Origin of the sequence: Nonomuraea sp. NPDC059023 (assembly GCF_042740095.1) — a bacterium.
Taxonomy (GTDB): Bacteria; Actinomycetota; Actinomycetes; order Streptosporangiales; family Streptosporangiaceae; genus Nonomuraea.
Genome location: NZ_JBHYIO010000003.1, coordinates 223,029 through 280,251 on the forward strand (window position 1 = coordinate 223,029; position 57,223 = coordinate 280,251).

At 72.3% G+C, this 57,223-nt stretch carries 47 protein-coding genes (1 of these 47 running past the window's edge); 22 read left to right on the forward strand and 25 right to left on the reverse strand.

Annotated elements, in window-relative coordinates; all coding sequences use genetic code 11:
- Positions 1-251: the 5' portion of an AraC family transcriptional regulator gene (locus tag ACFWYW_RS07000; RefSeq protein WP_379611710.1), read on the reverse strand. 625 nt of this gene lie to the left of the window's left edge; the window shows 251 of its 876 coding nt (coding positions 1-251); it begins with the start codon at positions 249-251; its stop codon lies off the left edge, out of view.
- Positions 252-335: 84 nt separating this feature from the next.
- Between ACFWYW_RS07000 and ACFWYW_RS07005 the strand changes: the two genes are divergently transcribed.
- Positions 336-1,226, forward strand: a complete 891-nt coding sequence (locus ACFWYW_RS07005) for a phytanoyl-CoA dioxygenase family protein (protein WP_379611709.1) — start codon at positions 336-338, stop codon at positions 1,224-1,226.
- Between the two features lie 7 nt (positions 1,227-1,233).
- Here the strand turns inward: ACFWYW_RS07005 and ACFWYW_RS07010 are convergent, their stop codons facing one another.
- From ACFWYW_RS07010 to ACFWYW_RS07025, 4 genes are all read right to left on the reverse strand, one after another.
- Positions 1,234-2,691, reverse strand: coding sequence for a serine hydrolase domain-containing protein (locus ACFWYW_RS07010; protein WP_379611708.1), 1,458 nt, complete (start codon positions 2,689-2,691; stop codon positions 1,234-1,236).
- Positions 2,692-2,726: 35 nt separating this feature from the next.
- Positions 2,727-3,419 (reverse strand): response regulator, encoded by a 693-nt coding sequence (locus tag ACFWYW_RS07015; protein ID WP_379611707.1) that lies wholly within the window; start codon positions 3,417-3,419, stop codon positions 2,727-2,729.
- Positions 3,416-4,576, reverse strand: a complete 1,161-nt coding sequence (locus ACFWYW_RS07020) for a sensor histidine kinase (protein WP_379611706.1) — start codon at positions 4,574-4,576, stop codon at positions 3,416-3,418. The genes ACFWYW_RS07015 and ACFWYW_RS07020 overlap by 4 nt, the downstream gene beginning before the upstream one ends.
- 108 nt (positions 4,577-4,684) lie before the next feature.
- A complete protein-coding gene (locus ACFWYW_RS07025) occupies positions 4,685-5,248 on the reverse strand; it encodes a TetR/AcrR family transcriptional regulator (protein WP_379611705.1) in 564 nt (187 codons plus the stop codon).
- Positions 5,249-5,335: 87 nt separating this feature from the next.
- On the opposite strand from ACFWYW_RS07025, the gene ACFWYW_RS07030 reads away from it, so the two are divergent.
- Positions 5,336-6,187 (forward strand): NAD(P)-dependent oxidoreductase, encoded by an 852-nt coding sequence (locus tag ACFWYW_RS07030; protein ID WP_379611704.1) that lies wholly within the window; start codon positions 5,336-5,338, stop codon positions 6,185-6,187.
- Positions 6,188-6,503: 316 nt separating this feature from the next.
- On the opposite strand, the gene ACFWYW_RS07035 is transcribed toward ACFWYW_RS07030, so the two are convergent.
- The 5 genes from ACFWYW_RS07035 to ACFWYW_RS07055 form a co-directional block, all read right to left on the reverse strand.
- The gene (locus ACFWYW_RS07035) at positions 6,504-7,967 is read right to left on the reverse strand and encodes a cation acetate symporter (RefSeq protein ID WP_379611703.1); all 1,464 of its coding nucleotides are present in this window, start codon (positions 7,965-7,967) and stop codon (positions 6,504-6,506) included.
- Complete coding sequence (locus ACFWYW_RS07040) at positions 7,964-8,302, reverse strand: hypothetical protein (protein WP_379611702.1); 339 nt, start codon at positions 8,300-8,302, stop codon at positions 7,964-7,966. The genes ACFWYW_RS07035 and ACFWYW_RS07040 overlap by 4 nt, the downstream gene beginning before the upstream one ends.
- Complete coding sequence (locus ACFWYW_RS07045; protein WP_379611701.1) at positions 8,299-9,036, reverse strand: LytR/AlgR family response regulator transcription factor; 738 nt, start codon at positions 9,034-9,036, stop codon at positions 8,299-8,301. Before ACFWYW_RS07045 ends, ACFWYW_RS07040 begins: the two co-directional genes overlap by 4 nt.
- Before the next feature lie 66 nt (positions 9,037-9,102).
- Positions 9,103-10,242 (reverse strand): sensor histidine kinase, encoded by a 1,140-nt coding sequence (locus tag ACFWYW_RS07050; RefSeq protein WP_379611700.1) that lies wholly within the window; start codon positions 10,240-10,242, stop codon positions 9,103-9,105.
- Between the two features lie 44 nt (positions 10,243-10,286).
- Positions 10,287-10,889, reverse strand: coding sequence for a sulfite oxidase-like oxidoreductase (locus ACFWYW_RS07055; protein WP_379611698.1), 603 nt, complete (start codon positions 10,887-10,889; stop codon positions 10,287-10,289).
- Between the two features lie 211 nt (positions 10,890-11,100).
- On the opposite strand from ACFWYW_RS07055, the gene aroF reads away from it, so the two are divergent.
- Complete coding sequence (gene aroF, locus ACFWYW_RS07060; protein ID WP_379611697.1) at positions 11,101-12,129, forward strand: 3-deoxy-7-phosphoheptulonate synthase; 1,029 nt, start codon at positions 11,101-11,103, stop codon at positions 12,127-12,129.
- A gap of 354 nt (positions 12,130-12,483) precedes the next feature.
- Here aroF and thiI read toward each other — a convergent pair whose 3' ends face one another.
- The 3 genes from thiI to macS form a co-directional block, all read right to left on the reverse strand.
- Positions 12,484-13,701 (reverse strand): tRNA uracil 4-sulfurtransferase ThiI, encoded by a 1,218-nt coding sequence (thiI, locus tag ACFWYW_RS07065; RefSeq protein ID WP_379611696.1) that lies wholly within the window; start codon positions 13,699-13,701, stop codon positions 12,484-12,486.
- Between the two features lie 41 nt (positions 13,702-13,742).
- Entirely contained in the window at positions 13,743-14,387 is a 645-nt protein-coding gene (locus ACFWYW_RS07070; protein ID WP_184975872.1) for a response regulator transcription factor, read from the reverse strand.
- A 451-nt stretch (positions 14,388-14,838) separates the two neighbouring features.
- Positions 14,839-15,936 (reverse strand): MacS family sensor histidine kinase, encoded by a 1,098-nt coding sequence (gene macS, locus ACFWYW_RS07075; RefSeq protein WP_379611695.1) that lies wholly within the window; start codon positions 15,934-15,936, stop codon positions 14,839-14,841.
- Between the two features lie 115 nt (positions 15,937-16,051).
- Here macS and ACFWYW_RS07080 point away from each other — a divergent pair, with 115 nt between their 5' ends.
- Entirely contained in the window at positions 16,052-16,900 is an 849-nt protein-coding gene (locus ACFWYW_RS07080) for an MHYT domain-containing protein (RefSeq protein ID WP_379611694.1), read from the forward strand.
- Between the two features lie 63 nt (positions 16,901-16,963).
- Positions 16,964-17,782 carry an MHYT domain-containing protein gene (locus tag ACFWYW_RS07085; protein WP_379611693.1) on the forward strand — a complete coding sequence of 273 codons (819 nt, stop codon included), beginning with the start codon at positions 16,964-16,966 and terminating at the stop codon, positions 17,780-17,782.
- Positions 17,783-17,946: 164 nt separating this feature from the next.
- Here ACFWYW_RS07085 and ACFWYW_RS07090 read toward each other — a convergent pair whose 3' ends face one another.
- Positions 17,947-18,972, reverse strand: coding sequence for a 6-phosphofructokinase (locus tag ACFWYW_RS07090; protein WP_379611692.1), 1,026 nt, complete (start codon positions 18,970-18,972; stop codon positions 17,947-17,949).
- A 112-nt stretch (positions 18,973-19,084) separates the two neighbouring features.
- Between ACFWYW_RS07090 and ACFWYW_RS07095 the strand changes: the two genes are divergently transcribed.
- Both ACFWYW_RS07095 and ACFWYW_RS07100 read left to right on the forward strand, forming a co-directional pair.
- The gene (locus ACFWYW_RS07095) at positions 19,085-20,536 is read left to right on the forward strand and encodes an FGGY family carbohydrate kinase (protein ID WP_379611691.1); all 1,452 of its coding nucleotides are present in this window, start codon (positions 19,085-19,087) and stop codon (positions 20,534-20,536) included.
- Between the two features lie 52 nt (positions 20,537-20,588).
- A complete protein-coding gene (locus ACFWYW_RS07100) occupies positions 20,589-21,314 on the forward strand; it encodes a Clp protease N-terminal domain-containing protein (protein WP_379611690.1) in 726 nt (241 codons plus the stop codon).
- Here the strand turns inward: ACFWYW_RS07100 and ACFWYW_RS07105 are convergent.
- Positions 21,309-22,664, reverse strand: a complete 1,356-nt coding sequence (locus ACFWYW_RS07105) for a N,N-dimethylformamidase beta subunit family domain-containing protein (RefSeq protein ID WP_379611689.1) — start codon at positions 22,662-22,664, stop codon at positions 21,309-21,311. The two genes, ACFWYW_RS07100 and ACFWYW_RS07105, sit on opposite strands and share 6 nt — an antisense overlap.
- 47 nt (positions 22,665-22,711) lie before the next feature.
- Entirely contained in the window at positions 22,712-23,623 is a 912-nt protein-coding gene (locus ACFWYW_RS07110) for a lactonase family protein (RefSeq protein ID WP_379611688.1), read from the reverse strand.
- A 94-nt stretch (positions 23,624-23,717) separates the two neighbouring features.
- Between ACFWYW_RS07110 and ACFWYW_RS07115 the strand changes: the two genes are divergently transcribed.
- On the forward strand, positions 23,718-24,575 hold the full coding sequence (locus ACFWYW_RS07115) for a GNAT family N-acetyltransferase (RefSeq protein ID WP_379640926.1): 858 nt from the start codon (positions 23,718-23,720) through the stop codon (positions 24,573-24,575).
- Here ACFWYW_RS07115 and ACFWYW_RS07120 read toward each other — a convergent pair.
- Entirely contained in the window at positions 24,572-26,761 is a 2,190-nt protein-coding gene (locus tag ACFWYW_RS07120; protein WP_379611685.1) for an MMPL family transporter, read from the reverse strand. The genes ACFWYW_RS07115 and ACFWYW_RS07120 overlap by 4 nt on opposite strands.
- Before the next feature lie 94 nt (positions 26,762-26,855).
- Between ACFWYW_RS07120 and ACFWYW_RS07125 the strand changes: the two genes are divergently transcribed.
- Positions 26,856-27,446 (forward strand): TetR/AcrR family transcriptional regulator, encoded by a 591-nt coding sequence (locus ACFWYW_RS07125; protein ID WP_379611684.1) that lies wholly within the window; start codon positions 26,856-26,858, stop codon positions 27,444-27,446.
- 9 nt (positions 27,447-27,455) lie between these two features.
- Here the strand turns inward: ACFWYW_RS07125 and ACFWYW_RS07130 are convergent, their stop codons facing one another.
- Positions 27,456-28,163 carry an IclR family transcriptional regulator gene (locus ACFWYW_RS07130; RefSeq protein WP_379611683.1) on the reverse strand — a complete coding sequence of 236 codons (708 nt, stop codon included), beginning with the start codon at positions 28,161-28,163 and terminating at the stop codon, positions 27,456-27,458.
- 83 nt (positions 28,164-28,246) lie between these two features.
- On the opposite strand from ACFWYW_RS07130, the gene ACFWYW_RS07135 reads away from it, so the two are divergent.
- The 4 genes from ACFWYW_RS07135 (at position 28,247) to ACFWYW_RS07150 (ending at position 34,159) form a co-directional block, all read left to right on the forward strand.
- Positions 28,247-29,380 (forward strand): pyridoxal-phosphate-dependent aminotransferase family protein, encoded by a 1,134-nt coding sequence (locus tag ACFWYW_RS07135; protein WP_379611682.1) that lies wholly within the window; start codon positions 28,247-28,249, stop codon positions 29,378-29,380.
- Positions 29,377-32,127 (forward strand): FAD-binding and (Fe-S)-binding domain-containing protein, encoded by a 2,751-nt coding sequence (locus tag ACFWYW_RS07140; protein ID WP_379611680.1) that lies wholly within the window; start codon positions 29,377-29,379, stop codon positions 32,125-32,127. Before ACFWYW_RS07135 ends, ACFWYW_RS07140 begins: the two co-directional genes overlap by 4 nt.
- A 24-nt stretch (positions 32,128-32,151) precedes the next feature.
- Positions 32,152-33,498, forward strand: coding sequence for an SLC13 family permease (locus ACFWYW_RS07145; protein WP_379611678.1), 1,347 nt, complete (start codon positions 32,152-32,154; stop codon positions 33,496-33,498).
- Between the two features lie 64 nt (positions 33,499-33,562).
- Positions 33,563-34,159 (forward strand): TIGR03086 family metal-binding protein, encoded by a 597-nt coding sequence (locus tag ACFWYW_RS07150; RefSeq protein ID WP_379611676.1) that lies wholly within the window; start codon positions 33,563-33,565, stop codon positions 34,157-34,159.
- A gap of 240 nt (positions 34,160-34,399) precedes the next feature.
- Here ACFWYW_RS07150 and ACFWYW_RS07155 read toward each other — a convergent pair whose 3' ends face one another.
- Complete coding sequence (locus ACFWYW_RS07155) at positions 34,400-35,971, reverse strand: DUF4082 domain-containing protein (RefSeq protein ID WP_379611675.1); 1,572 nt, start codon at positions 35,969-35,971, stop codon at positions 34,400-34,402.
- Between the two features lie 959 nt (positions 35,972-36,930).
- Between ACFWYW_RS07155 and ACFWYW_RS07160 the strand changes: the two genes are divergently transcribed.
- Positions 36,931-37,815, forward strand: a complete 885-nt coding sequence (locus tag ACFWYW_RS07160; RefSeq protein ID WP_379611674.1) for a helix-turn-helix domain-containing protein — start codon at positions 36,931-36,933, stop codon at positions 37,813-37,815.
- 450 nt (positions 37,816-38,265) lie between these two features.
- On the opposite strand, the gene ACFWYW_RS07165 is transcribed toward ACFWYW_RS07160, so the two are convergent.
- Positions 38,266-38,484, reverse strand: coding sequence for a DUF397 domain-containing protein (locus ACFWYW_RS07165; protein WP_379611673.1), 219 nt, complete (start codon positions 38,482-38,484; stop codon positions 38,266-38,268).
- 165 nt (positions 38,485-38,649) lie between these two features.
- Between ACFWYW_RS07165 and ACFWYW_RS07170 the strand changes: the two genes are divergently transcribed.
- From ACFWYW_RS07170 to ACFWYW_RS07195, 6 genes are all read left to right on the forward strand, one after another.
- Positions 38,650-39,612, forward strand: a complete 963-nt coding sequence (locus ACFWYW_RS07170) for a BTAD domain-containing putative transcriptional regulator (RefSeq protein WP_379611672.1) — start codon at positions 38,650-38,652, stop codon at positions 39,610-39,612.
- On the forward strand, positions 39,609-41,798 hold the full coding sequence (locus ACFWYW_RS07175) for a hypothetical protein (protein WP_379611671.1): 2,190 nt from the start codon (positions 39,609-39,611) through the stop codon (positions 41,796-41,798). The genes ACFWYW_RS07170 and ACFWYW_RS07175 overlap by 4 nt, the downstream gene beginning before the upstream one ends.
- Before the next feature lie 16 nt (positions 41,799-41,814).
- Positions 41,815-42,924 (forward strand): hypothetical protein, encoded by a 1,110-nt coding sequence (locus ACFWYW_RS07180; protein WP_379611669.1) that lies wholly within the window; start codon positions 41,815-41,817, stop codon positions 42,922-42,924.
- A gap of 127 nt (positions 42,925-43,051) precedes the next feature.
- Complete coding sequence (locus ACFWYW_RS07185) at positions 43,052-43,978, forward strand: D-alanyl-D-alanine carboxypeptidase family protein (protein WP_379611668.1); 927 nt, start codon at positions 43,052-43,054, stop codon at positions 43,976-43,978.
- Between the two features lie 69 nt (positions 43,979-44,047).
- Positions 44,048-44,740, forward strand: coding sequence for an NAD(P)-dependent oxidoreductase (locus tag ACFWYW_RS07190; RefSeq protein ID WP_379611667.1), 693 nt, complete (start codon positions 44,048-44,050; stop codon positions 44,738-44,740).
- 44 nt (positions 44,741-44,784) lie between these two features.
- Positions 44,785-45,264, forward strand: a complete 480-nt coding sequence (locus ACFWYW_RS07195; RefSeq protein ID WP_379611666.1) for a GbsR/MarR family transcriptional regulator — start codon at positions 44,785-44,787, stop codon at positions 45,262-45,264.
- A gap of 141 nt (positions 45,265-45,405) precedes the next feature.
- Here ACFWYW_RS07195 and ACFWYW_RS07200 read toward each other — a convergent pair whose 3' ends face one another.
- Entirely contained in the window at positions 45,406-45,717 is a 312-nt protein-coding gene (locus tag ACFWYW_RS07200; RefSeq protein ID WP_379611665.1) for a hypothetical protein, read from the reverse strand.
- Positions 45,718-45,788: 71 nt separating this feature from the next.
- Between ACFWYW_RS07200 and ACFWYW_RS07205 the strand changes: the two genes are divergently transcribed.
- Together ACFWYW_RS07205 and ACFWYW_RS07210 are read left to right on the forward strand one after the other, a co-directional pair.
- Complete coding sequence (locus ACFWYW_RS07205) at positions 45,789-46,709, forward strand: helix-turn-helix domain-containing protein (protein WP_379611664.1); 921 nt, start codon at positions 45,789-45,791, stop codon at positions 46,707-46,709.
- A gap of 146 nt (positions 46,710-46,855) precedes the next feature.
- Positions 46,856-49,924: a BTAD domain-containing putative transcriptional regulator gene (locus ACFWYW_RS07210; RefSeq protein ID WP_379611663.1), complete on the forward strand. Its 3,069-nt coding sequence runs from the start codon at positions 46,856-46,858 to the stop codon at positions 49,922-49,924.
- A 6-nt stretch (positions 49,925-49,930) separates the two neighbouring features.
- On the opposite strand, the gene ACFWYW_RS07215 is transcribed toward ACFWYW_RS07210, so the two are convergent.
- The 4 genes from ACFWYW_RS07215 to ACFWYW_RS07230 all read right to left on the reverse strand — a co-directional run bounded on the left by ACFWYW_RS07215 (position 49,931) and on the right by ACFWYW_RS07230 (position 56,901).
- Positions 49,931-52,189 carry a DPP IV N-terminal domain-containing protein gene (locus ACFWYW_RS07215; RefSeq protein WP_379611662.1) on the reverse strand — a complete coding sequence of 753 codons (2,259 nt, stop codon included), beginning with the start codon at positions 52,187-52,189 and terminating at the stop codon, positions 49,931-49,933.
- Positions 52,176-53,678, reverse strand: a complete 1,503-nt coding sequence (locus ACFWYW_RS07220) for an MFS transporter (RefSeq protein ID WP_379611661.1) — start codon at positions 53,676-53,678, stop codon at positions 52,176-52,178. The genes ACFWYW_RS07215 and ACFWYW_RS07220 overlap by 14 nt, the downstream gene beginning before the upstream one ends.
- Positions 53,679-53,778: 100 nt before the next feature.
- A complete protein-coding gene (mmuM, locus tag ACFWYW_RS07225) occupies positions 53,779-54,642 on the reverse strand; it encodes a homocysteine S-methyltransferase (RefSeq protein ID WP_379611660.1) in 864 nt (287 codons plus the stop codon).
- A gap of 18 nt (positions 54,643-54,660) precedes the next feature.
- Positions 54,661-56,901, reverse strand: a complete 2,241-nt coding sequence (locus ACFWYW_RS07230) for an arylsulfatase (RefSeq protein ID WP_379611659.1) — start codon at positions 56,899-56,901, stop codon at positions 54,661-54,663.
- Between the last annotated feature and the right edge of the window lie 322 nt (positions 56,902-57,223).

Here is a 57,223-nt window from a genome sequence, read left to right on the forward strand (position 1 = left end):
GGCCCGTACGTGTGCCGGACTCCGGGTGGGAGCCAGAAGAAGGTGCCGGGCCCGACCCGGTGCCGTCCGGGGCGGTCGTGCAGGACGAGATGCCCGGTGCCCGCCGTGACCAGGACCCCGGCGTACCCCGTCAGCGCCTGCCGGGGCCGGGGCCGGCCCTGGCCCAGGATGGTGCCGGCTCCGGTGACGGCCAGGCCGAGGGCTCTGACGCCCTCGGGCGGGGTCCGGTAGTGGGCGATCTGCTCCGGCACCCCCACCCACCTCCCGACAAAAGTGCAAACGGATCCGGAAACACTGCATACCATGGCGGCCGCCCGTGCCCTGAACATGGGGTCATGTTCCGCACCGCGACCGCACCGGTATCGACAGATGTCCTGACCTCCAACGGCCACCGGCTCGACCCGAGCCCGCGGCGGCTCGGCCGGCTCGAGCCCGTCCGCCCCGCCGAACGCCACGACCGGGCCGCGTTGCGGCACCGGCTGGCCCGCGACGGCTACCTGTTCCTGCCGGGTTTCCTCGATCGTGCGGAGATCCTGGAGTTCCGCCGCTACTACTTCGCGGCCCTGGAGGGGACGGGCGTCACCGAGCCGGGCAGCGACCCCCGGCTCGGCAGGGCCGGCCGCGGCGAGCTCGACCGCGCGGCGATGCGCCGCGCGCTGTTTCGCGACATCGTCCCCGGCGCCGAGTACGAGGCGTTGTGCCGCCACCCCCGGATCGCCGGCTTCTACCGGTGGCTGCTGGACACCGAGGAGGTGCACCTGCACCGCAGGAAGCTGATCCGGCACATCGGACCGGGCGAGACGGGTGTCGGCACCGCCACCCAGGCCCACTACGACCTGGTCTACCTGCGCGAGGGCACCGACAAGGTGCTGTCGTCGTGGATTCCGCTCGGTGACTGCCCCGTCGAGCGCGGGCCGCTCATCTATCTGGAGGGCAGTCACCACCGCGTCCTCGCCGAGGAGGCCGCGGGCACGCTCCGGCGTCCCGCCGCCTCGATCACCGCGGACCTGCCCGCGCTGGCCGAGGAGTACGACGCCCGCTGGCTCGTCACCGGCTTCCGGGCCGGCGACATGATGGTGCACGGCGCGCACCTCATCCACGCCTCCCTGGACAACGTCGACCCGGCGGGAATGGTCCGCCTGTCCACCGACATCCGCTACCAGTCGGCCACCGAGGTCGTCGACCCGCGCTGGCAGAACCACTGGGACGCCGACGACGGGCTCTAGGCTCCGGTCAGGTGTTCGCCATCGCCGGCCGTACCGCTGAGGAGGCCGCCCGAACGGCGCGGCGGTAGCGCAGGAGGCGGCGGCCGAGCGCGACCGCCCCGAGCACGCAGCAGACCAGGCCGAAGATCGCCAGCAGCGGCAGCAGCCAGACGGTGACGATCCAGTACTGGAGGTTGACCGCCCCCCAGACCAGCATCGGCAGCAGCGCGCCCGCCACGATCACCAGGGCGAGGGGCACGAGCCGCAGGACCAGCAACGGCCGGCGCGCCAGGCGGCGGCGCGAGGCCCAGCGGCGCGCCCGGACGATCGCGGTGATCAGCAGCGCGGCCATCACCACCGTGAGCCCGAGCAGGACGGCGTTCACGACGGTCAGCGGGTTGCTCATCGGCGTCGCCGGGGCCCCGATCCGTTCGGCGAGAAGGTTGGCCGAGAGCACGCCGGGATCGCCGGCGCTGTTGGTGAGGACGAGGGCGGCCTTGCCGGTCTTGGGCGAGAAGACCATGTCCCCGGTCCACGTGGCCAGCGTTCCGCCGTGGCCGATCACCGACGGCGGGGCGCCTGCCGCGACGGGGCGCGACTGCCAGCCGAGGGCGTAGTGGCCGGCCTTCGGCTGGACGGTGTGCAGCTCGGCCAGGGAGGCGGCGCTCAGCAGGCCGGCCCCGAAGGTTCCCTGGTTGAACCGGACCCAGCGCACCATGTCGTCCAGGGTCGAGATCACCCCGCCGTTGCCGGCGCACGTCCCCGGCATCTCCGGCGCCGCGACGGCGACCCCCAGCACGACCTGGTACGCGGACGGCAGCCCCTCGGCGGCGTCGGAACACCCCAGCGTCGAGCTGGTGGCGGTCATGCCCAGCGGCGTGAACAACTCGGCGTGCAGGAAGGAGCCGAAGGACCTGCCCGACACCACCTCGACGATCCTCGCCGCGATCGAGTAGTTGGTGTTGTGGTACTCCGGGCGGGTGCCCGGATCGGCGGCCAGCCGCTTGCCGGCCAGCCTGGACACGATCTCCCGCGGGCTACGCGGCGGAGGGAACACGTACTCGTTGTTCGTGCTGTTCGACAGCCCCGAGGTGTGGCTGAGGAGCTGACGCACGGTGATCCCGGTGAAGCGCGGGTCGGCCATCGTGAAGCCGGGCAGGAGCTTGACGACCGGGTCGTTCAGGGAGAGGCGGTCGTCGTCGGCCAGCAGCATGATCGCGGCGGCCGTCATCGACTTGCTCATCGACGCGATCCGGAACCGGGTCCGCGCCGACACCGCGTTGCCGTCCCCGTCCCTGCCGCGGACGATCGTCTCGACCGACGACCCGTCGATCACGGCCGCGGCGACGCCCGGCGTGCCGTAGACCGAGCGGTAGTCGTCGACCAGCCGTTCGGCGGTGGCGTGGGCCGGTGCCGTCCAGCCGAGCAGCACGGCGACGAGCACACCGCAGAAGGCGAGCATGGAGGACACCCGAGGAAAACGCACGACGTCGAACCTAGATCGGGCGCCTCCGGCGGGCCTCACCCCGAGGGGTGAATCCCGTGCCGCCCTTCAGGATGGAATTCGTGGCGGGCGACGAGCCCGTTCTCGTAGGCGTGGATCACCGCGTGCACGCGGTCGCGCAGGTCCAGTTTCTGCAGGACGGCGCGGACGTGGGACTTCACGGTGTTCTCGCTCAGCACCAGTTCCGCGCAGATCTCGCTGTTGGACCTGCCGCGGGCCAGCAGGCCGAAGATCTCGACCTCGCGCGGGGTGAGGCCGGCCAGGGCCTTCGCCCTTCGCATCGGCACCTGCCGTACGAGATCGAGGATCGTCGCGGCCACCCCCGGGGCCAGCGCCGACGTCCCGGAGGCGACGTCGCACACGGCCTGGGCCAGGGCGGCGGGGCGGACGTCCTTGGTCAGGTAGCCGCTCGCGCCGGCCCGGATGGCGGCCACGACCAGTTCGTCGTCGTCGAACGTCGTCAGCATGAGCACCCGGGTCTCCGGTGCGATCCTGACGATCTCCGCGGTGGCGGCGACCCCGTCCATGCGGGGCATGCGGATGTCCATCAGCACCACGTCGAGGCGGTGGCGCCGGACGACCTCGATCGCTTCGGCGCCGTTCCCGACGTCGTGGGTGACCTCGATGCGCTCGTCGGCCGACAGCACCGTGCGGAGCGAGGCCCGCAGCAACTCCTGGTCGTCGACGAGCATGACGCGGATCCCCGTCATACCCCCTCCTTCGTGGGGAGCCGCGCCCGCAGCACCCATCCGTCGTCCCCGGCGCCGATCGACAGGGTGCCGCCGGCGGTACGCACACGTTCCTCGATCCCCAGCAGGCCGGTCCCCTGGCCGCCGGTGTCGCGACGCGCCCTGCCGCCGTCGTCGCGCACCTCCACCGTCACCTCGGCCGGGCTCCAGCGCAGGTGAACGGTCACCTTGACCGGTGGTTCGAGGTGGCGCAGCGCGTTGGTGATGCCCTCCTGCACGGTACGGACCGCCGCGACCTCGGCGCTCAGGCTCAGCGGCCGTCGCTCGCCCGCCTCGGCGAACGTCACCGCGTGGAGCGGGCTCGCCGCCGAGGCCACGAGGTCGGGGAGGGCGTCGAGCGAGATCGGGGCCTGCCCGCGCGGCGCCGCGGTGGCCGGGCCCAAGGTGGCCAGCATCGCCCGCAGGCCCTGGTGGGCGTCCCGGCCGGCCTCGGCGATGTCGCCGAGCTCGCTGCGGGTCGCCGGATCCGCCGTCGTCACCGCCGCTGCCTCGATCCGGGCGACCATGACGGTGACCGTGTGGGCGATCACGTCGTGCAGGTCGCGGCGGATGCTGGCCCGTTCGTCCGCGACCGCCGCGGCCAGCCGTTCGCTCTCGGCTCGGCGGCGTGACTCGTGCCTGCGGCGTACCAGAAGGGCCGCGAGCCACACACCGCCGACCACGAGCATCAGCAGCCCGCCCTCGGACAGGCGCGTCCACCCGGGAACGCCAGAGGGCAGCCGGGACCACGCCACCAGCTCGTTGAGAACGATCCCGAGCGCGGCGACGGCCAACGCGAGCACCGAGGACCTGACCGGAACCTGGCCGGTCAGCCGCCACAACGTCAGGGGGAAGAACACGGCCGAGGGCAGCATGACCGGTGACCAGCCCGGGAAGGGCAGCAGCACCAGGACGAGCATGCCCAGCGCGCCGATCGCATACCCCGCCCACGGCCGCCGGCGGGCCTCCAGCGCTCCCCCATGGAGCAGGACGGCGGCGCCCGCCGCGGCGAGGGTCTGCCACAGGTCCGCGCCGAAGTACCGGGCGGCCGCCAGGACGATCACTGTCAGGAGAGCCAGGACCACGTGCGCCGCCACCGTCGTCGCCGGCCATGTGCTCCGGCGCTGGGCGGCTGTCACGGTCGCCGCCTCCCGGTGGGCTCGTGGTGGGGAGCCGTACCTGGCTCGACGTGCCACAGGATAGCCAGCGGCGGGCGGTCCCACCGCCACGAACCCGCCGATGAGCTCTCAGCGGTAGGACGCGATGAGCCGGGCCAGGTGGCGGCCCGCGATGCGCAGGGGCTCCTCGCTCTCGGCGACCTGCGCGGCCATCTCGGCCCCCTCCAGCGTGCTGATCACCGTGTGCGCGAGCTCGTGGGCGACGTCCTCGGGGAAGCCGCTACGGCGCAGCTTGCCGCCGACCAGCTCCCGCCAGGCGGCGAACTCCTCCTCCGCGGCCCGCTGGATCTCGGGTGCCCTGCCGGTGCTCTCCAGCGCGGTGATGACGATGGGGCAGCCGTCCAGCCATTGGGAGGCGCGCAGCCCCTCCGCCAGCTCGTCGGCGCAGGCGGCGATCGCCACGGCCGGGTCGTCCTCGCGCTCCAGCGCCTCCCGCAGCATGCCGGCGAACTCCTGGCCGCCGTGCCGCAGGGCCGCGATCGCCAGCTCGCTCTTGCCTCCGGGGAAGAAGTGGTAGACCGAGCCGAGCGTGGCCTCGGCCTCCTGGGAGATCTGCTTGAGGCCCGTGGCCGCGTACCCCTGCCGCTGCATCAGGCGGGCGGTCGAGCGGACGATGCGCTCCTTGGTCTTCATGACTCCGCATTCTATTGGATAGAGCGTTCATTCTAGTGCCGTGCTACAGTCCGTCGCTAGATAGAACGTTCATTCTAGGGAGTACGCATGTCCGTCACCGTCATCGGCCTCGGCCCCATGGGCCACGCGATGGCCGCCGCCTACCTGGACAAGGGCTACGACGTCACCGTCTGGAACCGCACCGCCCGCAAGGCAGGCGACCTGGTCGCCCGCGGGGCGCGCCTGGCCCCGAGCGTGGAGGCGGCGCTCCGGGCCAACGAGCTCGTGGTGCTGAGCCTGACCGGCTACGACGCCGTCTACGCCGTACTGGAGCAGGCGCCGGAGGCGCTGGCCGGCCGTACCGTGGTCAATCTGACCTCCGACACGCCCGACCAGGCGCGGACGGCGGCCGAGTGGGTGGCCGGGCACGGCGGAACGCAGATCACCGGGGGCGTGCAGACGCCGCCACCCGGCATCGGCGCGCCCGGCACCTCGACGTACTACAGCGGCCCCGCCGGCGCCGTGGAAACCCACCGGGCCGCCCTCGAAGCGCTGACCGGGATCGACTACCTGGGCGAGGACCCCGGCCTGGCCGCCCTGTACTACCAGATCGGCATCGACATGTTCTGGACCGGGCTCGTGGGCTACCTGCACGGGCAGACGGTGGCGCGGGCGTACGGCGTTTCGGCGCGGCAGTTCCGGGAGCATGCGGTCAAGTCGATGGACTTCCGGTACTTCGTGGAGCTCTACGCGCCCCGGATCGACGCGGGCGACCACTCCGGGGACATGGAGAACCTGGGGATGGCGGCGGCGAGCCTGGAACACGTGGTGCGCACGGCCGAGGCCGCGGGGGTGGACGTCGCGATCCCGCGGGCCATGCTGGACACCTTCCGCCGCGGCATCGCGGCCGGTCACGGCCAGGACAGTCTCACCCGCCTCGCCGACGTCCTGCGGGGGTGATGTGAGGGGGCGCCCGCTCGCGCGATCCGGCCGCCCCCGTTAGGCCGGATCGCGGTCCGTTTTCCGCGGCTCAGCGGGCGCCCCTCCACATTCCGGCCGCGGGCCCCACCCCCCGGTCGAGGGCCCGACCGCCGTGGTGACCTCGTGGTCACCGGTGAATCCGCCACATCAGGCCTGTGTGAGCCTTCCGGCTCGTCCCCCCCGATGCGGCGGTGCGGCTTCGATGCGGGCAACACTACGGTTGCGATCTTGTGGGCGAAACCCCGTTTACGGACAGCTCGTTGAACGGTCTGTAGTCATCGATATACGGAGCGTGTCAAGAGGCTGAACGGTCACCCTCGCGCGACGAACGGTCGATCAAGGGGCCCGCAGCCGGCTCGGGAAGGTGCATCCGCGCCATCATCGCCGCCACCCCGGCCGGGATCCGACCGGGCGTGAGCAGGGAAATCATGACCATCACGGCGAAAGCCAGCGGCACGCCGGCGGCCGGCGGGACGAAGGGCTTCACGCCCACCCATTCCAGCCCCACAAGCACCGCCGTCAAGCCCCCGCCCGTCGCGAACCCCGCGACGGCGCCCGGCGCGGTCAGGCGCCGCCACCAGATGCCCAGCACCAGCAGCGGGCAGAACGTGGCCGCCGACAGGCTGAAGGCGGCGAGCACCAGCTCCACCGACCCGACGGGGACGGTCGTCGCGGTCAGCACCAGGGCGGCCACCGTCACCCCGGCCAGCGAGGTACGGAACGAGCGCACCCCGGGCCGCGCCACACAGGCCGACACCGCCCCCGACACCGCCCCGAGCACCCCGCACGACGTCGCGAGGAACGCCGCGAAGGCGCCCGCCGACAGCACCCCGGTCAGCATGTTCCCGACGACCCCGGGCAGCATCCGGGACGGCAGCAGCAGCACGACCTCCTCGCCCCCCGCCCCGGGAAAATGCACATGCGCGAGAATTCCATATAAGGGAGGCACCACGGCGAACACCCCGAGTAACACCTGCGCCGCCACGATCGCCCGGCGCGCCCCGCGCCCGTCCGGGGCGGCGTAGACCCGGACCACGACGTGCGGCAGCCCCATGGTCCCGAGCGCGCAGGCCAGCAACACCGTCAGCACGCCGGGCAACGACTGGTCGCCAGAGCCGTACCCGCCGGAAAGGCCTTCCACGGGCACCTGGCCGCAATGCCACGTGCACCACAACGCCAGCCCCACGCCGAGGAAGGCGACCAGCTTCACCCAGAACTGCGAGGCCTGCACGCTCGTGACGCTGCCCATGCCACCGGCCAGCGCCACGCAGGCGGCGGTGCCGGCGACCGCCGCCCAGCCGGCCCACGGGGGCAGCCCGGTCAGCAGCCGCGTGACGACCCCGGCCGCCTGGAACTGCGCCACGAGGAACAACAACCCGATCCCCAGCACCCAGCACGTGGTGAAGCGCCGCAGCCGCGCCGAGCCCAGCCGCCATTCGGCGAAGTCGGGCAGCGTGAACGTCCCGGACCTGCGCAGCGGCGCGACCACCAGCGCCAGCACCACCACGAACCCCGCCGCCGCCCCCACCGGGTACCACAGCATCGGCGCCCCGTGCGTGGCGATGAGCCCGGCCAGCCCCAGGCAGACGGCGGCCCCGGTGAACTCGGCGCCGATGGCCGCGCCGTTGCGCCACGGCCGCACCGCCCGCGCCGCCACGTAGAACTCCGTCACGCTGAGGTAGCGGCGCGGCCGCACGGTGCCCACCGTCACGGCGAGGACGAGCACGACGGCGATCCCGGCCAGCGCCGCGACGGTCACGGTCCCGCTCGTTCGGCCTGTTCGGCATGCCGCAGATGGCGTACGGCCAGCAGTACCCACACCGGCTGGACCCCCACCGACAGCGCCACCCACCAGCGCACGTCGGTGAACCCGGCGGCCAGCACCGGCGCCCCGACCAGCACGGCCAGCCCGGCCCCCGCGGTGACGGCGCCCGCCGAGAGCTGGCGGCGCATGGCCGCCCGCGTCTCGGCGTCTCGGGAGGTGTCGCGCGAGGCGTCGCGGGAGAGGCCGCGGGAGACGTCGGCGGGCGGCGCCGGATCCAGGCGCCCGACCGCCGCTGGACGCCGCTCGACCAGCACGCGGCGCACGGTCACTGCGCGCTCCGATGCTGGTTGACGAGCTGCTCGCGCACCTGCCTGGTGTGGCGGCGGCTGACGGGCAGCGTCTCGGTGCCGACGGTGAGCATCACCTTGCCGCCCTCGAAGCGCAGCTCGCTGACGTGGCGGGCGGAGACGAGCGTGCTGCGGTGCACGCGGATGAAGCCGGCCCCGGCCCAGCGGCGTTCGAGCGCGGCCAGGGGCATGCGCACGAGGTAGCTGCCGTCGACGGTGTGCAGCCGCACGTAGTCGCCCTTGGCCTCGGCGAACCAGACGGCCTGCTGCGGCACGAACCGGGTACGCCCGCCCAGCTCCACCGGGATGACGTCGTCGGGCCCGCAGTCGTCGGGCGGCGCGGAGACCGCCTCCAGCCTGCGCACGGCCTCGGCCAGCCGGTCGGCGCGCACCGGTTTGAGCAGGTAGTCGACGGCCTGCAGCTCGAAGGCCTGCACGGCGCAGTCGTCGTGCGCGGTGACGAACACCAGGCGGGGCGGGCTGGGGAACCCGCCGATGAGCCGGGCCAGGTCGAGCCCGTCGAGGCCGGGCATGCGGATGTCGAGGAAGACCCCGTCCAGCCGCTCCCCCGCACCGATCATCTGCACCATGTCCTGCAGCGCCGAGACCCCGTCGGCTGCGGTGAGGACCTGCTCCACCCTGCTGTCCCGGCGCAGCAGGTAGGCCAGCTCTTCCAGAGCCGGCACCTCGTCGTCAACGGCCAGAACGCGTAGCATGCCGTCCACGCTGCCGCAAGAACGCCCTGCTCACAAGTGACACGCCTACGTTGAGTAAAGATTTGACTACAAAGAGCTAGGCCGGGTCTTGGGGACGCGCAGCCGTACGCGGGTGCCGGCGCCCGGCGCGGTCTCGACCGCGAGCCCGTAGTTCTCACCGTAGATCTGGCGCAGCCGCACGTCGACGTTGGCCAGGCCGATGCCGCCGCCCTCGCGGCACGGGCCGTCGTCGAGCACCTGCCTGGCGTGCTCGGGGTCCATGCCGGCGCCGTCGTCCTCGACGGTGATGTGCGCCTCGGGGCCGGCGTCGCGGACCACCACGCGTACCTCGCCCGCGCCGCCGGCGGCGCGCATGCCGTGCTTGATCGCGTTCTCGACGAGGGGCTGCAGGCACAGGAACGGCACCGGCACCGGCAGCACCTCCGGCGACACCTGGACGGTGAAGCGCAGCCGGTCGCCGAACCGGGCGCGCTCCAGCAGCAGGTAGCGGTCGACGCAGGTCAGCTCGTCGGCCAGGGTCGTGAAGTCCTGGGCGCGGCGCAGCGCGTACCGGGAGAAGTCGGCGAAGTCGAGCAGCAGCTCTCGCGCGCGGCCGGGATCGGTGCGCACGAAGGAGGCGATGGTGGTGAGGGCGTTGTAGACGAAGTGCGGCGAGATCTGCGCGCGCAGGGCGCGCATCTCGGCTTCGAGCGCGCGGCGGCGGGAGGTGTCGAGCTCGGCGAGCTCGAGCTGGCCCGAGACCCAGCGGGCGACCTCGGTGACGGTGCGCACGAGCGCCGCGCTCAGCTCCTCGTCGTAGGCGGCCAGCGCGCCGACCACCCGGTCGTCGACGGTGAGCGGCACGACGACCGCGCCGTGCGGCTGACCGGCGAAGACCTCCGCCCGGCCCGAGGTCAGCGCCGCGCGGGCGTGGTCGAGCACCTCGTCCGTGCAGGGCCCGTCCCACGCGAGTGCCGCGTCGGTGGAGGTGATCGCGAGCGCGTGGGTGCCGAGCAGTACGCGCAGATGCCTTACGGCCTTGCGTGCGGACTCCTTCGTGAGCCCGCCCCGCAGGGACGGCGCGGCCAGCGCGGCGATGTGCAGCGTCATGAACGTCGCCTCGTCCTTCCAGCCGCCTTCGGGCAGCTCGGGGCGGCGGCGCGCGACGAGGTAGCCGAGCGCGAATGCCAGGAGGGAGGCGAGCGCCACGGAGGCGGCGATCGACATGCGGCAAACCGTAGCCCGTCACGCGGGGTGTTCGGGCGGAAACGCTACGGTGGCCCCTCCCCCGGCTCCTCTTGATATGAGTAGCGCTGCTCTCGCCACGGATCGGCCACGTTGTGGTAGCCGCGTTCCTCCCAGAAGCCGCGCCGGTCCTCCAGCAGATACTCGATGCTGCGCACCCATTTCACGCTCTTCCAGGCGTAGAGATGGGGGACCACGACGCGCAGCGGGAAGCCCCGGTCGGGACTGATGGGCTTGTCGTCGAGCTCGGTGGCGAACAGCGTCTCCGGGGCGGTGAAGTCGGAGAGACGGACGTTGGCGCTGTAGCCGTACTCCGCCCAGATCATCACGTGCGTCACTCCCTCGGCGGGCGGCGCGACGGCGAGAATCTCCTGCGGGCTGACGCCGCGCCACTCGTTCCCCATGATCGAGAACTTGGTGACGCAGTGGAAGTCGGCGAGCACGCCGGTGTGCGGCAGCTTCTCGAACTCCGGCCAGCTGAAGCGGTGCATCTCCCCTGACGCGGTGGCGCCGAAGACGCGGAAGTCCCAGCTGTCGGGCTTGAACTGCGGCACCCGGCCGTAGTGGATGACGGGCCGGCCGCGCGGGACGTACTGGCCTGGGGGCAGGCGCGACTCCTCCTCGTTCATTCGGCCATCCTGTCATCGCCCGGCGTACGGCTCGTCGCCGGGTAGGAGTGCGCTACTATTGCGGCCTATGCGCACCGCATTCATCTTTTGGTATGGCGACGGACCCGTGAGGACCGATCGCCATGTGGCGCTGCGCTAGCAGACACAGACGATCGAAAGGCCCCGGGTCCGTAAGGATCCGGGGCCTTTCGCATGTTCAGAGGAGAAAACCATGGTCATCGTGATGGGCCCCGAGGCCACCCAGGACGACGTCGCCGCGATCGTCGCGGTCGTGCAGGCGGCCGGGGTGGAGGCGTTCGTGAGCCGGGGCGTACGGCGCACGATCGTCGGACTGGTCGGCGACGTGGCCCAGCTCGACCAGGGCAACCTGCGCGGCATGGCCGGGGTGCGGGACGTGATGCGCGTGTCCACGCCGTACAAGCTCGTCAGCCGGGAGAACCATCCCGAACGCTCCACCGTGCACGTGGGCGGGGTGCCGATCGGCCCGGACACGGTGACGCTGATCGCCGGGCCGTGCGCGGTGGAGACGCCGCAGCAGACGCTGGACGCGGCGCTGATGGCCAAGAAGGCCGGGGCGACGTTGCTGCGCGGCGGGGCGTACAAGCCGCGCACCTCCCCGTACGCCTTCCAGGGCCTCGGCGAGGCGGGCCTGCGCATCCTGGCCGACGTGCGCGAGGAGACCGGGCTGCCGGTCGTCACGGAGGTCGTGGACGCCCACGACGTCGAGCTGGTCGCGTCCTACGCAGACATGCTGCAGGTCGGCACCCGCAACGCGCAGAACTTCGCGCTGCTGCAGGCGGTCGGCGCGGCGGGCCGGCCGGTGATGCTGAAGCGCGGCATGAACGCCACGATCGAGGAGTGGCTGATGGCGGCCGAGTACATCGCCCAGCGCGGCAACCTGGACATCGTGCTGTGCGAGCGCGGCATCCGCACGTTCGAGACGGCCACGCGCAACACGCTGGACGTGTCGGCGGTGCCGGTGGCGCAGCGCCTGTCGCACCTGCCGGTCATCGTCGACCCGTCCCACTCGGGCGGCCGCCGCGACCTGGTGCTCCCGCTGACCCGCGCGGCCATCGCGGTGGGCGCCGACGGCGTGATCATCGACGTCCACCCGGCGCCGGAGACAGCCCTCTGCGACGGCCCCCAGGCCCTGGTCGACTCTGACCTCGACGTGCTCGCCGACGTGCTCGCCACCCTCCCCCCGCTCCTGGGCCGCACGGCCTCTGTCGCGCTGTCTTAAAGGCGCTGATCCTTTACGGCCCAACGCTGTCTTAAGGGCGCTGATCCCTTACGGCCCAGCCGCCCCCACCACCACCCGCCGACGCGCGCCGGCGGGTCGGCGGGATCGCTTCTCACGCTGGACGAACGCGCCACCGTCACGGGCCTTCGTGAACCACCCGACGGGGCAAGCAAGAACCCGCGACGACCTCGTGGACCCCGCCAGGCAACACACCCCGGAAACCGGCCCGTAGAGATCCCATGGGCCGGCCGAGCGGGGAGCCTTTTGGACCGGGTCGCAGAGGTTTTGTGGTGGTCCCGTGGTTCCGGCTGCGAAGGTCTTGTGGGTGGGCCGGGGTTCTTCGTTGGCTGGGGTTCAGGCGGTGGGGCTGACGCCTTCCAGGGTGTATTCCTGGATGGAGTCGGCCAGCTGGACCGCCAGTTCTTCGGCGTCGAGGCGCTTCTCGATCTGCTTCAGGTCCTCGATCTTGGCCCGGGTCTCGGCCCGCTTCGGCGCCAGCAGCGAGCAGCAGTCCTCGTCCGGCAGCTCGGAGATGGCCAGCGTGTCGATCCGGCGCGCCTCCGCCATGATCTCCGTCTTGTCCCAGCCGACCAGCGGCCGCAGGATCGGCAGCTCGACCGCGTGGTCCTGGGCGGTGATGTTGGCGAGGGTCTGGGAGGAGACCTGGCCGAGCGCGTCGCCGGTGATCAGGGCGGCGGCGCGGATGCGGTGGGCGACCTCCTCGGCGGTCTTCAGCATGAGCCGTCGCTGCGCGATGACCGCCAGCCGGTCCTGGCCGGAGTTGCGGATGGACTGCTGCGCCTTGCCGAACGGCACCACCCACAGCCTCGACCCGCCCTGGAAGCGGTCGAGCTTGCGCACCAGCGCGTACGCCTTGTAGATCGACTCGCTCGTCGTGAACGGAATGCCGGAGAAGTGCAGGAAGTCCACGTGCAGGCCGCGGCGCATCATGCGGTAGGCGGCGACGGGCGAGTCGATGCCGCCGGACATGAGCACGAGCGCCCTGCCGCTGGAGCCGACGGGCAGGCCGCCCTGGCCGGGCAGGCCGTCGGTGAACACGAACACCTCGTCGCGGTCGACCTCGATGTGGAGGGTGAGCGCGGGGTTCTTGAGGTCGACGGGCAGGCCGTACTCGTCGTTGATGGCGCCGCCGACCATGCGGTCGAGCTCGTTGGAGCGCAGCGGGAAACGCTTGTCGCGGCGGCGCGAGCGGACGGCGAAAGTGGCCTTGCGGGCCGCCTGCTCGGTGTCGCGGACCAGTTCGAGACCGGCCTTGACGACCGTGTCCGGGTCCTTGGCGACCCGCCAGGCGCGGTGGATCCAGACCAGCCCCGGCACGTCGGCGACCCGGGCGGCCACCGCGTCGGCCTGCTCGACGGTGGTGCCAGTGGGCAGGAAGATGGCGATCACGCCGTGCCGCTTGCGCACGTCGACCTTGATGTCGAGCTCGCGCAGCGCGTTGCGGATGTTGCCGATCAGGCGGCGTTCGAACAGCTCGCGGTTCTTGCCCTTGAGGACGATCTCGCCCAGCTTGAGCAGTACGCACGGCTCACCCAGGGCGGTGATCGTCATGGGGGTCCTCCGATATTTCCAGTGCTTTCGACCTACCGAGTTTAGTCCTCGTCCAGACCACGCTCGATCGCATATCGGACCAGCTCCACCCGGTTGTGCAGCTGGAGCTTGTTGAGAGTGTTCTGGACATGGTTCTGCACGGTCCGGTGGGAGAGCACCAGCCGGTCGGCGATCTGCCGGTACGACAGCCCCTTGGCCACGAGCCTGAGCACCTCGGTCTCCCGCTCGGTCAGCCGCGGGCCGTCCTCTTCCTGCGCCGGTTGGGCCGCCAGCCTGCGGTACTCCCCCAGCACCAGCCCCGCCAGCCCCGGCGTGAACACCGCGTCACCCTCGGCGGTCCGCCGTACCGCGTCGAGAAACTCCTCGCGGGAGGCCGACTTCACCAGATACCCCGAGGCCCCGGCCTTGACCGCCGCCAGCACGTCGTCCTGTTCGGCGCTGGCCGACAACACGAGCACCCGGGGCGGGCTCTCCAGCCCGCTGAGCCCCTGCGCCACCTCGGCGCCCGACAGATCCGGCAGTTGCAGATCGAGAACCACGACCTCGGGCCGCACCGCCCCGGCCACCCGGATCGCCTGCCGCCCCTCCCCCACGGCCGCCACGACCTCGTACCCGGCCTCCGCCAGATCCCTGGCCACCCCGTCACGCCACATCGGGTGGTCGTCCACCACCATGACCCGCACCATGCCCGCAGCGTACGGCAGCGGGCTAGGGCCCCAGAAGCGGTCACCGCCCAGACCCCAAGGGGGCAGCAATCCCGGCACCCCTCCACAGACGCACCCGGAAATCACCCGAACGCCTGGCCGCGAAAGCGACACAGCGCCCCGAACGAGAAGGGCGACACCCCGGCAGCTCGGGCCGACGCCCCGAGGCATGGGCACGTGGCGAGCGAGCGCCAAGCAGGCGATGCCGCCTGAAGCACGAGCGAAGGTGAGACACCTCCCGAGAGACGGCCGCGCCCGGGAGGGGCGACACCGCCGCCAGAGGCCGGGCGATGCCGGGACGGGCAGCGCCGGGGCGGGCGGCGTCGGGAGGCGATGCCGGGACGGGCGATGGCGGGGCTTGTGGAGGGGCGCACGATCGTGCCCAAGGCGGGTGCGAGCGTGGAAAGGCGAACCCCCAAAGCGCGACGACGCTCTAGGGCCGGACGGGGATCCTGATTTCGATCTCGGTGCCCTCGCCGGGGGCGGTGATGATGGTGACGGTGCCGCCCGCGTCGGCGATGCGGCCCTTGATCGACTGGGCCACGCCCATCCGGCCGTCCCGCTCGGCCTCCTCCAGGCGGCCAGGGGGGATGCCGTCGCCCTCGTCCCTGACGCTGACGATGACGCAGTCCTCCTCCTGCTCGGCGAAGACCCAGGCGCGGGCGTCCGGCCCCACGTGGGTGCGGACGTTGTCCAAGGCCGCGCCGACCGCTGCCGCGATCTCGGCCGCCGTGGCCGGGGGCAGGACGATGGGGGTGGCGGGGGTGGAGACGGTGACGGTGGCGGAGCCGTACCTGGTGAGGAGGGAGCGCAGGTCGCCGGAGGGGGCGGGGCGCAGGGAGATCAGGTCGCGCAGGGCGGCTTCCTGCTCTCCGGCCAGGCGCCCGAGTTCGGCCGCCTCGCCGCCGATCTCCTGGCCGCGCCGCTGCACCAGCGCGAGCACCTGGAGCACGGAGTCGTGGATGCCGCGCGAGAGGCGGTCGCGCTCGCGCTGGGCGGCCTCCATCTCGGCGGCCCGCTGCATACGTTCCTCGGCCTGCTTGGCCAGGCGCGCGACGTGGCCGACCACGACGCCGGACAGGAACAGCAGGACGGCGCCGTTGATGAGGACGGGCGCGTCGGGGGTGCGTACGCGCAGCCAGACGTCGGCCGCGGCGACGATGGCCGCGCCCAGGGCGCCGAGGCGGCGTCCGCCGTAGACGGCCCAGGCGAGCACGGGCCCGGCGATCCAGGTGGCGGGCAGCGGCATGACGCCTTCGGCGTATTGGTAGGGCCCTTCCACGTACGGCGAGGCCAGCAGGCAGGCCAGTGTCACCAGCATGTCGATGACCAGCAGCGGCCAGCCGCGCAGCGCCTCCACGGAGTAGGCGAAGATCGACGCCGCGGTCCACAGTGCCATGAGGCTGAGGACGAACCACCCCATGACGGGCCGGGCGTACCCGTCGTGCTGAACCAGGAGCACACCGGCGTAGACCAGCGACGCGATCCTGAAGACGGCGATCGCGCGCCAGAACGGTCCCTCGATACCCATGAATCATTCTCACGTTTCCGACAGGGGCGGTTGACAGATAGTCGAAGTATCCATGCGAATCGGGCCACACCACTGCCAGAATCCGGTGATCCCTAATGCAAGGAAATATCGATACATGTCTACCGCTGTTAATCATTTCACCCACGGCCCGCTCACCCCGGCCCTCGCCTACGTGATGTCGTGCATCGGGTCAATGCTCGGACTGCGGCTGACCGCTCAGGCCCACGCCTCGCGCGGTGGTTCGCGGGTGCGCTGGTTGCTCGGCGCGGCCGTATCGATCGGCGGCACCGGCATCTGGGTCATGCACTTCATCGCCATGATGGGCTTCGACATCGAGGGCACCCCGATCCGTTACGACGTCCCGCTGACCGTGGCCTCCGCGCTCGTCGCGATCGTGGTCGTGGGCACCGGCCTGTTCCTCGTCTCCTACGGCGGCGGCCGGGTGCTGGCGCTGCTCGGCGGCGGACTGCTCACCGGCCTCGGCGTGGCGAGCATGCACTACCTCGGTATGTACGCCATGAACATGTCCGCCCACGTCTCCTACGATCGCCTGACGGTGGCCCTGTCGGTGGCGATCGCGGTCGTGGCCGCGACGGTGGCGCTCTGGTTCACGCTGCGGGTCAGGCGGCCCATCTGGATCGCCGCCGCCGCCCTGGTCATGGGCGTCGCGGTGGCCGGCATGCACTACACGGGGATGTTCGCGATGACCGTCACCCCGCACCACGCGCCCGCGCCGGTGCCCGGCGCCGACGCGCTCGACTTCCTCGTGCCGCTCATGACCGTGATCAGCCTGATCACGCTGACCATGCTGCTCATGGTCATCCTGTCGCCCTCGGAGGAGGAGCTCCACGAGGACGCCGAGCTCCTCGCCAGGCTGGAGCTGCGCAGGCGGACGTCACAGCAGCTCACCTACCCCGCGCCGGCCCCCAGGCCGCAGCCCGCGGGGAGGTCGCGCCGCCGGTAGTTGCACAGGCAGCGACCTGGGCCCCATACTCCCCTTGCTTTACTCATCAAGGGACGCATGCCCATGTCAGCTGTCGATCACTTCTCCTTCGGGTTCCTGACACCCGCTCTCGCCTACGTGATGTCAAGCGCGGGCTCCATGCTCGGCCTCCTGCTGACCTCCCGCGCCCGCCTCGTCGGCGGTCGTGAGGGCCGGTTCTGGCTGGTCGGCGCGGCGCTCGCGATCGGCGGCACGGGCATCTGGACGATGCACTTCATCGCCATGATGGGCTTCGCCGTCACCGGCACGCCCATCCGCTACGACGTCACGCTCACGGTGGCCTCGGCGGTCCTCGCGGTGGCGGTCGTGGGCGCCGGGCTCCTCCTGGTCGGCCGGGGCGGGTCCCGCCCGCCGTACCTGCTGGGTGGCGGCGCCCTGACCGGGCTCGGCGTCGCCGGCATGCACTACCTCGGCATGGCCGCCATGAACATGTCCGGGCACGTGCACTACGACCCGCTCGTCGTCGCCCTGTCGATCCTCATCGCGGTCGTCGCGGCCACGGTGGCGCTCTGGTTCACGCTGCGGGTGCGGGGCGCCTGGCGCATCGGCGGGGCCGCGCTCATGATGGGCGCGGCGGTGTCCGGGATGCACTACACCGGCATGTTCGCGATGTCCGTGGAGCTGGTGCCGTCCGCCGGGCCCATCCCGGGCTCGCGCGCCCTGGACTTCCTGCTGCCGCTCATCGTGGGCCTGTGCGTGGTCACCGTCGGGCTGCTGCTGCTGGTGATCCTCTCCCCCTCGGAGAAGGAACTGCGCGGCGAGATCGCCTTCCAGGCCAGAAAGGCCGCCAGAGACGACGAAGGCGCGCCGGAGGTGAATCTCTTCGGCACGCCTCGCGGTTGAGCTATGTCCTGGGTACGGCTCGCGCCCCGGTGGGCCGCCGATGCTTCCGCGGCGCGAGCCGTACCCTGAGAGGGGTTGCAGCGGTTCGTCTAACCCCGCTGCGTTGAAAGGTACGGCCTGCCGCTTGCAAGCCGCTTACGGATGATCACGGTCCGCTTGCACGCTCAGCCGAAGAAGACCTCGGCCTCCGCGTAGCGCTCGTCCGGGACGGTCTTGAGCTCGGCCGTCGCCTCGTCGAGACCGACCCTGACGATGTCGGTGCCGCGCAGCGCGACCATGGAGCCGTAGGCGCCGTCGTGCACGGCGTCGATCGCCTGCAGGCCGAACCTGGTGGCCAGGACCCGGTCGAACGCGGTCGGGGTGCCGCCGCGCTGGATGTGGCCGAGCACGGTGGTGCGGGCCTCCTTGCCGGTGCGCTTCTCGATCTCCTTGGCCAGCATCTCGCCGATGCCGCCGAGGCGTACGTGGCCGAAGGAGTCGAGCTCGCCGGTCTGCAGGGTCATCTGGCCCTCGATCGGGTGGGCGCCCTCGGCGACGACGATGATCGGCGAGTAGCGGGTGCGGAAGCGCGACTCCACGTACTCGCAGACCCGGTCGATGTCGAAGGGCTTCTCCGGGATGAGGATGACGTTGGCGCCGCCCGCCATGCCGGCGTGCAGCGCGATCCAGCCGGCGTGCCGGCCCATGACCTCGCAGATCAGCGCACGGTGGTGCGATTCGGCCGTGGTGTGGAGGCGGTCGATGGCTTCAGTGGCGATGTTGACCGCGGTGTCGAATCCGAAGGTGTAGTCGGTGCCCGACAGGTCGTTGTCGATCGTCTTGGGCACGCCGACGACCTTGACCTCGCGATCCCACAGCTGCTTGGCCACGCCGAGCGTGTCCTCGCCGCCGATGGCGATCAGCGCGTCGACGCCGCCCGCCGCGAGGTTCTCCTTGATGCGGTCGACGCCGCCCTCGATCTTGATGGGGTTGGTCCTGGACGAGCCAAGTATGGTGCCGCCGCGCGGCAGGATGCCGCGTACGGCCTGGATGTCCAGCGGCATCGTGTCCCCCTCCAGGGGGCCACGCCAGCCGTCACGGAATCCGACGAACTCATGACCGTAAACACTCACGCCCTTGCGGACGACGGCCCTGATCACAGCGTTGAGACCGGGGCAGTCGCCGCCGCCGGTGAGCACTCCAATACGCATGGCGGGTTCCTCCCAATGGGGTTCACGACCCAGAATCGCATTGTGCCCGTGGCCTCGGGCAGTGGTCTAGACCAAAATTCACGGCCCAGATTAGTAACAGGAAGGCGGTTCCGTGACTGTTTTGGCCATTGACGCGGGAACGACTGGAGTCACCGCCCTGATCGTGACCGAGGACGGCCGGATCGAGTCCCGGGGATATGAGGAGTTTCCGCAGCACTTCCCCGAACCGGGCTGGGTCGAGCACAACCCGGAGGACATCTGGCAGGCCACGCTCGCCGCGTGCGCGACGGCCCTGCGCGGCGCGCAGTCGCCGCCGTCGTGCGCCGGGATCACCAACCAGCGCGAGACCGCCGTCCTGTGGGACCGGCGGACGCTGGCCGCGCCGCGCAGGGCCGTGGTCTGGCAGGACCGCCGCACGGCCGGGATCTGCGAGCGCCTGCGCGCCGCCGGACACGAACCGCGCGTGTCGGAGCTGACCGGCCTGCGCCTCGACCCGTACTTCACCGCCACCAAGCTCACCTGGCTGGCCGAGCGCGACCCCGCCGCGTGGGCGGGCGTCACCTCGGGCCGCACCGCGCTCGGCACCGTCGACAGCTACCTCGTCGCCCGCCTGACCGCGGGCGCGCGCCACGTCACCGACCCGTCCAACGCCTCACGCACTCTCCTGTACGGCCTGGCCTCCGGAACCTGGGAGCCGGAGCTGTGCGAGCTGTTCGGCGTCCCGGAGTCCGCGCTGCCGGAGATCGTCCCGAACTACGGCCCGATCGGCCGCACGGACCCGGACGCCTTCCTGGGCCTCGCCCTGCCGATCAGCGGCATGGCAGGCGACCAGCAGGCGGCCCTGTTCGGCCAGACGTGCTTCGCGCCCGGCGAGGTCAAGTGCACCTACGGCACCGGCTCGTTCATCCTGACCAACACCGGCTCGGAGATCGTCCGCTCGGATGCCGGGCTGCTGACGACGGTGGCGTGGCAGAGGCCGTCGGGCGAGCTGACGTACGCGCTGGAGGGCTCGATCTTCGTGACCGGCGCGGCCGTACAGTGGCTGCGCGACGGCCTGGGCGTGATCGGGACGGCACCCGAGTCGGAGGCCGTCGCCCGCACGGTCCCCGACAGCGGCGGCGTGGTCTTCGTGCCCGCGCTGACCGGCCTCGGCGCCCCGCACTGGAACCCGCAGGCGCGCGGCCTCATCACCGGCATCACCCGCGGCACCACGCGCGCCCATCTGGTGCGCGCGACGCTGGAGGCGATCGCGTTCGAGGTGCGCGACGTGGTGGAGGTGATGGGCGGCTCGGTCGCCGGGCTGAAGGCCGACGGCGGCGCCAGCGGCAACGACCTGCTGATGCAGGTGCAGGCCGACCAGCTGGGCGTGCCGGTGGAGCGGCCGGTCGTCCAGGAGACCACCGCGCTGGGCGCCGCCTTCCTGGCCGGTCTCGGCTCCGGCGTCTGGGACTCGGCCGAGGAACTGCGCGCGACCTGGCGCCTGGACCGGCGCTTCGAGCCCGGCGCCCGCGACGACGCCGCCTACGACCGCTGGCGCGCCGCCGTCGCCCTGACCAAGCAGTGAAATCGTCAACCAGAGGTTGACGTATTCGCGATCGTCAACCTATCGTTGACGCATGGATGGAACCGTTCGTCTCGACGACATCATCAACGCGATCAAGAAGCGCCACCCCGACGGCGACCCTCTCGGCGAGCTGTCGGACGCCGTGTTCATGGGCGAGCACCTGGGCGAGGTGGCCGACCACCTCATCGGCCACTTCGTCGACCGGGCCCGCCACTCCGGCGCCTCCTGGACCGAGATCGGCCGCAGCATGGGCGTGACCAAGCAGGCCGCCCAGAAACGGTTCGTCACCAAGGAGGGCTCGCTGAGCGACGACCTCTCCGCCTACACCCGCTACACCGAGCGCGCCCGGCGCTGCGTCGTCGGCGCGATGGAAGAGGCCAAGGCCACCGGCCACGACCACATCGAGCCGGCCCACATCGTCCTGGGGCTGCTGCACGAGCCCGAGGCGCTGGCCGGCCGGTCCATGGTCGCGCTCGGCGCCTCCCTGGCCACGGTCAAGGAGGCGATGCGCAACTCGCTGCCGCCCGGCACCGGCGCTCCCGGCCCGCAGGTCCCGTTCTCCGCCCAGGGCAGGAAGATCATGGAGCTGACCCTGCGCGAGGCCCTGCGGCTCGGCCACAACTACGTGGGCACCGAGCACATCCTGCTCGGCACGCTGTCCCTGCCCGAGGCGGCCGAGGTCCCGGCGCTGATCGTGCTGGAGGGCCTCGGCGTCACCAAGGAGGCGGCCGAGCGGGAGATCCTGCGCATGCTCGGCGAGATCACCGGCGGGTCATAGCCGGCCGGCGGGGCCCTTGGCGAACCTGGCCAGGATGTTCGCGGTGGCGCGGCGGGTGAAGGCGGCGGCGTCCTTGGTGACGCCGTGGCCGCAGCGCCGCCCCCGCATGCCGCACACCCAGCGCATGGTCCCGCTGGCGAACACCCCGGCGCCGCTGGGCGCGACGTAGTAGGTGCTGTGGGACACGGTCTCGCGGCCACCGCAGTCGACCGGAGACTCGGCCAGCACCTCCACCTCGCGCGGCGAGCCACGCGAGATCCGGTCCGTCTCCACGCCTGCCATGCCGGGGAAGCGGCGCCCGCGGGTGCCCTCGAAGATCCAGTGGCCCGGTTTGCGCACCACGTACGCCGCCTCCGCGGGGAAGCAGTCGTACATCTGCCCCACCAGCGAGCTTTCCGGCGCGACGCTGCGCCAGAGCGGGCAGCGCGTCTCCTTGTCGCACTCGACCACCCGCCCGCTCAGCCCGATCTTCCAGTAGACGGCGTTCGCGCCGAGAAAGGCCAGGTTGGCGCCGCGGTCGCGGGCGCGGGTGACGGTCTCGCGCATGTCGGCCGTCCAGTACTCGTCGTGGCCGAGCGAGACCACGGCCCGCGCCCCGTCCAGCACGCCGGGGCGCAGGTCGAGCGAGGTCAGGTAGGCGAGGCGGACGCCGCTGCGCTCGGCCACCTCGATGGCGTCCTTCTCCAGGTCGAGGAAGAGGCGGGCGCCGTTGGTGTCGTAGGGGCGGTCGAAGGTGACGGCCCGGGAGCGGGCGGCGAAGCCGCCGGGCCCCTCGTAGAGGTCGCGGCCGCCCCAGCGGTTGTAGGCCTGCCAGGTGGTGACCGCGTTGACGATCACCACGCGGCCGGCGGTGGCGGCCGACCTGACGGTGATCGGCACGTACCGCTGACCGCCGGTGGAGGCGTCCAGGCGCAGCAGGTAGGCGCCTTCCGGCCAGCCGGCCGTGTGCACGCGCAGCGACGGCTTCCAGTGGGCGGCGCTGACCATGCGGGCCGCTCCGGTCCTGGGCGCGGCCTGCCGTACGCCGGAGACCTGGCCGGAGGCCCACACCTGCGTGACGGGCGCGCCCATGCGGAAGGCCCGCACGGTGAAGCGCGGCGCCGTCGTGGACACGCGCAGCCAGAACCGCTCGCCCGGCAGGACACTGACGCGGTCGGCGTAGCCCTCGATCTCGTGTTCTGCGCCCTGCCCGGTGATCCGCCACGGGACCGCGCGCGAGGGCGCCGCGGCGTCCGGCGGCGCCGCGGGCGGAGCGACGGGGGCCGGAGCGGCGGCGGTGCAGGCGGCGGCCATGGTCAGGGCCAAGGCCGCGGCCACGGCACGGGCGGCGGCCGGGAAGAGCGTGCGCACGAGCGCTCATGATCACCGTCGCCGCCCGGGGGCGCGGGCGGCTTTGCCTACACCGGCAGCACGCAGGCGGGACTCTTGACCGCGATCGTCTCACCGGTGGGGGCGGGCAGGCCGCCGCCCAGGGTGAAGGCGTCGACGGTGCCGGAGTTCTGGTTGGCGATCCAGAGGGTGTCGCCGGCGATGGCGAAGTGGCGCGGCCAGTCGCCGCCGGAGGGGAGTTCGGCGAGCTTGTCCCCGTCGGCGGTGAAGACGGAGAGTGTGTTGGGGCCGCGGTTGAGTATGTAGAGGCGGCCGTCGGCGGCGTCGACGTGGGCGGGGAAGTTGACGCCCGCGGCGGCGCTGGCCGGCGCCTGCCACAGTTCGCGCCAGCCGTCGGCGTCGTAGGCGCGCAGGGTGCCGTCGAGCTCGCCGGCCACGTAGACGCGCCCGTCCGGGGTGAAGACCAGGTGGCGGGGGCCCATGCCGGGTGCCAGGCGCACCGGTTCGAGCGCGTCGCCGGTCAGCGTGTAGCGGCGGATCTCGTCGGTGCCGAGGTCGGAGACGTGGAGCACGTCACCGTGGAAGACGCACTGGTGGGCGTGCGGGCCGCGCTGGCGGTCGGGGTGGGGGCCGGAGCCCTGGTGGGGCAGCAGGATCGGCTCGCCGGTGAAGCGGCCGTCGGCGTCGAGGTGGTGCAGGCTCGCGACGCCGTCGCCGTAGTTGGCCGCGGCCAGCAGCGTGCCAGACGGGTGCACGGCCAGGTGGCACGGGCTGTCGCCGCCGCTCGTCCGCCGGCCGGTCTCGCTCAGGCCGCCGCCGGTCGCGTACGACAGCAGCACGCCCTCGCCGAGCTCGCCCGCGGCGTACAGGACGGGCAGCGCCGGGTGCGCGGCCAGGAAGGAGGGAGACGGGGCCGGGGTGATGCCTTCACCGGCGGTGAGAATGCCGTCGCCGTAGGAACCGACGTAGAGCTGCGTCACGGGAGAGTCCTCTTCATGGTTGACTAGGGCAATGAGTTCGTTGACGGAAGCAAGGGTCTTTGAGGTCAGGGCCTTCAACCGGTTCTATACGAAGGTGATCGGCGTCCTCCAGGCAGGGCTGCTCGACTCCCCTTACTCGCTGACCGAGGTGCGGGTGCTGTTCGAGATCGCGCACGCCGGCGAGCTGGAGACCGGCGAGCTGCGGGCCCTGCTCGACCTCGACGCGGGCTACCTGAGCCGCATGCTCACCCGCTTCGAGAACGACGGCGTCATCTCCCGCCGCCGCTCCCCCCACGACGCCCGCAAGCAGCTCGTACGGCTCAGCCCTCTTGGCGCCGCCACCTTCGACCGGCTCGACGAGCAGGCGGCCGGCGAGGTCGCGGCGCTGCTGGCCGGGCTGACCGAGGAGGACCAGGGGCGGCTGGTGGGCGGCATGGCCCTGATCCGCCGCCTGCTCGGGGACCCGGCGGCGGTGGCCGGGCGGGAGCCGTACCTCATCAGATCCCCCCACGCCGGGGACCTGGGCTGGGTCGTGCAGCGGCACGGCGCCCTCTACGCGGAGGAGTACGGCTGGGGGCTGGCCTTCGAGCAGACCGTGGCCGGGATCTGCGCCGCCTACTCCCCCGAGTGCGACGCCGGGTGGATCGTCGAGGTCGACGGGCAGCGGGTGGGCTGCGTGTTCTGCATGCGCAGGGACGAGGAGACGGCGCAACTCCGGATGCTGCTGGTCGAGCCGTCTGCCAGGGGGCTCGGCATCGGGCAGAGGCTGGTCGGGGAGTGCCTGCGGCACGCGCGGGAGCAGGGGTTCAAGCGGATCATGCTGTGGACGCGCGACGACCTCGTGAGCGCGCGCCGGATCTACCAGGCGGCCGGGTTCGCGCTGGAGTCGGAGGAGAAGGGCGAGGAGAACGGCGTCGCGGTGACCGAGCAGATCTGGTCGCGGGCGCTCTAACGCCTCCTGGGCCACCAGTTCAGCGGGCCGGCCAGGCGCATGGCCGCCGGGACCAGGATCGCCCTGATCACCGTGGCGTCGGCCAGGACGGCGATCGCCATGCCGACCCCCAGCATCTGCACGAACGACACGCTCGCCGTCGCGTAGGCGGCGAACGAGGCCGCCAGGATGCCGCCCGCCGCGGTGATGAGCGGGGCGCTCTTGCGCAGGCCCGCCGCGACCGCGCGGGTGGTGTCGCCGGTGCGGTCGTACTCCTCCTTGATCCGCGACAGCAGGAACACCTCGTAGTCCATGGACAGGCCGTAGGCGACGCAGAGCATGAGGATCGGGATGCTGGCGTCCAGCGTCCCGGTCGCGGTGAAGCCCAGCAGCCCGGACAGGTTGCCCTCCTGGAAGATCCAGACGATCGCGCCGAACATGACGCCGAGGCTGAGGAGGTTGAGGAGGGTCGCCTTCAGCGGGATGAGCAGGCTGCGGGTCATGGCGAACAGCAGGACGAACGTGACGCCCAGCATCAGCGCCAGCACGAGGGGCAGGCGCTCGACGATGGAGGCGCGGTAGTCGGCCAGCTCGGCCGGGTAGCCGCCGACCAGCCGCTCGAACGGCGCGGGGGTGGCGCGGACCGCCGCCACGAGGTCGACCGGGTCCCCGGCCAAGGCGTGGGCGGACGGGACCACCGACAACCACGTGCCCCGGGCGGCGGGGCCGAACCTGGCGGGGTCGCCGTCGCCGGTCCGCTCACCCCGGGCGTAGGAGCCGGCGGCGGAGTCGACCTGGGCGACGCCGGGCAGGCGGGAGAGTGTGGCGGCATATGCCGAAATGTCGCCCGCTCCCGAAATATCGCCTGACGGGGTGCTTGTGGCGACGATCTGGATGGCGTCGGTCTCCTCGGCGGGGAAGTTCTGCCGGATGACGTCCTGGGTCTGCCGCGCGGGCGCGGACGGCGGCAGGATGCGGTCGTCGGCGGTGCCGAAATTCAGGCCCAGGAACGGCGAGGCCAGCACGAGCAGCGCCGCCGTGGCCGCGCCGCCGTACAGGAGCGGACGCCGCATCACACGCACGGCCAGCCCGTGCCAGAACCCCTCGCCCCGTACGGGCCGCTCCCGCTTGGGCAGCATGACGCCCCCGGCACTGGCCAGTACGGCCGGCAGCACCAACACCGCCACCGCCACCCCGCCCGCCACGACCGCGATCCCCGCGTACGCGAACGAGCGCAGGAACCCGAACGGCAGCGCGAACAGCACGGCCAGCGAGGCCGCCACGGTCAGCCCGCTGAAGATCACCGTCCGGCCCGCGTGCTCCACCGCCCCGGCCACCGCGTCGGCCCGTTCGCGCCCGGCCCTGGTCTCCTCGCGGAAGCGGGCGATGACGAACAGGCAGTAGTCGATGCCGAGCCCGAGCCCCATGGCGAGCGTGAGGTTCAGCGCGAACGTGGACACGTCGGTGAACACCAGGACGCCGCGCAGCAGCGCCAGCCCGACCGCCATCGCGAACACCCCGGCCAGGATCGGCACCAGCGCCGCGACCGCCCGCCGCAGGTACCACCACAGCAGCGCGAACACCAGCGGGAAGATCACCAGCTCGGCCCGGACGAAGTCCTGCCGGGCCAGCGGGACGGTCTGGCGGAACACCTCCTCGCCGCCCCCGGCCCGTACTGCGGCCACTCCGGCGACCCCCTCGCCCATCCTCGGCACCAGGACGGGCAGGATCGTGCCGCGCACGTGGTCGGCGTCGCCGGGGACACGGACGACGATGAGCGCGTGCCGGCCGTCGCCGCTGCGCAGGGTGGCGGGGTTGCCGCGGGTCCAGTAGGAGGCGGCCTCGGCCACGCCGGGTGTGGCCTTCGCGCGGGCGGTGAGCTCGCGCCCGGCGGCGGCCACGGCCGGGTCGTCCACGCCGCCCTTGACCGCGGTGACCAGGAAGACCAGGTCGGGGCTGCCGGTCTGGAACCGGTTCACCAGTTCGGCCTGGGCCCGGTCCGACTCCGAGCCGGGCGCCTCGAACCTGGCCAGCGACAACCTCGGCACCGCTCCTGCCGCCAGCGCGGCGGCGGCCACGAAGGCGAGCAGGGCCAGGGACAGGACGAGGCGGCGGCGCCGTACCAGGAAATATCCCAGCTTGCGGAGCCTCGGCAGTGGTGGTGGCGGCGCTTTCGCGGCGCGCGGACGGGCCGGCACGGCGGTCATGAGACTTCTCCCCGAAACTCGGTAAACTGCTCGTGTTTTGCTGTCCCAGCCAGAAATACAAGTAAATGCTCGTATTTGTCAACGAGGTGTGCCCATGACCGAGCGACCCGTCCGCAGGCAGGCGCGCGGGCTCAAGCGCATGGCCGAGATCCTCGACGCCGCCGAGCTGGTGATCGCCGAGATCGGCTATCCGGACATGACGACCAACCACGTCGCGGCGCGGGCGGGGCTGTCGCCGGGGTCGCTGTACCAGTTCTTCCGCAACAAGGAGGAGATCCTCGACGGGCTCGTCGCCCGCTACACCGACGAGCGGCAGGAGTTCTGGGCCGGGCGGCTGGCCGCGCTCACGCCGGAGGTGCCGCTGGAGGTGCTGGTCGGGCAGCTGGTCGACGAGAGCGTCGCGTTCAAGTCGCGCGCGCCCGCCTACTGGGCCCTGTTGTACGGCTCGGCCACCGGCGACCGCCTGGCCTCCGCCGCGGCCCGCCTGCACGCGGCCATCGCCGCCAACGTGGCCGCCATGCTGCGCCGGCGCGCACCCGATCTGCCGCAGGCGCGCGCGCTCACGCTGGGGACGATGGCGGTGGCGATGGTGAAGGCGGTGATGCCGCTGCTCTCCTCGTCCCCGGACCCGGACGAACTGGTCACCGAGCTCAAGATCGCCCTGACCCGCTACCTCGCCCCCTGAGCGCGGGGGTCAGAGGGCGGCGGCGATCCGGGCGGCGGCTTCGGTGACGAGCTTGCCGCACTCCGGGCGCAGCTCGTCGGTCATGCGGGTGGCGGGGCAGGAGACGCTGAGGGTGGCCACCGGCCCGTCGGCGCCGAGGACGGCGGCGGCCACGGCGGCGATGTCGGAGCGCCACTCCCCCCGGTTGCCGGCCCAGCCCTGGGCGCGGATCGCGGCCAGTTCCTCCCGCAGCACGGCGGGGTCGGTGATGGTGGCCGGGGTGTAGGACTCCAGCTCGGGCAGTTCCCCGGGCAGGTGGGCGAGGACGGCCTTGCCGTTCGCCGAGGCGTGCAGCGGCAGCCGGATGCCGAGCGGGAGCACGATGCGCAGGGGCTTGTCGGTCTCCAGGCGCTCGATGAGCACGACGGCGTCGCCCTCCGGGACCATCAGGTGCACGGTCTCGCCGGTGCGCTGCCGCAGTTCCTCCATGACCGGCAGCGCCACGTCGCGCAGGCCCAGCTCGGCGCGCCGGCCGACCTGAAGCGCCTTGGTGGTGACCAGCCAGCGGGTCACCTCGCCGCCGGCCGGCCGGATCCAGCCGGCCTCGTGCAAGGTGCGCAGCGAGCGCTGCACCGTGCTCTTCGGCAGTCCGAGCGCGCGCGACAGCTCACCCACGCCGATGGGCTGGCGGGCGGCGACCTCTTCGAGAGCGCGCAGGGCGTTGACGACGTTCTGCATCCATTGACTCCTTCGACGACCCGCTTCTAAGGTTAGTGAACCGCACCACGGCACGCTGTGCCGCTACACGGCACGGAGGAATCGTGCACTTCCTGCAGATCCCAGGCCCCACCAACGTCCCGCACCGCGTCCTGCAGGCGATGGCGCGCCCGACCATCGACCATCGCGGACCGGAGTTCGCCGAGCTCACGCTCGACCTGCTCCCCCGTCTCGCCGCGGTCGTCCAGACCGGCGGCGACGTGGTCGTCTACCCGTCCTCGGGCACCGGCGCGTGGGAGGCGGCACTGGTCAACACGCTGTCGCCGGGCGACCGGGTGCTGGCCTTCGAGACCGGGCACTTCGCCATGCTCTGGTGCCGCATGGCCGCCAAGCTCGGGCTGGAGGTCGACCTCGTCCCCGGCGACTGGCGGCACGGCGTGGACCCCGACCTGGTCGCCGAGCACCTGACCGACGAGACCGCCGCCGTCATGGTCGTCCACAACGAGACCTCGACCGGCGTGCGCAGCCGCGTCCCCGAGATCAGGGCGGCGCTCGATCGCGCCGGGCACCGGGCGCTGCTGCTGGTCGACACGATCTCGTCGCTGGGCTCCATCGACTACCGGCACGACGAGTGGGGCGTCGACGTCACCGTCGGCTGCTCCCAGAAGGGCCTGATGCTCCCGCCCGGCCTGGCCTTCAACGCGGTCAGCCCGAAGGCGCTGGACCACCAGGGGCGCCTGCCGCGCGCCTACTGGGACTGGCGGCCGATCATCGAGGCCAACCACTCCGGCTACTTCCCCTACACCCCACCCACCAACCTGCTGTACGGCCTGGCCGAGGCGCTGTCCATGCTGGAGGAAGAAGGGCTCGCCCAGGTCTTCGCCCGGCACGACCGGCACGCGGAGGCGACGCGGCGGGCCGTACGGGGATGGGGGCTCGAGGTGTTGTGCGCCGACGAGCGGGAATACTCGAGCGCGCTGACCGCGGTGACGGTGCCGAACGGCTTCGACGCCGACGAGGTGCGGCGGATCGTGCTGGAGCGCTTCGACATGTCGCTCGGCACCGGCCTCGGCAGGCTCGCCGGGCGGGTCTTCCGCATCGGCCACCTCGGCCACTTCAACGACCTCATGCTCGCCGGCACGCTGAGCGGCGTCGAGATGGGGCTGCGGGCGGCCGGGGTGCCGATCAAGGACGGCGGCGTCCAGCGGGCCCTGGCCTACCTGGAGGGCGGGGCGTGAGCCTCGCGCGGACGCTCGGGCCGCTGCTGGCAGGCGAGGTCAGGGACGACGACTACACCCGCCACCTGTACTCGTCCGACGCCAGCATGTACGCCATCGAGCCCCTGGCCGTCGCCTACCCCAAGCACACCGACGACGTACGCGCACTGGTCACGGCCTGCGGCGGCCTCGGGGTGCCGGTGCTGCCCAGAGGCGCGGGCACGAGCCTGGCCGGGCAGACCGTGGGCGCCGCGGTGATCGTGGACTTCTCCCGGCACATGAACCGCATCCTGGAACTGGACGGCGACCTGGCCCGGGTGCAGCCCGGCGTGGTCCAGGACCAGCTCAACCGGGCCGCGGCCAAGCACGGGATGATGTTCGGTCCCGACACCTCGACCAGCAACCGGGCCACGATCGGCGGCATGATCGGCAACAACTCCGCCGGCAGCCACTCGATCCGCTACGGCTCGACGATCGACCACGTGCGGGCCCTGAGCGTGGTCCTGGCCGACGCCTCCACCCCCGACCTGGCCACGGACGGGCGGCTGCGCGCCGGGGTGGACAAGATCCTGGAGAACCTGGACCTGGCGGGCTACCCGCGCTTCTGGCGCCATTCCGGCGGCTACCGGCTCGACCGGGTCACGCCGGACGACCTCACCCCGCTCGTCGTCGGCTCCGAGGGCACGCTGGCCATCGTCACGGAGGCGACCGTGCGCCTCGTGCCGCGCCCCACGACGCGGGCGATCGCCGTCGGCCACTTCACCGGGACCCTGTCCGCCATCGCCGCCACCCACGAGGCCCTCGCCCTGGACGCCGCCTCCGTCGAGCTCATGGACAAGGCCATCCTCGACCTGTCCCGGCAGCGGGTGGAGTACGCCCGGCTCGGCGACATCCTGGAGGGCGATCCGGAGGCGCTGCTGTTCGTGGAGTTCTTCGGCGACGACGCGGCCGGCAAGGTGGACGAGCTGGCCAGGGCCTGGAAGGCGGGCGGGCACGGCTACCACACGCTCCGGGCCGTCGGCAAGGAGCAGCGCGAGGCCGTGCTGAAGGTGCGCAAGGCCGGGCTGGGACTGCTGATGGCCTCCAGCGTCGGCAGCCGGCGCCCGCTGGCCTTCGTCGAGGACACCGCCGTGCCGCCCGAGGCGCTGGTGCCGTACGTGGCGGAGTTCGAGCGGATCCTGGAGCGGCACGGCATGAAGGCCGGCTTCTACGGCCACTGCTCGGTCGGCTGCCTGCACGTACGCCCGTTCGTCGACCTGCGCGCCCCCGGCGAGATCGCGGCCATGCGCGCGGTCGCCGAGGAGATCGCCGAACTGGCCGCCCGCCACGGCGGCGTGAACTCCAGCGAGCACGGCGACGGCCTGGCCCGCTCGGAGTTCAACGAGAAGCTGTTCGGCCCGGCCGTCTACGCGGCGATGCGGGAGGTCAAGCGGTTGTTCGACCCCGGCAACCTGCTGAACCCCGGCAAGATCGTGGACGCCGCCCCGATGACCGAGCACCTGCGCGACCCCTCCCGCCCCGAGCCTCCGCCCCTGCGGACGGCACTGGCGTTCGCGGACGGCATGCACGCCGCCGCCGACCGCTGCATGAACATCGGCGCCTGCCGCAAAGAGGACACGGGCGTCATGTGCCCCTCCTACATGGCCACCCGCGAGGAGGAGCACTCCACCCGCGGCCGGGCCAACGCCCTGGTCAAGGCGCTGTCCTCACCCGACCCCCGGGCGGCGCTCGGCGAGGAGCGGCTGCACGGCATCCTCGACCTCTGCCTGGAGTGCAAGGCGTGCACGTCGGAGTGCCCGCTCGGCGTGGACATGGCCTCGCTGAAGAGCGAGGCGCTGCACCAGTACCACCAGACCCACGGCGTGCCGCTGCGCTCGCGGCTGTTCGGCGCGATCCGCACGCTCAACCGGCTCGGCTCGGCCACCGCGCCGCTGTCCAACCTGCTGGCCGCCCCGCTGCGCGGCGCCCTGGGCCTGGCCCGGCAGCGCCGGCTGCCCCGCTTCCAGCGCGACACGCTGCCGCGCTGGCACGCCCGCCGTACCCCGGCCCCCGGCCGCCTGGGCGAGGTCATCCTCCTGGCCGACTCCTTCACCTCCTTCACCGAGCCCGCCATCGGCCGGGCCGCCGTCGAACTGCTGGAACAGGCCGGCTACACGGTACGGCTGGCCGCCGAAGGCTGCTGCGGCCGGTCGAGCCTGTCCAAGGGCCTGCTCGACCGGGCGAAGAGCATGGCGGACGACATGGTCGGACGCCTGTCGGCCTCGGACGCCCCGATCGTCGGCCTGGAGCCGTCCTGCCTGCTGACGCTCAAGGACGAGTACGCGGCGCTCCTGCCCGGCAACCCCCGCGTCCAGGCGGTGGCCGGGCGCGCCCGCCTCGTACCGGAACTGCTGCTCGAAGCCATCGACGGCGGCGCGCTGCAGCTCGGCGACGCTCTCAGCGGCCGCACGATCCTCTTCCACGGCCACTGCCACGAGAAGGCCGTCACCGGCACCGCGGCCACGCGCGAACTGCTCGCGCGCATCCCCGGTGCGCGGGTGAGCGAACTCGACGCCGGCTGCTGTGGCATGGCCGGATCGTTCGGGTTCGAGGCCGAGCACTACGAGTTGTCCATGAAGATCGGCGGCCTGCGGCTGTTCCCAGCCGTGTCCGCCACTGCCGAGGACACCCTGGTCGCGGCCACAGGGGTGTCCTGCCGCCAGCAGATCGCGCACGGCACCGGCCGCACCGCCCGCCATCCCGTCGAACTCATCCGACTGCTGACCTGACTCGGGGGAGAACGGAGTCATGTCATGTCCGCCGAACTTCTGTCCATACTCGCCCTGATCCTGATGTTCGTGGTGGCCACGGCCTTCCCGGTCAACCTGGGAGCCCTGGCCCTCGTCGGGGCCTTCCTCGTCGGCACCCTCGCCGCCGGGATGGGCACCGACGACATCCTCGGCGCCTTCCCCGGCAGCCTGTTCGTGATCCTGGTCGGGGTGACGCTGCTGTTCGCGATCGCCACCAACAACGGGACCGTCGACTGGCTCGTGCGCGCCGCCGTCCATCTCGTGCGCGGGCGCATCGTGGCCATCCCGCTGGTGATCTTCGCGATCGCCGCGCTGCTCACCGCGGTCGGCGCGCCCGCGCCCGCCGTGGCCGCGATCCTCGCCCCCATCGCGTACGGCTTCGCCGCCCAGTACAAGATCCATGCCCTGCTCATCGGCCTCATGGTCGCCCACGGAACCCAGGCCGGGGCGTTCTCCCCGATCTCGGTGCTGGGCGGCATCGTGAACGGGGTCACCAAGGAGGCGGGGCTGCCCAGCTCGAACCTGGTGCTGTTCCTGTCCAGCTTCGCCTTCAACGCGGCGGCTGCGGTCATCGTGTTCCTGCTGTTCGGCGGGCCGGCGCTGGCCCGCCGTACCGCGTCTGACGGGCCTTCCGAGGAGGAGGTCGCGGAGTCGACGCTCGAGGAGGAGCGTGGCGGTGCGGTTTCCGGCGGCGGGGTTTCCGGCGGCGGGGGGACTGCCACGATCGCCAGGCCGGGGACGGGGCTGCGGCTGACCGTGCACCAGGCGCTGACGCTGGCCGGGATCGTGGGGCTGTGCGCGGGGGTGCTCGCGTTCAAGCTGGACCTCGGCCTGACCGCGGTCACCGTCGCGGTCATCCTCTCCCTCACCTCGCCCAAGGCCAACAAGGGCGCCGTCGAGCGGGTGGCGTGGCCGACGGTGCTGCTGATCTGCGGCGTGGTCACCTACGTGGGCGTACTGCAGGAGATCGGGACCATCGACTGGGTCGGCACGCACGTGGCCGCGATCGGCGTCCCGCTCGTGGTCGCGCTGCTCATCTGCTACGTGGGCGGCGTGGTGTCGGCGTTCGCCTCGACCGTCGGCATCCTGGGGGCGCTGGTGCCGCTGGCGGTGCCGTTCCTGTCGCAGGGGACGCTCGGCCCGATCGCGATGATCGCGGCGCTGTCGGTGTCGTCGGCGATCGTGGACGTCAGCCCGTTCTCGACCACGGGCGCGCTGCTCGTGGCCAACGTCCGGGGCATGGACCGCGACGTCTTCTACCGCAAGCTCCTCGGCTACGGCGCCGCCATCGTGGTCGTCGGCCCGCTGGCGGCGTGGGCATTGCTGGTGGTGCCGGGCTGGCTCGGCTGACGCCGCCTTGACCAACCCCTCGTTCAGCCGATAGAAAACCAATAGGTTATGGAAACGAGGGGTTATGAACGAGATAGCCGACGTCTACCACCGCCGGGCCGACGCCTTCGAGGCGAAGGTCGCCGCCGTCAAGCCGGAGCAGTGGTCGGACCCGTCGCCCTGCGCGCTGTGGACCGCCCGCGACGTGGTGGGGCACATCGTGGACATGCACGCCGTCATGCTGAGCCCGATCGGCCGCGCGCTCAGCCCCGCCCCCTCGGTGAAGGAGGACCCGCTCGCCGCCTTCCGCGCCGCGCGCGCGGACGTCGAGGCCCTGCTCGCCGACCCGGTCGCGGCCGCGACCGAGTGCGACACCCCGGCCGGGCGGTTCACCGCCGCCCGGCACGTCAACGAGGTCATCAGCGCCGACCTGCCCCTGCACGGCTGGGACCTGGCCAAGGCCACGGGACAGGACGCCACGATCGACCCGGAGGACGTGCGGCTGTCGTGGGAGTCGGTCTCCGCGCTGCCGCCGGAGCTGATCGAGCAGTACCGGACGCCGGGGGCGTTCGGGCCGGGAGTGGAGGTGTTCGGGCCCGAGTTCAAGGTCGGACCCGACGCCTCCCCGCAGGACCGGCTGCTCGGGCTGATCGGCCGCGACCCGAACTGGCAGCGCCCCTGACCGCTCGTGTGCCGGGCACCGCGACCTTGTCCAGGTTCGCCCGGAAGTGCGGTCCCGTTGTGCCTCGGTCGCCGGGTTTCCATCTCGCAGCGTGTCCGGGGACTACGACAGCGCGCCCGCCCAGTGCGGCAGGCGCGGCCGCACCTGCCGCTCCTGCCGCACCGGATCCCCGGGGAGCCGGGTGGGGGCTGCCGGGGAAGGTGGGCGGCGGTGGTGGAGTGCCGCCGCCCGGGTGAGGGGTCAGCCTGCCCCTACGGCCTGGCCGCCGTCCTCCCAGCGGTTGTTGCTCCACAGGTTGCCCTCGGCCTTGGCGTCGAAGTGGGCCATCGGGCCGTAGTAGCCGCACTTGCTGAAGACCTGGCGGCTGAAGACGTTGTCCTTGATGACCACGTTGTACGGCGAGTACGGGTGCTCGATGTGCTTGGCGCCGCCGTAGATGCAGTAGCCGCCGCCGGCGAGCAGGTTGCCGCTGACCTCCACGTCGTGGATCGGGCCGAAGACCGGGCTCAGGATGATGGCCGAGGTCTGGTTCTCCGGGTTGATGATCGTGTTGTGGCGGATCACCAGCTTGTTCTTTTCCTTGTTGCCGTTGGTCTGGATGCCGTCGGTGTGGTCGCCCGGGTTCGCCTGCCACATGTCGTGGATGTAGTTGTCCTCGATGAGTCCGGACTTGGCCATGATGGCGGCGTTCGACGTGGTGTGGATGTTGTTGCGGCGAACGGTCATGTTGCCGGTGCCGTCGTTCCAGATGCCGATGTCGAGCTTGGTCTTCTTGTTCGAGCCGATCTCGCAGTTCTCGACCGTGAGGTTGGTGTGGCCCTCGCGTAGCTGGATGCCCCAGTAGCCACCGACGATGATCTTGCAGTTGCGGATCGTCACGTTGTCGGCCCAGATGTCGAAGCCCTCACTGACCTCCACGCCGTCGAACACCGCGCCGTCCTGCTTGACCTCGCCGCCCTTGATCTTTCTGAATGTGGAGATGGTGGGGCCGGTGTTGTCCTCATTGGGGAAACCGGTCATGGGGGGCGGGTCGGTGGGCTTGGTGGGCGTACTGGTCGGCTTTGTCGGCGTGCTCGTGGGCTTGGTCGGGGTGCTGGTCGGCTTCGTCGGGGTGCTCGTGGGCTTGGTGGGGGTGCTGGTCGGATGTGTCGGGGTGGTCGTCGGCTTGGTGGGGGTGCTGGTCGGGGTCGTCGTGGGGGTGGTCGTGGGTTTCGTGGGGGTACTCGTGGGCTTGGTCGGTGTCGGCGTCGCGGTCACCGTGCGGGTGGGGGTGGGGGTCGGCTTGCCGGTCGGCGTGGGACCGGGCGACGGACGGTAGTTGAAGATCACGTCCGTGAAGTAGTTGAACTTCGCCGGGTTGGCGTAGGAGGGGAAGCGGGAGCGCTTGCCGTACGCGAAGACGCCGTTACGGTCGGACGGCGCGGAGAGCGGACCGGAGACGACCGGCTGCGAGAAGCCGCCGCGCTGGGCGACGTAGGTGCCGTGGCGGGTGTGGTACGAGGCCGTGTAGACGGCGCCCGCCCAGACGGGGACGGGGGTGCCGAAGAGCGCCGTCTGCCATCCTTCGCGGGTCTCGCCGGTGAACTGCACCCTGGCCAGCGCGCGGCCCCGGGCGTCCCAGAGGGTGCCGACGTGGCGGCCGCGCTCGCCGCGCGGCTTGTAGAAGCGGATGCCGGCGATCTCGCCGTTTCTGTCGGCGGTGAAGCGTACGCCGAGTTCCAGGGGTATCCGCTCGGCGCGGCGCGGGGCGGTGACCGGGCCTTTGTTCCACAGGCTCGCCTGAAGCGTGTCGGGTGCGGTCTGCGCCCGCATCTTTTCGGCTTTCTGCGCTTTCTGCGTTTTCTGAGCCTGGCGGGCTGACTCCCCCGCCACGGCGCTCGTCGTCGGTATGGCGACAAGCGCGATGGCCACGAGCACCCCTAACGCCAGTCGCGATCTTTTACGCTTCGACCTGGCAGCATGAGATCCCACTGTTCGGCGCTCCGTCGTTTGAGGGTATCCGAATTTATGGATTTGAGATAACCGCTTTCAAGCCCTCGTTCTAATCTCGGCGCCAGATCATACCGAGGCGGTAAGTGCGCGCAAGGGAAATACGAAATTCCCGTCTATTTACGCATGCCCCACACAGATCACCCCCACCCCACCAGACACGGTACGGCCGGCGCCCCCGACCCCAGGCGCGCAACCAGAGCCCCAAGCCCCGCACCCCAGAAGCTCCGGCCAGAGCACACCTCCCACCGTCCGGCCTGCCACAGACCCGACGTCACACCCACCACACACACCCGCCACACCCGCCACGACCACCCAGCCGCCCCGGGCCGCCCCCGGGCCGCCCCCGGGCCGCCTCCGGGCCGCCTCCTCACGCGCCGCCACAGACCGGCGCGACCCGGCCCACACAGCCCGACTCGCGGCACGACGGGCGCACGTAAGACAAGGGGCCGGAGATGCGCGGGCCGGAGGTGCGCGGGCTGGGGTGGAGATGGGGCGGGGTGGGCTGAGGAGAGGGTGGGGGTGGTGGGGCGCGCGGGAGCATAGCGAGGTCGTGGGGCCTGGGGTGGGGTTGCCGGTGAATCATGCTAAGTCGCTATGAGACATATATTTCGGTCTTTATACCGCTAACTGGTGAGCCGCCACCTGTACGGTGATTGACTACTCACCGAATCACCCACAAACTCGCATCAGATTGAATCATGCCGAATCACTGCGCATCGGACACGCGTGGGGATCTCGGGCGATGCGGGAGGCACGTGCCTGTGGTGACGGACGACGGTATGGATCCGCAGATCAAGCGGCAATGGCTTGGAGCAGAGTTGAGGCGTTTGCGTGACATGGCCGGCGTCTCCGGACGAGATCTCGCCGAGCAGATCGGGATCAGCCAGTCCAAGGTCTCGCGGATCGAAGCCGGTGCGGCGATGCCGTCGTTCTCACAGGTGATGGCGTGGGCCGAGGCGGTGAACGCGCCCGATGACACCCGGCAGGTACTCGCCTCGCTCACCCAGGCGGCCTTCACCGAGGTGCAGACGTGGCGGGCGGCCCTGCGTAACCGGCCGCATCTGCAGGGGGAGATCCAGAAGCTGGAGCGGGGGGCGCAGGTGATTCGTACGTTCCAGCCGGCGCTCGTGCCCGGGCTGCTGCAGACGGCCGAGTACGTGAAGCGGGTGCTGACGTTGTTCCAGCCCGGGTACGCGGAGGACAAGCTCGCCACCGTCCTCGCCGCCCGGCTGGACCGGCAGCTCGCGTTGTACGACGAGGCCAAGCGGTTCGAGTTCCTCATCACCGAGGCGGCCCTGCGGTGGCGGCCGGGACCACCGCGCCTGCTGCTGGCCCAGCTCGACCGGATCGCGTCGCTCAGCACCCTGGAGAACGTCTCCATCGGCCTCATCCCGCTCGACACGGAGGCGGCCACCAGCATGGCGCACGCGTTCGTCATGTTCGAGGCGGACGGTGGCGCGTCCGGCGACGACCACGAGGACGAGGAGGAGGACTGCGCCGTGGTGACGGTGGAGACGGTGCACGCCAACCTGGTCGTCAAGGGGGCCGAGAGCGTGAGCCTCTACCACGACCGGTGGACGTCGCTGCGCCGGATGGCGATCTTCGACGACGAGGCCCGGACCTTCCTGTCCCAGATCAGCACCACCATCCGGGCCGGAGGCTGAACCATGCCCACCCCCGAGCCAGCCAGCCCCGAAACGGCCAACCGGCGAACAGCCGGGCCAACGGTGGTCAGGCAGGAGGCGGTCGGACGGAAGAAGGTCGGACGGAAGAAGGTCGGACGGAAGAAGGTCGGACGGAAGAAGGTGGTCGGACAGGAGGGGGTCAGACCCGGGGCCGTCAGACCCGGGGCCGTCAGACCCGGGGACGCCCGGCCGGGGGTGGGCTGGGGGCGTGAGGGTGCGGGGCGGCTTCGGGTGGGCGGGGTGTGGAGGGCCGGACCGTCGGGGGGCGGGCGGGAACCCGTCGGGCACGAGCCCGTCAAGACGCTCGGGCCACCGCCGGCCGGGTGCCCATTGTCCGCGCGAGGGCCGCGTGAGACGTGGGTGCCCGGCCAGGCGTGGCCCGAGTCGCGGGCGCCCGGGTGGGGGTCGCCCGGCCGGCCGCTCAACGGGTCAGGCGATCGCGGGCCGCCCGCCCGGCACGTCGAACTCGCCGGCCTTCACGGCCCCGGTGAACTCCTCCCATTCCCTGCCGTCGAACAACAGCACCGGCCCGTGCGGGTCCTTGGAGTCGCGCACGGCCACGACCTGCGCCATGGCCACCTCCACACAGGTGCCGCCTTCGCACGCGCTCCGGAACTCCACCGGCGTCTCCATCCTGATCTTGCTCATCTCGAGCCCTTCCTGGTGTCGGGTGTTTCTTCCTGACTCCAGAGTCCAAGGCTTCACTGGCAACCATCTGTGCCGTGACCTGGGAACACTCCGAAATTCTCCGGCACGGCGCCAAGCCGTTTCTCCGGTTTTCCGGAGACCTTTCGAAGGAGGTAGACGAGGGAAATGACAGCGGAAACAGCGGTCCGCGAGGGCCCGCCGCCGGTGCTGAGCCTGCTCGGCCCGGTGGAGGTCCTGCGGGGAGACTCGCGCTTCTCCCTGGGCGGCCCGCAGGTCAAGCGCATGATCGTGGCACTCGTGGAAGCCGGGGGCAAACCCCTGTCCCACGACAGATTGAAGGAGTGGATCTGGCAGGGCCGGCCCGCCGACGGTTACCCGGCCGACGCCCTGCACGGTCTGGCCAGCGCCGTACGCAAGGCGTTCAAGGACACGGGCATCACTGCGTCGCTCGGCAAGGAGGGCCTGTCCTACCGGCTGCGGATCGCCGATGAGCACGTGGACGTCCGTCTGTTCCGCGAGGAGGTACGGCAGGCCGTCCACCTCCTGGCCGCCGGCAAGGACACCCCCGCGGTGCGGATGCTCGACCAGGCGCTGGCCCGTTCGAAGGGCGAGCCGCTCACCGGCCTGGACGGCCGCCTGATGGGCCGGTACCGCGAGGCGCTGAGCATGGAGGTCACGCAGGCGCGGCTGGTCCTGGCCGCCGCCCGCATCAAGGGCGGGGCGCACGCCGAGCAGATCGCCCCGCTCAAGGCGGTGGTGGAGCAGGACCGGAACAACGTGGCCGCGGCCTGGCTGCTCATGCACGCCTACTTCCGCGACCACCGCTGGGAGCTGGCCCATCGGGTGCTCCAGGGCGTGCCCACCGCGCCGGAGTTCCTGCGCGACCTGGAACGCAGGATGCTCAAGACGGACCCGGACTTGTACCGGCCCGAAGCGATCGACCTCCCCGGCACGCCGGCGCCGTCCGTCACCGTGACCCGGCCAGAAACCCAAGAACCCGGCGAACCACGGCAAGAGGAGAACCCGGCAGCCCCCGGCCGGCGGGACATCGTCACCAACACCAGTTACGGCGACGGCGACATCCACTCCTACCATGCCAACACCATCAACCTCGGGAACCGGCCATGACCGAGCCCGTGCCGTACGGCGGGCCGTACCGGAAGGAAGAGCCGCAACCCGAACCCGAGCCCACGCCCGAGGAAGAACAACGCCAGGCCGACACCGAGCGCGGACGGCGGGCCGACGGGCTGCGGTACCTGTTCGGCCCGGCCTGGTACGCGGGCGCGGGCCGCGACCGCACGACGTCGTGGGCCGCCCGCGACGTGCACAGTTATCACGCCGACACGGTCACCACGCACACCGTCTACCAGGTCGCCCAGGACTTCGTCACGCCACCCAGGTTCGGCGGGCTGACGCGGGACGACCTGGACCTGCGCCACCGGCTCCATGTCGGCACCGGCTCCGACGAGCGGCTGCGCGCGGGCGTGGCGCGGCATCGGGCGGTCGTGCTGTGCGGGGAGGCCTCGACGGGGCGGCGCGACAGCGCTCTGCGGGTGTTGTCGGCGATCGTCCCGGTGCCGCGGGCGCACGAGTTCCCGGTGGAGATCGCCGAGGTGGGCACGATCGAGGCGTTGTTCCCCGAGCGGCCGGGCGATCCGGCGCCGGGCAGGATGACGGGCTGGCGGGTGGAGCCGGAGCGGGCCTATGTGCTCGACGCGTCCGGGCTGCGCGGGCGGGTCAACCGCGCCCATCTGGACGCGCTGAAGCGGGCGGCGGGCGGGCGGTCGTGGGTGATCGTGCTGGCCGCCGGGCCCGCCCTGGCCGAAGATCTGCACGGGGCGCCGGAGGTGGTCGGGCACGAGCGTCCCGACCTGCTGAGCGTGCTGGAGAACCACCTGTGGGGACGGCTGGAGGACACGGCCGCCGAGGTCATGGAGAACGCGCGCCGCCTGCTGAGCTCCGACGCCCTCCTGCTGGAGGTGGGCACGCTGCGGTTTCCCGCGGAGGCGGTACGCCTGTCCGGCGACCTGGCCATCCAGCTCCTGGCGGGCACCTCGGCCGGGGACGTGCTGACCCGGTTGCCGGGGCGGCGCAGGGAACGGCTGCGCGAGTGCTTCCACGACGTCGATCCCCGGCATCTGGCGCTGCCGCTGGTGGCCGCCGCCGCGTTCCAGGGACAGCCGGTCGGGAAGGTCGTGCGCGCGGCGGACCGGCTGCGGGAGAGCCTGCCGGGCCAGAAGATCCCGCCGGACCCGTTCCTGCGCCGCCTGCCGGCGAACCTGGACGCCTTCGTCAGCGGCTTCAAGGGCATGGACGAGGACGCGGCCCGGCGTGGCCGCGACCCCCGGGTGATCCTGCTGCCCGAGTCGCTCGGCCGGGACGTGCTGACCGTGGCCTGGCGCGACCTGCCGGGCCTGCGGTCCACGATCCTCGGCTGGCTGCGGGCGCAGGCCGAGCAGGAGGATCCGGCCATCCGCGTCCAGGCCGCGCAGGCCGTCGGGATGTTCGCCGTGCTCGACTTCGAGCACGTCGCCGGCTCCACGCTGCTCCCCTGGCGCGACTCGCCCAGCCCGCTGCACCACCGCGCCTTCAGCCTGGCGCTGGAGGCCGCCGCCGGCGCCGACGAGCGCACCGCCTTGCGGGTACGCCGCCTGCTGCAGCCGGGCGGTCCGCAACCGGCCCGCGGCGCCCTCATCGACGCGTACGGCACGCGGATCGGCGCCCTGTTCCCCGGCGACGCGCTCTGGGCGATCGACGACTTCCTGCGCGAAGCCGCCGCAGACGCCGGCCCCGAGGACGGCGCCCGGGTGGCGGCCGAGGTCGGGCTGTCCAGGATCGCCCGCGTCGTCACGGAGATCTTCGCGGGCGGCGCGGCCCACCAGGTCCTGAACCAGTTGCGCGGATGGTCGGGCGGGCCGCGGCACGTCGGGGAGCCGGTGGTGGCGTTCGTCCGGCGCAAGGTGGCGGTGCGGGCGATGGTCCGCGTGGCCAGGCTGCCCGCGCCCGGCACGGCCGTACCCCGTGCGCCCGCGCTGCTGCGCATGCTGGCCGGCGGCGAGGTCTCCGCGGCCAGGCTGCGCCCGCTGTGGCAGCTCAGCCTGGCCGACCGGGACATGGGTGAGAGCGCGTGGGAGGTTCTGCGCCGCTGGGTCGAGGCGGCCGACGGTGACGAGGCTCTGGTCGAGCCGGTACGCGCGCTTGTGGTCCCGCTCGCCACCCGCGGCCGCCTGGAGCGCAAGCGGTTCTACCACCAGATCGAGCAGTGGAAGCGGCGCCGTGGGGGCGCCGCGTTCTCGGCATTCCCCTATATCTGACACTTGAGGACGTCATATGACGGCAACCACGACAACACCCCGGCCCTGGCGGCCGGGTCTGGGCCGGCGCCTGCTGAGCTGGTTCCGGCGGCTCACCCCCGAGGTCCCGCCGGTGAACGTGATCGACAGCTTCACCTTCACCTCCCCCGCCCGCGACGACGCCTTCTCCTTCACCGTGACCGTGCGCTGCTGCTGGCGCGCCCGCGGCGGACCCGACCGCGGCAAGATGGAGTCCTTCGTCGGCGAGCGGCGGCGCCTGGACGAGCAGGCCATCCGCCGGATGGTACGCGCCGCGGTGCGGGAGTTCCCGCCCTACGCGGCCAAGGACGCCGAGGACGCGGCCAACAAGACGCTCACCGACGACGGGCTCGTGCTGCTCGGCACCACCACGCGCGGGGACATGAGCGCGACCTGCACCGCCTGGGCCGAGATCGACGTGGCCGAGCCGGTGCGCGCCTACCAGGAGAAGGAGTGGCGGGCGAGCCTGTCCTGGGCGGCGCACGCCCACGACTCCACGCAGGCCATCGGCACCCTGACCAAGCTGCGCGACGAGTGGCTGGTGTTCCTGGGCGCCGATCCGGGCAAGCTCACGCACGATTGGCGGCTGCCGTTCGCGATCCGGCTGGCAGAGCACGGACGGCAGGTGACCGAGACGGTGGCCAGCATGCACTGGCGGCGCAGGCGCGACGTCACGTTCGCCGCGGGCTTCTACCAGGACGTCATCAAGCAGTTGCGCGGCGCGGGGCACTACGACTTCGCGGTGAGCGTGGAGGACCTGCTGCGCAAGATGGTCAAGGCCTACGACCTGCCGAGGTACGACCTGGTGGGCGAGATGCTGCGGAACGAGCTGCTGCCCTACAACGAGAACGACCCGATGCTCCACGTGTTCGGCATGGGCCAGGAGGCGGAGGGTCCCGAGCCCGAGATGTTCGGCACGTCCCCGGGCGAGGACACGGGGCCCGCCTGGCAGACGTGGCACGGAGAGCGGCTCCAGGAGGAGCCGGTGGCCGTGCCCGACCCGGACGACGAGGAGCCCGAGGAGCCCGCCGCCGAGCCGCCACAGGAGCCCGACGGGCAGTCCAACGCCCAGATTCCGCAGCCGCGCAAGGCCGATGAGGACGCCTGAGCGCGCCGGCCACCCGGGGGTGATCACCGGCGGCCTTCCTGGCTGATGCCGGGCCGATACAAAGCTGAGCGCCGCCCAACACACGCGTACGGCGGGCCGGATGTGTGCACCACCCATCGTGGGCGGTATGCGACTTTTCCTGCTGTTCTTCCTGCTGGTAGGCGCGGTGTCCGGCTGCGCCGCCGTATCGGCGACCCCCAAGTCCGGCGTGCCGCTGCCCTGGCCGGACGAGGGGCAGGCAGCGGTCGAGGTCGAGGGCATGGGCAGCCTGGGCACCAGCGGTGACGGCGAGCCCGTCCCGATCGCCAGCGTGGCGAAGGTGATGACCGCCTACGTGATCCTGCGCGGCCACCGCCTGCGCCCCGGCGAGCGGGGCCCGCTGATCGAGGTGGACCGGACGGCCGCCGACGAGTCGCACTCCCGCGAGGAGTCGACCGCCCCGGTCAGAGCGGGCCAGCAGGTACGGCTGCGCCACCTGCTGGAGCTGATGATGGTCCCCTCGGGCAACAACGTGGCCCGCCTCCTGGCCCGCTGGGACGCCGGCTCGCAGGAGCGTTTCACCGCGAAGATGAACGCCGCCGCCCGCCGCCTCGGCATGCGCGACACCACGTACACCGGGGCCAGCGGCAACGAGGACAGCACGGTCAGCACCGCCGCCGACCAGCTGAAGCTGGCCAGGGCGGCCATGGCCGACCCGGTCTTCCGCGAGGTGGTGGCGCTGACCAGGACGCCCGTGCCCGGCGGCGGGCAGAGCCTGCCCAACACCAACACCCTGCTGAACGAGCACGGCGTCATCGGCATCAAGACCGGCTCGGGCACGGCCGCGGGCGGCAACCTGATGTGGGCCTCCCGGGTGCGGGGCCGCCTGGTGCTCGGCGTGATCCTCGCCCAGAAGCCCGGCACCACCCCGGCCGCGGCCAAGGCGGCGGCGCTCCAGGCGGGGGCGAAGATGACCGGCGCGGTCGAGCGGTGGCTGCTCAGGCCAGCAGCTCTCGTGCCAGAGCCCGCCGCCACCACGCCTCGACGCGCTCCGGCGTCCAGCCCCGCGCCATGATCTCTCCATTTGACTTAACACTATCTATAATGAATATAGTGCAGGTCACTCACTTGGAGAGGCAAGCACATGAAGCTCGTGATCTTCGGCGCCAACGGCCCCACGGGCCGGCTCACCACGGCCCAGGCGCTCGGCGACGGACACGTCGTCACCGCGGTGACCCGCCATCCGGAGGAGTTCCCGATCACCCATCCGGGCCTCGACGTCGTCCGGGCCGACGCGCTCGACCCCGCGGCCGTGAGCCGCGTGGTGAAGGGGCACGACGCGGTGATCTCCTCGCTCGGCGTGCCGTACAAGTCGCCGGCCGTCACCACGGGCTCGCGGTCGGCCCGGCACATCACCGCGGCCATGGCCGAGCACGGCGTACGCCGCCTGGTCTGCACGACCTCGACCGGCGTGCCGATGAAGCCCCCGCCCGGCGAGACCTTCGTGTACCGGAAGGTGGTCGTGCCCATGCTGTTGCGGATGGGCCGACCGCTCTACGAGGACGCCGCGCTGATGGAGCGGATCGTCTCCGGCACGGACCTCGACTGGACCATCGTGCGACCGTCCGGGCTGTTCGACGGCGCGGCGGTCACCCGCTACACCGTCGGCGCGCCCCAGATGATCGGCCGGTTCACCGCACGCCGGGACCTGGCCGACGCGCTGGTCAGGGAGGCGGTGGAGGATCGCAACGTCCGCTCCGTCGTGGAGGTCATCACCACCGAGGGGACCCCGAGCGTCTACCGCGTCTTCCTCAAGGAGGCGCTGCGCATCGGCTAATTTTAGATGCGCCTGAAACAACTGAAACACGCTAGGCTGCCCCCATGACCTCTCCGCACGGCCCCGACCGCGAGCGGGTACTCGAGTGGGTCGAGCGCGTGGCCACGTTCGTCTCGGAGGAATGGGGGCTGGCGCCGATCACCGGTCGCGTCCTGGGCTGGCTCATGGCCTGCGAGCCGCCCGAGCAGACCGCCGGCGAGATCGCCGAGGCCATCGGCGCCAGCCGGGCCTCGCTCACCACGAACATGCAACTGCTCACCTCCATCCGGCTGGTACGCCGCTTCCGCAAGCCGGGCGAGCGGACCGTCTACTACCAGATCGAGGACGACGCCTGGTCCAAGGTCCTCCAGCAGAAACTGGCCGCGTTCGCCGCCTTCGGCGACCTGGCCGAGGAGGGGCTGAAGCTCGACTGGAAGGACGAGGCGGGCAGCGCGCGCATCCGCTCGGCCCGCGCCTCCATCGCCGCGCTGACCGCCGTCCTCAGCCAGGCCACCGCCGCCGGGGACCCGGACCGGAAGCGATAGCGCCGGCCCGTGGGTCGCCGCCGGCCAGACCTCCGTCGCCACTCTTCCGCCCGGCCCGATCGTCTCCCCGCGCGTGAACAGGCGCTGACCAACCCCCGCGCGGCGGGCTCCCGCACGAGCCCGCCGCACCCCTGACCGCCCTCAGCGGCTGCCCTTCCGTTCGACGACCAGGATGCGGGCCTCGGGAACCGGGTGCGCCACGTGCTCGTCGCCGGGCTCGGCGTAGCAGACGCGGCCCGGGGTGAGCCGCTCGACGCGCTCCTCGCCGTCACGCCGGTAGCGCATGTCCACGGCGCCGTCCAGGACGACGAAGACCTCGGGACCGTCGTTGACGTGCCAGACGTACGGCGTGTCCGTCCAGTGCAGCCGCACGGTGGCCCGGTCGATCTCGGTGATGTCCAGCGCGCCCCAGGGGCGGTTCGCGGTGAACGACGGGGCGTCGATGAATCGCATGGTCCGATCCTGTCGCGGCCCTCCGCGGGCTGACGAGTGACAGGAATGCCGATATCCGTAAGAATCCTGCCATGCATCGTGTAGTGGCGCTGGCGCTGCCGTCGGTGGTGGCCTTCGACCTGGCCATCCCGGCGGAGGTCTTCGGCGGCGAGGAGTACTCCTTCGCCGTCTGCGCGCAGGCGCCCGGCCCGGTGCCGGCCACGACGGGGTTCGAGATCGCCGTCGCGCACGGCCTCGGCGCGCTGCGGGATGCCGACACGGTCGTGGTCCCCGGTTACGCGCCGCTGGACGAGCCCGCGGAACCGGTCCTGGAGGCGCTGCGCGCGGCGGCCTCCCGCGGCGCGCGCATGGTCTCGGTGTGCACCGGCGCGTTCGCCCTCGCCGCCGCCGGGCTCCTCGACGGCCTCCCCGCCACCACGCACTGGATGGACGCGCCCGCGCTGGCCGCACGCCACCCGGACGTCGAAGTGGACCCCGGCAAGCTGTACGCGGGCGCCGGCAACGTGCTGACCAGCGCCGGGTTCGCCGCCGGCATCGACATGTGCCTGCACCTCGTGCGTACCGACCACGGGGCGGAGGCGGCGGTGCGGGTGGCGCGGCGGCTGGTGGTGGCGCCGCACCGCGAAGGCGGGCAGGCCCAGTATCTGGAGCAGCCGATCCCCGCCGCCGGCGACGGGATGGCGGAGGTGTGCGCGTGGGCCCTGGAACGGCTGGCCGACCCGCTCACCGTCGCCGACCTGGCCGCGCGGGCCAATCTCGCGCCGCGTACCTTCGCCCGCCACTTCACCGCCCAGACCGGCGTCAGCCCGCACCGCTGGCTGGCCGCCCAGCGCGTCCAGCTGGCCCGCCGCCTCCTGGAGCGCACGGACCTGCCCGTGGACGAGGTCGCGCGGCGCTGCGGCCTCGGCACCGCCGCCAACCTCCGTCTCCATCTGTCCCGTGACGCCGCCACGACCCCGACCGCCTACCGCCGCACGTTCCGCGGCCCCTGACCGCTCAGGCCGTCGGGGCACCGCCCTCATCGCACTCACAAAGTTCTGAAACGTCGTCGGGCACCGCCCTCGTCGCGCTCACACCTTCCGAGACGCCGCCAGGGCACCGGACTCGTCGCGCTCACACGTTCTGAGAAGGTGGTGGGGTGCGGATCGAGCTACTGGGACGGGTGCGGGCGGTCGGCGACGACGGGTCGCCGCTGGAGATACGCGGTGCCAGGCTGCGCGTCCTGCTGGCCAGGCTCGCCCTCGACCCGGGCCGGGTCGTCCCGGCGGACGCGCTGGTCGACGACCTCTGGGCCGCCGGCCTGCCGGCGGACGCCGCCAACGCCCTGCAGGCGCTGGTGTCCCGGCTGCGCAAGGCGTTGGGCGGCCCCGAGACGGTCGAGTCGGTCGCCGGCGGCTACCGGCTCGCGGCGCGGGCCGAGGACGTGGACGCGCACCGCTTCGAGGACCTGCTCGCCCGCGGCAGGAAGGAACTGGCCGCCGACCGGCCGCAGGCCGCGTCCACCCTGCTCACCGAGGCGCTCGGGTTGTGGCGCGGACCGGCGCTCGAGGATCTGGACGGCGCCGCGTTCGCCGGGGCGTCCGCGGCCCGGCTGGAGGAGCTGCGGGCGGCGGCGGCCGAGGAGCGGTTCGAGGCGGAGCTGCGGCTGGGCAGGCACGCCGAGGTCCTGGCCGACCTGGAGGCGGCCGGCGCCCGCCATCCGCTGCGCGAGCGGCTGGCCGTCCTGCGGATGCGGGCGCTGACCTCGGCGGGACGGCAGGCCGAGGCGCTGGCCGTGTACGAGAACGTCAGGGCGGCGCTGGCCGACCAGCTGGGCGTCGATCCCGGCCAGGAGCTGCGCGAGGCCCACCTGGCCGTGCTGCGCGGCTCCTACGACCGGCCGGCCGCCCGCGCGGAACCCCGGCTGCCGGCCCGCCTGACCAGCTTCGTCGGCCGCGACGAGGAACTGCGCACGGTGCTCACGCTAATGGAGGGCTCCCGGCTGGTCACCGTCGTGGGCCCCGGCGGCGCGGGCAAGACCCGGCTGGCGGTGGAGGCGGTGGTCCGGCACCGGGCCTACCGCGACGGCCGGCTGTGGTTCGTGCCGCTGGCGGGGGTGGAGACGGCCGACCGGCTGGCCGACGCGGTGCTCGGCGCGCTCAGGTCGGCCGACCTCCGGCCGCCTGAGGGGCGTCCGCTGCCGGCCGATCCGGCCGGGCAGGTGGCCGAGCTGCTCGCGGGCGGGGAGGCGGTGCTGGTGCTCGACAACTGCGAGCGGCTGGTGGACGGCGTCGCCGAGCTGGTCTACGCGTTGCTGGGGCGGCTGCCGTACCTCATCGTGCTGGCCGTGAGCAGGGAGCCGCTGGCGATCACGGGCGAGGCGCTGTGCCCGCTCGGCCCGCTGGGGCGGGAGGCGGCGGCGCGGCTGTTCACCGACCGGGCGCTCAGCGTGCGGCCGGGGCTCGCGCCCGACCCGGAGGCGGTCGCGGACATCTGCCGGCGGCTGGACGGGCTGCCGCTCGCGCTGGAGCTGGCGGCGGCCCGGCTGCGCTCGATGAGCGTCGAGCAGGTCGCGCGCCGGCTGGACGACCGGTTCCGGCTGCTCACCTCGGGTGACCGGGTCGCGCTGCCGCACCAGCGGACGCTGCACGCGGTGGTCCAGTGGAGCTGGGACCTGCTGAGCGAGCCGGAGCGGGCGCTGGCCAGGCGCTTCTCGGTGTTCCAGGGCGGCGTGGACGAGGGGGCGGTCTCGGCGGTCTGCGCCGAGCAGGACGGCCCTTACGTCCTGGACGCGCTGGTCGAGAAGTCGATCGTGGAGGCGGCCGGCGGCCGGTACCGGATGCTGGAGACGGTCAGGGCCTTCGCCGCCGGCGAGCTGGCGCGCAGCGGCGAGCAGGAGGCGGTCCGCGACCGGCTGATCGGCCACTTCACCCGGCTGGCGGAGGCGAAGGAGCCGCTCCTGCACACGCGCGACCAGCTCGACGCGTTCGCGGTCTTCGACGCCGAGTACGACAACGTGGTGGTGGCGCTGCGCTCGGCGGTCGCGGCCGGGGACGCCAGTGCCGCGGCCCGGCTGACCGTTTCGCTGTTCTGGTACTGGAACGTCCGCTACGACGCCAGGGCCGAGAGCTTCATGGCCGAGGCGCTCCAGCTCGGCGAGGCGGTCCCGGAACGACCGCGGGCGGCCATCGCCGCGATGCACGAGCTGGCCAACGACCGCTCGTGGTTCCCCAGCGCCGAGCGGATCCGCACGCTGATCGGCGACTGCGTGCGCACCGGCGCCCTGGAGGAGTATTGGGTGCTCGTGCCGGTCATCCTCGGCACCGCGTTCACCCAGGGCCTGGACGATCTGGCGGAACGGGAGCTGCGGCGCGCGCTGGAGCACCGCGAGCCCTGGGTCCGGGCGTGCGCGCACTGGGTCGAGGCTTTCGTCCTGGTCGAGCGGGGCGACTGGCGGGCCGGCACCCGGGCGCGGGCCAAGGCCCTGCGCGGGTTCGAGGAGCTGGGCGAACGCTACGGCATGGCCTGGACCCTGCTCGCCGCCGCCCAGGCCGCCTCCGTCGACGGCGACCACGGCACGGCGCTCGAGCACTACCGGCGCGGCGTGCGCGTGGCCACCGAGCTCGGCGCGGGCGAGGAGATCTGGCACCGTACCTGGCTGGCCGCCGAGCTCGTGCGCGCCGGCGACGCCGCCTCCGCCTGGCGCGAGATCGAGGCGGTACGGCGGCGCGCGGAAGGCGGCGTGCGGCGGCACTCCGAGATGGAGCTGCACCGCCGTGTCGCCGACCTGCACCGCCGGGCCGGCGAGCTGGACCAGGCCGAACGCGCCCTCGACGACATGGAGGCGCTCGCCCGCGAGCTGTCGGTCGAGGAGGAGGCGATCGTGGACCTGGTGGCGCCGGACCGGATGGCCATCCTGCTGGCGGCCGGGCAGGCCGAGCGGGCCCGCGCGCTGCTGCCCTCGGCGGTCAGCGGCACCGCCGCGCAGGGCGCCGCCGCGAGCGGCGCGGAACTGCTGGCCCGGCTGCTCCTGCTGGAGGGCGATCCGGCGGGCGCCGCCACCGCGCTGGGCCTGAGCGCGGCGGTCCGCGGCGCCTTCGACCGCGGTGAGCCCGAACTGGCCGCCCTGGCCGGGGAACTGCGGGAACGCCTCGGCGCCCCGGAGTACGACCGCGCGTACCGCCGGGGCGCCGGGCTGTCGCGGCAGGAGGCGCTGTCGCGGCTGTGACCGCCGTCAGAACCAGGCGGCCAGCAGCTCCGCGTCGAACACCATCGGCGCGATCCGGTGCTCCGGCGGCTCGGCGCCCATCACGTGCCGCACCAGGAAGTCCCACCTGCGGCGGGCGACGTGGTGCTCGTAGCCGAAGAACAGGTGCTCGGCCCCGGGCACGATCAGCATCTCGACGTCCTTGTCCAGCATGATCAGCCGTTCGGCCAGCCGCATCGTCTGGTCGGGCAGCACGTTGGGGTCCATGGCGCCGTGGATCAGCAGCAGCTTGCCGCGCAGCCGTTCGGCGTGGTCGACGGTGGAGACTCCGGCGTAGTCGGCCTCGCCCCTCATGCCGTGGTAGAGCTCGCCGTACCCGGCGTGGGTGTAGCGCAGGTCCTGGTTGCCGCAGCTGGAGACGCCGGCCCTGTACAGCTCGGGGTACTCCAGCATGGCGCGCACGGCCTGGTGGCCGCCGGCGGAGGCGCCGGCGACGCCCACACGGTCCATGTCCATCCACGGCCTGGTCTCCGCCAGTTGCCGCAGCGCGGCGGCGTGGTCGGCAGGGTCGCCCAGGTTGCCGAGCGAGGCGTCGGAGAACGCCTTGTCCCTGCCCGGTGAGCCGCGCCCGTCGAGCGCGACCACGACGAACCCGAGCGCGGCCATGCCCTCGGCCTCGTAGCCGTAGTAGCCCTGGTCGAAGGTGGGCTGGACGCGGTTGGTCTGCGGCCCGGGGTAGGGGTGGTCGATGACCGGGTAGCGCAGCTCGGGATCGAAACCGTGGGGCAGGTGGAGCAGGCCGTACAGGGCGGTACGGCCGTCGGCGGCCTTGACGCGGAACGGCTCGGGCGGGGTCCAGCCGGTCGCGCGCAGGGCCGTGATGTCGGCACGCTCCAGTTCGGCCAGGATGTGGCCGTCCCAGTGGCGCACGGTCGTCACCGGCGGCGTGCCGGTGGTGGAGGCCGAGTCGACGAAGCAGGATTTGTCCGGCGCGACGACGACCTCGTGGTCCAGGTCGTCGGCGGTGAGCCGGGCGAACCCGTTGCCGTCCAGCCCGATCCGGCAGACCGTGCGGCGGTACGGGTGCCCGGCGACCAGGCCGGAGGCGGTGAAGTAGACGACCCGGCGGGACTCGTCCACGTGCAGGATCTGGCGTACCGCCCAGGTGCCCGAGGTGATCTGGCCCTGGAGCGTGCCGTCGGCGCCGTACAGGTAGAGGTGCCCCCAGCCGTCGCGCTGCGAGTACCACAGCACCTCGGCGCCGCCGGAGATCACCTCGGCCATGGGCGGCTGGCCCTCCGCCCACTGGTTCGGCTCGACGCGGGTCCTGCCGGTCTCGGTGAGGAGCGTGTCCACCCGGCCGGTGACCGGGTCGAGGCGGCGCAGCGACAGGCCGTGCCCGTCGCGGGTCTGGTGCAGGTAGTACACGGTGCGGCCGTCGGGCGACCACCACACCCAGCGCGTCATGATCGGCGAGACGACCGACATCGGCAGCGGCTCGGCCTGGGCGCGGACGACGGAGCCGGTCGTGATGTCGAGGACGACGAGCTCGGCCAGCGGGATCCGCTCGTCGCCGGGGTGGGCGTAGCGCTGGGTGTGCAAAATCGGGGGCCCGTGGTCGGCGGGCAGCGCCTCGACGAAGGCGTTGCGGCGCACGCCGCGCTGGTCGGTGCGGTGGGTGACCACCCGGGTGCCGTCCGGGGACCAGGCGGCGGCGGGCGGCATGGTGGGGAACCCGAGCCGGCGTACCAGCACGGAGTTCTGCCACCAGTCGGGGCCGGTGCCGTACTCGCGGTCCGGCTCGCCGTCGGAGGTCAGCGCCCGCTCCCGGCCGCCGTCGAGCTCGCGCAGCCACAGGTTGTGGTCGCGGCGGAAGAGCGCGCGCGCCCCGCCGGGCGCGACGAGCTCGACGAAGGCCGCCGCCGGTCGCGGCCGGGCGCGCTCCACCGCGTAGGTGTCCAGGGCACAGCGCCAGTACTCGCCGAACGCACCGAACCCGGCCGCTCCCCCGTCCAGCTCGATGGCGGTGAACGGCAGCGCCGCCGCGTCCACCTCCCGCCCCGAGGCCTTGGCCAGCGCCTCGGCCAGGCGGGAGTGGTCGAAGGCCGGCTCGCGGGTCCCTGCGGCCGGGTCCACGAGCAGGAACCGGCCGGCGGCCCGGTACCAGAAGCGCGGCCCGCCGCCGATCCACATGGGCCGCACCTTGGCGCCGGTGACGAGCTCGTGCCGGTGGTGGGGCAGCAGCTTCTCGGCGCTCCGGTAGGCGGTGACGTCAAGGTGTCGCATAGTCCTCTTCCTTTCCCTGCTCGACGGGAGCGGCGGGAGCGGCGGGACGGCGGAGCCCGACGAGGGCGAAGACGGTCCCGGCCACCGACAGCACGGTGGCCACGAGGCTCACGAGGGACATGGACGACAGGAACGCCTCACGCGCGGCCTGCGCCAGCCCGTCGGAGCCGGTCGCGGCGGCCACGGCCAGCGCGTCGGTCAGCGAGACCCGGGCGGCTTCCGGCGCGGACTCCGGCAGCGCGGAGGTGTAGCCGAGCGAGAGCACGCTGCCGAGCACGGCCACCCCCATGGCCGTGCCGCCCTGCTGGATGGTGTCGTTGACCGCCGAGCCCACCCCCGCGTGCTCGCGCGGGATGGCGCCCATGAGCGTGGCGTAGATGGACGGGCTGGCGATGCCGGTGCCGACGCCCATCAGCGTCAGCGACACGGCCAGCAGCGGGTACCCGTCGCCGGGGCCGATGGAGGCCAGGACGGCCTGCGCGGCGGCGACGACCAGCATGCCCGCCACGATCAGCGTCTTGTTGCTGAGCCGCTTGCCCAACGTGGCGCCGACGACGTTGAAGACGAGCACCGCGATGGCCATCGGCACGAACGCCAGCGCCGCCGTCATGGCCCCGTAGCCGAGGACGAGCTGGAGGAACTGGGTCAGGGCCAGCTGCATCGCGGCCGTGGAGAACACCAGCAGCACCACCGACAGGGCGGCCACGGTGAAGTCGCGGTTGCGGAAGATCCCCAGCGGCAGCATCGGATGCTCCGTGCGCGCCTCCCACCACGCGAACCCGCCCAGCATGATCACGGCGCCCCCCAGCGCCACGATCACCGGCGCCGACCAGCCCTCGTGCGGCAGCGAGATGATCGCCCAGACCAGCGCCGCCATCCCGACGACCGACAGCAGCACGCCCGCCGGATCAGCGCGTCGTGCCGGCCCCCGAGACTCCGGCACGACGACGAAGACGCCGATGAGGGCGGCCACCACGAGCGGCACGTTGACCAGGAAGACCGCGCCCCACCAGAACTGCTGGAGCAGCAGCCCGCCGAGCGTGGGGCCGGCCACGAGGCCGACGATGCTGACCATGCCCCACACCGACATCGCCTTGCGCCGCTCCGACTCCTCGAAGACGACGATGACGATGGACATGGTGCTGGGCATCGCCAGCGCGCCGCCGAGGCCCATGACCGCGCGGCAGGCGATCAGCTGCCAGGGCTCGCTCGCGAACGTGGCGAGCAGGGACGCGGCGCCGAGGACGACCAGCCCGAGGATCAGCATTCTGCGGCGGCCGAAGCGGTCGGACAGGCTGCCGGCGGTGATCAGCATCCCGGCGAAGACCAGGATGTAGGCGTCCAGGATCCACTGGACGTCGGCGGGGCCGGCTCCCAGCTCACGCATGAACGAGGGGATCGCCAGCGTGAGGATCATGTTGTCGACGGTCAGGACCAGCAGCGCCGTACACAGAACGCCGAGAATCCACCATCGGCGTGGATGAGACATCGGGAACTCCCCCGGATCGTTGGGATCGATTGCGTCCCCAACGATGCGGCGCGGAGCTGACGCGGACCTGACGACCCGGAGCCGCCCCTGTCAGGCGTCGTCAGCCGACGCCGGCGGCCACGTGCCTGATGTGCTCGGGAGTGGTACGGCAGCAGCCCCCGATGAGGGAGGCGCCCAGCTCCTGCCATTCCTTGGCCGCCTGGCCGAACTCCATCGGGTCGGACAGGCCCAGCCAGCGGCGGTTCTCGGCGTCCCAGGTCTCGCCCGAGTTCGGGTAGACGACGACCGGCAGCTCGGTCAGCCGGGAGATCAGGCCGGGGATGTGGCGGGGCGCGGTGCAGTTGACGCCGACCGCCACCACCTGCGGGTTGCCGGAGAACAGCGCGGCCGCCTCGGTGATCGGGGTGCCGTCGTTGAGGTGCGCCTCGTCCCGGCAGGAGAAGCTCACCCAGACCTTGACCTGTGGCGTCTCCCGCAGCAGGCGGGCGATCGCGCGCGCCTCCGGATAGGAGGGGATGGTCTCGACGGCCATCATGTCGGGCTCGGCGGCCGCCAGGATCTCCCAGCGCGGCTCGTGCCAGGCGCGCAGGCCGTCCTCGTCGAGGTCGTAGTCACCGGTGTACTCGGCGCCGTTGGCCAGGTAGGCGCCGTAGGGGCCCACGGAGGCGGCGACCAGGCCGCCGCCGGCCTCGTCGCGGGCCTGCGCGGCCAGCTCCACCGACAACGTGATCAGCCGCGCGGCCTCCGCACCGTCCAGCCCGCGGGCCATGAAGCCGTGCACCGAGGCCTGGTAGCTGGCCGTGGTGGCGACGTCGGCGCCGGCCGCGAAGTAGGCGGCGTGCACGGCGCGGATCAGGTCGGGGTTCTCCAGGAGCAGCCGTGCCGACCAGAGCTCGTCGCGCAGGTCGGCGCCGAGCGCTTCGAGGTGGGTGGCCAGGCCACCGTCCAGGACGAGGGTTTTCACCTCAACAGCCTATTCGCCCTATTCAAAGCGTAAGCCGATCTCCCTGACCAGATCCACGAAGTTCGCCCCCGCGTCCGGCGCGACGTCACCCGGTGTATAACACACCTCACGCAACCGCCCGCTGAACGGGAAGGGCCCATGGCGTTCGAACACCTCCCACGATACCGGCGAGCGCCGGTCGGCCCCCACGTCGATGCCCTCCATCGGGCAGAACGCCGCCAGCATCGGCAGTCCGGCCAGCTTCCCGCGTTCCCGGCCGTCCACCCGGACCGCCGCCTCCCACACCCAGTCGCCCGGCGCGCGCACCTCCACCTCGATCCGCTCTCCCGGCGGTCCGGCCCGCAGCTCGCGTAACTCTCCGTAGCCGTTGTGGAGGAAGACGACCTCGCCGTCCTCCACGTACAGCAGGTAGCCGCCGCCCTGGCCGCCGTGCGCCACCAGCACGCCCTGTCCCGGCTCCGCGACGGTCACCGTGATCGTGAACGAGCGCCACTGGATCAGCTGCAGTGCCCGCCAGCGCTCCAGCGTGGGGACGGGGGGCGTCAGCCGTACCGGGGAGGGGTCCTGCTGCCACGGCGGGCGCAGCAGGTACCGCAGGCGCGAGCCCTCGTCGAGCGGGTAGACCTGGCCGTCGCGGGCGGCGCGCTCCCACGCCGCGGCGAGTTCGCGCACGAGCGCGGGGTGGCGGGCGGCGAGGTCGCGCGTCTGCGTGCGGTCCGACGGGCGGTGGTAGAGCTCCCACTCGTGCTCGCCGAACGGCGTCAGCGGCGCGTGCCTGGTCACGATCTCCCACTCGCCGCGCACGTGTCCGCGGTGTCCCTGCAGCTCCGTGTGCTGCTCCACATGATCGTGTACGGCCAGCGGATCGCGCAGCGCCTTCACCAGCGAGGTGCCCGAGCGCGGCAGCCCCTCGGCCGCCTCCACCCCGGTCAGCTCGATCAGCGTCGGCAGCACGTCGGTGACGTAGGCCCACTGGTGGCGCAGATCGCCGCGTCCGGGCAGCCCGTCCGGCCACGAGACGAGCAGGGGCACGGCGTGGCCGCCCGCGTGGGCGTTGCGCTTGTACAGGCGGAAGGGGGTGTTGGCGGCCATGGCCCAGCCGCGCGGGTAGTGCGACAGCGTGCGGGGGCCGCCGATGAGGTCGATCCTGGCCAGGTCGGCGGCGGGGTCCTCGCGGTCGTGGCGGCTGTTGGCCGACAGCAGCGTGCGCAGGTACTGGGTGGTCCCGTGCCGCTCGCCCTCGCGGGAGGCGCCGTTGTCGGAGGTGAACACGAAGATGGTGTTGTCGAGTTTGCCCAGCTCGCGCAGGGTCTGACGCAGGGCGCCGACGCTGCGGTCGATCCCGGCGATCATGGCGGCGTAGACCTCCATGTAGCGCTGGAACAGGCGGCGGGTGTCCGCGTCGAGTGAGTCCCAGGCCGGGACGTCGTCGCCGTCCTCGGCGTTGCGCTCCGGCAGGACGGTGCCCGCTGGATGGAGCCCCAGCTTCTGCTGACGGTCGAAGCGCCGCTGCCGGATGGCGTCCCATCCCGCGGCGTAGTGACCGGCGAACCGCGCGATGTCGGCCTCCGGGGCCTGCAGCGGCGCGTGGGCGGCGCCGTGGGCCAGGTAGAGGAAGAACGGCTGGTCGCCCGCCTGCCTGACCATCGCGACGGCCTCGCGGGTGAGGTCGTCGGTGAGGTGGTAGCCGTCCGGATAGCGGTCGACCTCGACGGCCGAGTTGTCGCGGATGAGGCGGTGCGGGTGGTGGAAGTTGGTGAACGCCTCCAGGAAGCCGTAGAAGCGGTCGAAGCCCCGCTGGAGGGGCCAGGCGTGGCGGGGACCGGCATCGGACATGTCGGAGTCCTTGGTCAGGTGCCACTTGCCGACGGCCAGCGTGAGCCAGCCCGCGTCCCTGAAGATCTCCGCCATGGTGAACGCCGCGCGGGCCGGCTCCCCCGCGTACCCGGGGAACCCGGGATCGGAGTTGGCCACATGCCCGACGCCCGCGCGGTGCGGGTCGACACCGGTGAGCAGGGCCGCCCTGGTCGGGGAGCACATGGGGGTGACGTGGAAGTCGGTCCACTGGGTGCCGTGGGCGGCCAGCTCGTCGAGGTGGGGCGTGGGGATCTCCGACCCGTAGCAGCCCAGGTCGGCGAAGCCCACGTCGTCCACCAGGACCAGCACGATGTTGGGCGCCCCGGGCCCCGGCGACGGGCGCGGCGGCCACCAGGACTCGGAACCGGCGAACGTCCGCCCGACACGCCCCTGAAACTCCATGGTTCGGGTTATAACCCGAAAGATCACCCCAACCAAGCCCCAGCCGATCACAAGCGCCCCACGGACCGGCCCACCAAGCAGTCAGCCCACCCTTCTCCGCGATCCGCAGCGGAGCCGTCCGCTGGCGACCCGCGGCCACCGGTTGGCCACAGCACCGACCTGCGGCATTCCGGGCACCGCACCACCCGGGGCGGCTGTCCCGCGATCACAGAACCCACGAATCCCACCGGCCCGACCGGGTGCACCCATGACGCCGGGCACGATGTGTCGCGAGCGCGGAGACCCCCCGGCCCGTGGGCGCCGGGTTGTGGTCCCGGCGCCC

Coding starts and splice junctions, on each gene's coding strand:
- ACFWYW_RS07005 (WP_379611709.1), top strand. CDS start 336: ATGTTCCGCACCGCGACCGCACCGGTATCGACAGATGTCCTGACCTCC.
- ACFWYW_RS07015 (WP_379611707.1), bottom strand. CDS start 3,419: ATGACGGGGATCCGCGTCATGCTCGTCGACGACCAGGAGTTGCTGCGG.
- ACFWYW_RS07025 (WP_379611705.1), bottom strand. CDS start 5,248: ATGAAGACCAAGGAGCGCATCGTCCGCTCGACCGCCCGCCTGATGCAG.
- ACFWYW_RS07030 (WP_379611704.1), top strand. CDS start 5,336: ATGTCCGTCACCGTCATCGGCCTCGGCCCCATGGGCCACGCGATGGCC.
- ACFWYW_RS07045 (WP_379611701.1), bottom strand. CDS start 9,036: ATGCTACGCGTTCTGGCCGTTGACGACGAGGTGCCGGCTCTGGAAGAG.
- ACFWYW_RS07050 (WP_379611700.1), bottom strand. CDS start 10,242: ATGTCGATCGCCGCCTCCGTGGCGCTCGCCTCCCTCCTGGCATTCGCG.
- ACFWYW_RS07055 (WP_379611698.1), bottom strand. CDS start 10,889: ATGAACGAGGAGGAGTCGCGCCTGCCCCCAGGCCAGTACGTCCCGCGC.
- aroF (WP_379611697.1), top strand. CDS start 11,101: ATGGTCATCGTGATGGGCCCCGAGGCCACCCAGGACGACGTCGCCGCG.
- thiI (WP_379611696.1), bottom strand. CDS start 13,701: ATGACGATCACCGCCCTGGGTGAGCCGTGCGTACTGCTCAAGCTGGGC.
- ACFWYW_RS07070 (WP_184975872.1), bottom strand. CDS start 14,387: ATGGTGCGGGTCATGGTGGTGGACGACCACCCGATGTGGCGTGACGGG.
- macS (WP_379611695.1), bottom strand. CDS start 15,936: ATGGGTATCGAGGGACCGTTCTGGCGCGCGATCGCCGTCTTCAGGATC.
- ACFWYW_RS07080 (WP_379611694.1), top strand. CDS start 16,052: ATGTCTACCGCTGTTAATCATTTCACCCACGGCCCGCTCACCCCGGCC.
- ACFWYW_RS07085 (WP_379611693.1), top strand. CDS start 16,964: ATGTCAGCTGTCGATCACTTCTCCTTCGGGTTCCTGACACCCGCTCTC.
- ACFWYW_RS07090 (WP_379611692.1), bottom strand. CDS start 18,972: ATGCGTATTGGAGTGCTCACCGGCGGCGGCGACTGCCCCGGTCTCAAC.
- ACFWYW_RS07100 (WP_379611690.1), top strand. CDS start 20,589: ATGGATGGAACCGTTCGTCTCGACGACATCATCAACGCGATCAAGAAG.
- ACFWYW_RS07120 (WP_379611685.1), bottom strand. CDS start 26,761: ATGACCGCCGTGCCGGCCCGTCCGCGCGCCGCGAAAGCGCCGCCACCA.
- ACFWYW_RS07125 (WP_379611684.1), top strand. CDS start 26,856: ATGACCGAGCGACCCGTCCGCAGGCAGGCGCGCGGGCTCAAGCGCATG.
- ACFWYW_RS07130 (WP_379611683.1), bottom strand. CDS start 28,163: ATGCAGAACGTCGTCAACGCCCTGCGCGCTCTCGAAGAGGTCGCCGCC.
- ACFWYW_RS07145 (WP_379611678.1), top strand. CDS start 32,152: ATGTCCGCCGAACTTCTGTCCATACTCGCCCTGATCCTGATGTTCGTG.
- ACFWYW_RS07150 (WP_379611676.1), top strand. CDS start 33,563: ATGAACGAGATAGCCGACGTCTACCACCGCCGGGCCGACGCCTTCGAG.
- ACFWYW_RS07155 (WP_379611675.1), bottom strand. CDS start 35,971: ATGCGGGCGCAGACCGCACCCGACACGCTTCAGGCGAGCCTGTGGAAC.
- ACFWYW_RS07160 (WP_379611674.1), top strand. CDS start 36,931: ATGGATCCGCAGATCAAGCGGCAATGGCTTGGAGCAGAGTTGAGGCGT.
- ACFWYW_RS07165 (WP_379611673.1), bottom strand. CDS start 38,484: ATGAGCAAGATCAGGATGGAGACGCCGGTGGAGTTCCGGAGCGCGTGC.
- ACFWYW_RS07170 (WP_379611672.1), top strand. CDS start 38,650: ATGACAGCGGAAACAGCGGTCCGCGAGGGCCCGCCGCCGGTGCTGAGC.
- ACFWYW_RS07175 (WP_379611671.1), top strand. CDS start 39,609: ATGACCGAGCCCGTGCCGTACGGCGGGCCGTACCGGAAGGAAGAGCCG.
- ACFWYW_RS07180 (WP_379611669.1), top strand. CDS start 41,815: ATGACGGCAACCACGACAACACCCCGGCCCTGGCGGCCGGGTCTGGGC.
- ACFWYW_RS07185 (WP_379611668.1), top strand. CDS start 43,052: ATGCGACTTTTCCTGCTGTTCTTCCTGCTGGTAGGCGCGGTGTCCGGC.
- ACFWYW_RS07190 (WP_379611667.1), top strand. CDS start 44,048: ATGAAGCTCGTGATCTTCGGCGCCAACGGCCCCACGGGCCGGCTCACC.
- ACFWYW_RS07195 (WP_379611666.1), top strand. CDS start 44,785: ATGACCTCTCCGCACGGCCCCGACCGCGAGCGGGTACTCGAGTGGGTC.
- ACFWYW_RS07200 (WP_379611665.1), bottom strand. CDS start 45,717: ATGCGATTCATCGACGCCCCGTCGTTCACCGCGAACCGCCCCTGGGGC.
- ACFWYW_RS07205 (WP_379611664.1), top strand. CDS start 45,789: ATGCATCGTGTAGTGGCGCTGGCGCTGCCGTCGGTGGTGGCCTTCGAC.
- ACFWYW_RS07215 (WP_379611662.1), bottom strand. CDS start 52,189: ATGCGACACCTTGACGTCACCGCCTACCGGAGCGCCGAGAAGCTGCTG.
- ACFWYW_RS07220 (WP_379611661.1), bottom strand. CDS start 53,678: ATGTCTCATCCACGCCGATGGTGGATTCTCGGCGTTCTGTGTACGGCG.
- ACFWYW_RS07230 (WP_379611659.1), bottom strand. CDS start 56,901: ATGGAGTTTCAGGGGCGTGTCGGGCGGACGTTCGCCGGTTCCGAGTCC.